The 56524-nt window shown below is 67.6% G+C and carries 47 protein-coding genes (2 of these 47 cut by a window edge); 28 read left to right on the forward strand and 19 right to left on the reverse strand.

The genetic code is table 11. The features are described from left to right. The 5 genes in view from DELCS14_RS15810 to DELCS14_RS15830 are tightly spaced (at most 20 nt apart) and all read left to right on the forward strand, a layout consistent with a single transcriptional unit that may run on beyond the window. Positions 1-216, forward strand: the end of a protein-coding gene (locus DELCS14_RS15810) for a MurR/RpiR family transcriptional regulator (protein ID WP_228676762.1). Its footprint begins 723 nt before the window's first position; only the last 216 of its 939 coding nucleotides appear in the window; its start codon lies beyond the left edge, outside the window; it ends in the stop codon at positions 214-216. Next, positions 213-1250, forward strand: a complete 1038-nt coding sequence (locus DELCS14_RS15815) for an amino acid ABC transporter substrate-binding protein (RefSeq protein ID WP_013802550.1) — start codon at positions 213-215, stop codon at positions 1248-1250. Before DELCS14_RS15810 ends, DELCS14_RS15815 begins: the two co-directional genes overlap by 4 nt. Before the next feature lie 20 nt (positions 1251-1270). After that, positions 1271-2311: an ABC transporter permease subunit gene (locus DELCS14_RS15820; RefSeq protein ID WP_013802551.1), complete on the forward strand. Its 1041-nt coding sequence runs from the start codon at positions 1271-1273 to the stop codon at positions 2309-2311. 17 nt (positions 2312-2328) lie between these two features. Further along, the gene (locus DELCS14_RS15825) at positions 2329-3414 is read left to right on the forward strand and encodes an amino acid ABC transporter permease (protein ID WP_013802552.1); all 1086 of its coding nucleotides are present in this window, start codon (positions 2329-2331) and stop codon (positions 3412-3414) included. After that, positions 3411-4385, forward strand: coding sequence for an isoaspartyl peptidase/L-asparaginase (locus tag DELCS14_RS15830; protein ID WP_013802553.1), 975 nt, complete (start codon positions 3411-3413; stop codon positions 4383-4385). Before DELCS14_RS15825 ends, DELCS14_RS15830 begins: the two co-directional genes overlap by 4 nt. 718 nt (positions 4386-5103) lie before the next feature. On the opposite strand, the gene phbB is transcribed toward DELCS14_RS15830, so the two are convergent. From phbB to DELCS14_RS15845, 3 genes are all read right to left on the reverse strand, one after another. After that, the gene (phbB, locus tag DELCS14_RS15835; protein ID WP_012205436.1) at positions 5104-5841 is read right to left on the reverse strand and encodes an acetoacetyl-CoA reductase; all 738 of its coding nucleotides are present in this window, start codon (positions 5839-5841) and stop codon (positions 5104-5106) included. A 212-nt stretch (positions 5842-6053) separates the two neighbouring features. Beyond that, on the reverse strand, positions 6054-7235 hold the full coding sequence (locus DELCS14_RS15840; RefSeq protein ID WP_013802555.1) for an acetyl-CoA C-acetyltransferase: 1182 nt from the start codon (positions 7233-7235) through the stop codon (positions 6054-6056). 123 nt (positions 7236-7358) lie between these two features. Further along, positions 7359-9251: an alpha/beta fold hydrolase gene (locus tag DELCS14_RS15845; RefSeq protein ID WP_013802556.1), complete on the reverse strand. Its 1893-nt coding sequence runs from the start codon at positions 9249-9251 to the stop codon at positions 7359-7361. 141 nt (positions 9252-9392) lie between these two features. Here DELCS14_RS15845 and DELCS14_RS15850 point away from each other — a divergent pair, with 141 nt between their 5' ends. Further along, a complete protein-coding gene (locus DELCS14_RS15850; protein WP_013802557.1) occupies positions 9393-9728 on the forward strand; it encodes a hypothetical protein in 336 nt (111 codons plus the stop codon). Here the strand turns inward: DELCS14_RS15850 and pgeF are convergent. Then, the gene (gene pgeF / locus DELCS14_RS15855) at positions 9648-10505 is read right to left on the reverse strand and encodes a peptidoglycan editing factor PgeF (protein ID WP_013802558.1); all 858 of its coding nucleotides are present in this window, start codon (positions 10503-10505) and stop codon (positions 9648-9650) included. The genes DELCS14_RS15850 and pgeF overlap by 81 nt on opposite strands. After that, a complete protein-coding gene (maiA, locus tag DELCS14_RS15860) occupies positions 10502-11167 on the reverse strand; it encodes a maleylacetoacetate isomerase (RefSeq protein WP_013802559.1) in 666 nt (221 codons plus the stop codon). Before maiA ends, pgeF begins: the two co-directional genes overlap by 4 nt. Positions 11168-11300: 133 nt before the next feature. Between maiA and DELCS14_RS15865 the strand changes: the two genes are divergently transcribed. The 3 genes from DELCS14_RS15865 (at position 11301) to DELCS14_RS15875 (ending at position 15824) form a co-directional block, all read left to right on the forward strand. Then, entirely contained in the window at positions 11301-11996 is a 696-nt protein-coding gene (locus DELCS14_RS15865; protein ID WP_013802560.1) for a fumarylacetoacetate hydrolase family protein, read from the forward strand. A gap of 147 nt (positions 11997-12143) precedes the next feature. After that, the gene (locus DELCS14_RS15870) at positions 12144-12707 is read left to right on the forward strand and encodes an NUDIX hydrolase (protein ID WP_013802561.1); all 564 of its coding nucleotides are present in this window, start codon (positions 12144-12146) and stop codon (positions 12705-12707) included. A gap of 240 nt (positions 12708-12947) precedes the next feature. Beyond that, positions 12948-15824 (forward strand): chemotaxis protein CheW, encoded by a 2877-nt coding sequence (locus DELCS14_RS15875; protein WP_013802562.1) that lies wholly within the window; start codon positions 12948-12950, stop codon positions 15822-15824. A 62-nt stretch (positions 15825-15886) separates the two neighbouring features. Here DELCS14_RS15875 and DELCS14_RS15880 read toward each other — a convergent pair whose 3' ends face one another. The 5 genes from DELCS14_RS15880 to DELCS14_RS15900 all read right to left on the reverse strand — a co-directional run bounded on the left by DELCS14_RS15880 (position 15887) and on the right by DELCS14_RS15900 (position 27396). Continuing rightward, the gene (locus tag DELCS14_RS15880; protein ID WP_013802563.1) at positions 15887-16894 is read right to left on the reverse strand and encodes a patatin-like phospholipase family protein; all 1008 of its coding nucleotides are present in this window, start codon (positions 16892-16894) and stop codon (positions 15887-15889) included. Beyond that, complete coding sequence (gene ligA, locus DELCS14_RS15885) at positions 16894-19005, reverse strand: NAD-dependent DNA ligase LigA (protein ID WP_013802564.1); 2112 nt, start codon at positions 19003-19005, stop codon at positions 16894-16896. Before ligA ends, DELCS14_RS15880 begins: the two co-directional genes overlap by 1 nt. 47 nt (positions 19006-19052) lie before the next feature. After that, positions 19053-20399, reverse strand: a complete 1347-nt coding sequence (locus DELCS14_RS15890) for a cell division protein ZipA C-terminal FtsZ-binding domain-containing protein (RefSeq protein ID WP_013802565.1) — start codon at positions 20397-20399, stop codon at positions 19053-19055. Between the two features lie 57 nt (positions 20400-20456). Then, a complete protein-coding gene (gene smc, locus DELCS14_RS15895; RefSeq protein ID WP_013802566.1) occupies positions 20457-23984 on the reverse strand; it encodes a chromosome segregation protein SMC in 3528 nt (1175 codons plus the stop codon). Between the two features lie 133 nt (positions 23985-24117). After that, the gene (locus DELCS14_RS15900) at positions 24118-27396 is read right to left on the reverse strand and encodes an EAL domain-containing protein (RefSeq protein WP_013802567.1); all 3279 of its coding nucleotides are present in this window, start codon (positions 27394-27396) and stop codon (positions 24118-24120) included. Positions 27397-27945: 549 nt separating this feature from the next. Between DELCS14_RS15900 and DELCS14_RS15905 the strand changes: the two genes are divergently transcribed. The 3 genes from DELCS14_RS15905 to prpF are packed head-to-tail and all read left to right on the forward strand — an operon-like array spanning position 27946 to position 32799. After that, positions 27946-28926, forward strand: a complete 981-nt coding sequence (locus DELCS14_RS15905; RefSeq protein ID WP_013802568.1) for a tripartite tricarboxylate transporter substrate binding protein — start codon at positions 27946-27948, stop codon at positions 28924-28926. A gap of 49 nt (positions 28927-28975) precedes the next feature. Beyond that, complete coding sequence (gene acnD, locus DELCS14_RS15910; RefSeq protein WP_013802569.1) at positions 28976-31603, forward strand: Fe/S-dependent 2-methylisocitrate dehydratase AcnD; 2628 nt, start codon at positions 28976-28978, stop codon at positions 31601-31603. Continuing rightward, on the forward strand, positions 31603-32799 hold the full coding sequence (prpF, locus tag DELCS14_RS15915) for a 2-methylaconitate cis-trans isomerase PrpF (RefSeq protein ID WP_013802570.1): 1197 nt from the start codon (positions 31603-31605) through the stop codon (positions 32797-32799). Before acnD ends, prpF begins: the two co-directional genes overlap by 1 nt. Positions 32800-32833: 34 nt before the next feature. Here prpF and DELCS14_RS15920 read toward each other — a convergent pair whose 3' ends face one another. After that, on the reverse strand, positions 32834-33766 hold the full coding sequence (locus DELCS14_RS15920) for a pyridoxal-phosphate dependent enzyme (protein WP_013802571.1): 933 nt from the start codon (positions 33764-33766) through the stop codon (positions 32834-32836). A 67-nt stretch (positions 33767-33833) separates the two neighbouring features. On the opposite strand from DELCS14_RS15920, the gene DELCS14_RS15925 reads away from it, so the two are divergent. Then, positions 33834-34772 (forward strand): LysR family transcriptional regulator, encoded by a 939-nt coding sequence (locus DELCS14_RS15925; protein ID WP_013802572.1) that lies wholly within the window; start codon positions 33834-33836, stop codon positions 34770-34772. A gap of 109 nt (positions 34773-34881) precedes the next feature. After that, a complete protein-coding gene (locus tag DELCS14_RS15930) occupies positions 34882-35385 on the forward strand; it encodes a GNAT family protein (RefSeq protein WP_013802573.1) in 504 nt (167 codons plus the stop codon). 34 nt (positions 35386-35419) lie between these two features. On the opposite strand, the gene DELCS14_RS15935 is transcribed toward DELCS14_RS15930, so the two are convergent. Continuing rightward, positions 35420-36448 (reverse strand): hypothetical protein, encoded by a 1029-nt coding sequence (locus tag DELCS14_RS15935; RefSeq protein ID WP_157158279.1) that lies wholly within the window; start codon positions 36446-36448, stop codon positions 35420-35422. Between the two features lie 331 nt (positions 36449-36779). Here DELCS14_RS15935 and DELCS14_RS15940 point away from each other — a divergent pair, with 331 nt between their 5' ends. After that, the gene (locus tag DELCS14_RS15940) at positions 36780-37640 is read left to right on the forward strand and encodes a hypothetical protein (protein WP_013802575.1); all 861 of its coding nucleotides are present in this window, start codon (positions 36780-36782) and stop codon (positions 37638-37640) included. Between the two features lie 9 nt (positions 37641-37649). Here the strand turns inward: DELCS14_RS15940 and prpR are convergent, their stop codons facing one another. Continuing rightward, a complete protein-coding gene (gene prpR / locus DELCS14_RS15945) occupies positions 37650-39674 on the reverse strand; it encodes a propionate catabolism operon regulatory protein PrpR (protein WP_013802576.1) in 2025 nt (674 codons plus the stop codon). 197 nt (positions 39675-39871) lie between these two features. Here prpR and DELCS14_RS15950 point away from each other — a divergent pair, with 197 nt between their 5' ends. Genes DELCS14_RS15950 through DELCS14_RS15960 form a run of 3 tightly spaced genes read left to right on the forward strand, consistent with a single transcriptional unit; the run spans position 39872 to position 42827 of the window. Beyond that, positions 39872-40867 carry a tripartite tricarboxylate transporter substrate binding protein gene (locus DELCS14_RS15950; RefSeq protein ID WP_013802577.1) on the forward strand — a complete coding sequence of 332 codons (996 nt, stop codon included), beginning with the start codon at positions 39872-39874 and terminating at the stop codon, positions 40865-40867. Positions 40868-40911: 44 nt separating this feature from the next. Next, on the forward strand, positions 40912-41922 hold the full coding sequence (locus tag DELCS14_RS15955) for a tripartite tricarboxylate transporter substrate binding protein (protein WP_012205414.1): 1011 nt from the start codon (positions 40912-40914) through the stop codon (positions 41920-41922). Between the two features lie 44 nt (positions 41923-41966). Next, the gene (locus tag DELCS14_RS15960; protein WP_013802578.1) at positions 41967-42827 is read left to right on the forward strand and encodes an isocitrate lyase/PEP mutase family protein; all 861 of its coding nucleotides are present in this window, start codon (positions 41967-41969) and stop codon (positions 42825-42827) included. A gap of 52 nt (positions 42828-42879) precedes the next feature. Here DELCS14_RS15960 and DELCS14_RS15965 read toward each other — a convergent pair whose 3' ends face one another. Continuing rightward, positions 42880-43476 carry a TetR/AcrR family transcriptional regulator gene (locus DELCS14_RS15965; protein ID WP_013802579.1) on the reverse strand — a complete coding sequence of 199 codons (597 nt, stop codon included), beginning with the start codon at positions 43474-43476 and terminating at the stop codon, positions 42880-42882. 122 nt (positions 43477-43598) lie between these two features. Between DELCS14_RS15965 and DELCS14_RS15970 the strand changes: the two genes are divergently transcribed. Beyond that, positions 43599-44819, forward strand: a complete 1221-nt coding sequence (locus tag DELCS14_RS15970; protein WP_013802580.1) for an MFS transporter — start codon at positions 43599-43601, stop codon at positions 44817-44819. A 34-nt stretch (positions 44820-44853) separates the two neighbouring features. On the opposite strand, the gene DELCS14_RS15975 is transcribed toward DELCS14_RS15970, so the two are convergent. Continuing rightward, positions 44854-45735, reverse strand: a complete 882-nt coding sequence (locus DELCS14_RS15975) for a LysR family transcriptional regulator (protein WP_013802581.1) — start codon at positions 45733-45735, stop codon at positions 44854-44856. 114 nt (positions 45736-45849) lie between these two features. Between DELCS14_RS15975 and DELCS14_RS15980 the strand changes: the two genes are divergently transcribed. After that, positions 45850-47394: an MFS transporter gene (locus DELCS14_RS15980; protein WP_013802582.1), complete on the forward strand. Its 1545-nt coding sequence runs from the start codon at positions 45850-45852 to the stop codon at positions 47392-47394. A gap of 92 nt (positions 47395-47486) precedes the next feature. Here the strand turns inward: DELCS14_RS15980 and DELCS14_RS15985 are convergent, their stop codons facing one another. From DELCS14_RS15985 to DELCS14_RS30620, 3 genes are all read right to left on the reverse strand, one after another. Beyond that, positions 47487-48068 (reverse strand): Fe-Mn family superoxide dismutase, encoded by a 582-nt coding sequence (locus DELCS14_RS15985; RefSeq protein WP_013802583.1) that lies wholly within the window; start codon positions 48066-48068, stop codon positions 47487-47489. Between the two features lie 318 nt (positions 48069-48386). Further along, on the reverse strand, positions 48387-49724 hold the full coding sequence (gene xseA / locus DELCS14_RS15990) for an exodeoxyribonuclease VII large subunit (protein ID WP_013802584.1): 1338 nt from the start codon (positions 49722-49724) through the stop codon (positions 48387-48389). Further along, entirely contained in the window at positions 49721-49972 is a 252-nt protein-coding gene (locus tag DELCS14_RS30620; RefSeq protein WP_157158280.1) for a hypothetical protein, read from the reverse strand. Before DELCS14_RS30620 ends, xseA begins: the two co-directional genes overlap by 4 nt. Before the next feature lie 147 nt (positions 49973-50119). Between DELCS14_RS30620 and DELCS14_RS15995 the strand changes: the two genes are divergently transcribed. The 6 genes from DELCS14_RS15995 to adk all read left to right on the forward strand — a co-directional run bounded on the left by DELCS14_RS15995 (position 50120) and on the right by adk (position 54266). Next, a complete protein-coding gene (locus DELCS14_RS15995; RefSeq protein WP_012205406.1) occupies positions 50120-50752 on the forward strand; it encodes a MotA/TolQ/ExbB proton channel family protein in 633 nt (210 codons plus the stop codon). Positions 50753-50783: 31 nt separating this feature from the next. Beyond that, the gene (locus tag DELCS14_RS16000; RefSeq protein ID WP_012205405.1) at positions 50784-51209 is read left to right on the forward strand and encodes a biopolymer transporter ExbD; all 426 of its coding nucleotides are present in this window, start codon (positions 50784-50786) and stop codon (positions 51207-51209) included. 13 nt (positions 51210-51222) lie between these two features. Continuing rightward, on the forward strand, positions 51223-52239 hold the full coding sequence (gene lpxK, locus DELCS14_RS16005; RefSeq protein ID WP_013802585.1) for a tetraacyldisaccharide 4'-kinase: 1017 nt from the start codon (positions 51223-51225) through the stop codon (positions 52237-52239). 64 nt (positions 52240-52303) lie between these two features. After that, on the forward strand, positions 52304-52486 hold the full coding sequence (locus DELCS14_RS16010) for a Trm112 family protein (protein ID WP_012205403.1): 183 nt from the start codon (positions 52304-52306) through the stop codon (positions 52484-52486). Between the two features lie 67 nt (positions 52487-52553). After that, a complete protein-coding gene (gene kdsB, locus DELCS14_RS16015; RefSeq protein WP_013802586.1) occupies positions 52554-53345 on the forward strand; it encodes a 3-deoxy-manno-octulosonate cytidylyltransferase in 792 nt (263 codons plus the stop codon). 264 nt (positions 53346-53609) lie between these two features. Beyond that, the gene (gene adk / locus DELCS14_RS16020) at positions 53610-54266 is read left to right on the forward strand and encodes an adenylate kinase (protein WP_012205401.1); all 657 of its coding nucleotides are present in this window, start codon (positions 53610-53612) and stop codon (positions 54264-54266) included. A gap of 91 nt (positions 54267-54357) precedes the next feature. Here adk and DELCS14_RS16025 read toward each other — a convergent pair whose 3' ends face one another. Beyond that, positions 54358-55347, reverse strand: a complete 990-nt coding sequence (locus DELCS14_RS16025) for an asparaginase (RefSeq protein WP_013802587.1) — start codon at positions 55345-55347, stop codon at positions 54358-54360. A 98-nt stretch (positions 55348-55445) separates the two neighbouring features. On the opposite strand from DELCS14_RS16025, the gene lexA reads away from it, so the two are divergent. Both lexA and DELCS14_RS16035 read left to right on the forward strand, forming a co-directional pair. Continuing rightward, positions 55446-56120 carry a transcriptional repressor LexA gene (gene lexA, locus DELCS14_RS16030; RefSeq protein ID WP_012205399.1) on the forward strand — a complete coding sequence of 225 codons (675 nt, stop codon included), beginning with the start codon at positions 55446-55448 and terminating at the stop codon, positions 56118-56120. A 252-nt stretch (positions 56121-56372) separates the two neighbouring features. After that, positions 56373-56524, forward strand: the 5' portion of a protein-coding gene (locus tag DELCS14_RS16035) for a hypothetical protein (RefSeq protein WP_228676763.1). It continues 181 nt past the right edge of the window; the window shows 152 of its 333 coding nt (coding positions 1-152); it begins with the start codon at positions 56373-56375; its stop codon lies beyond the right edge, outside the window.

A 56524-nucleotide genomic window follows, 5' to 3' on the forward strand; every position in this document is an offset into this window, starting at 1 on the left:
CATCCCCTGCTGCCTTCATCGCCAATGGCGGCCATGGCCATGGTCGAGGCACTGGCCACCCAGGTCATCCGCGCCACACCCCAGGCCGTGCGCAGCCTGGTCGAACTGTCCGAGTCGGTGCTTCCCTACCTGACTCCGGACGCCGATACCGCTTCGCCGGCGGCAAGCAAGCCGCAACCCCAGGCCCCCCATCCCGCTGGAAAGGATTCACCATGAACGCCCCTGCCCGTCTGCGCTTTGCGCTTGCATCGATGGCCGCCCTCTTCACACTCGCTGCCGCGCCGGCCCACGCTGGCAAGACGCTGGACGGCATCAAGCAGCGCGGCGCCGTGGCCTGCGGCGTGCACACGGGGCGCGCAGGCTTTGCGCTCGCCGACGGCAGCGGCAACTGGTCCGGGCTGGACGTGGATCTGTGCCGTGCCGTGGCTGCCGCCACCCTGGGCGACGCCGGCAAGGTCAAGTTCATTCCCACCAGCGGCCAGACACGCATCACGGCGCTGCAGTCCGGCGAGATCGATCTGCTGGCACGCAACACCACCTGGACCTTCACGCGCGACAACGGCCTGGGCCTGATGTGGGCGGGCGTCAATTTCCACGATGGCCAGGGCTTCATGGCCAGGAAGAAGCCCGGCCTGAGCAGCGTCAAGCAGCTCTCTGGCGCCACCATCTGCGTGATCAGCGGATCCACCACGGAAAAGACCCTGTCCGAGTACTTTCGCGCCCACAAGCTCAACTACAAGGCGGTGGTGTTCGACAACCCCGAAGCCGCCCTGCAGGCCTTCAGCAGCGGACGCTGCCAGGCGTATACAGGCGACCTCGGCGCCCTGGCCGTGCTGCGCGGCAAGGAACTGGCCAACCCCGACGACTACGTGATCCTGCCCGAAGTCATCTCCAAGGAGCCGGCCGGCCCGGCCGTGCGCCGCGGTGACGACGAATGGTTCGCCGTCGTGCGCTGGACACTCAACGCCATGATCGAGGCCGAGGAACTGGGCATCACCCAGGCCAATGCCGACGAGCTCAAGACCCGCTCCGACAGCATCCAGGTCAAGCGTTTCCTGGGTCAGAGCGACGACCTGGGCAAGCAGCTGGGGCTGGACAAGGAATGGGCGCTGCGCATCGTCAAGGCCGTGGGCAACTATGGCGAGAGCTATGAGCGCAACCTGGGCGCCAGGTCGGGCCTGAACGTGCCGCGCGGCAAGAACGCGCTGTTCACCAAGGGCGGTCTGATGATGTCGCCGCCGATGAACTGACGCGCCGAAGGCACCCTGCCATGAACGCCGTGAATGCTGTGAAAGCCGTGAATGCCATCGACGCCGGGGCACGGCAGCCGCCGGCCCCCACCCGGCCACGCTGGGGCAGGCTGGCCTTGCAGCTCGCCATCGGCTGGCTGCTGATATTGCTGCTGGGCTGGCTGGCGCACAACGCCAGCCGCAACATGGCCGCGCGCGGCATTGCCGGGGGCTTCGGCTTTCTGGAGCAGACGGCCGGCTTTTCCATCTCCGAAGGGCTGCTGCCCTACGAGCCCGGCGACAGCTACCTGCGTGCGGTCGCGGCCGGCGTGGCCAACACGGTTCGCGCCGCCGTGCCCGCGCTCGTGCTGGCCACCGTGCTGGGCCTGCTGCTGGGCGTGGCCGCCGTGGCAAGGCATCCGCTGCTGCGCGGCGCCGTGCGCCTCTATGTCGATGTGGCGCGCAACATCCCGCTGCTGGTGCAGGTGCTGCTGTGGTATTTCGCGCTGACTTCGCTGCTGCCCGATGTGGACCACCCTCTGGCCATCGGCCCCCTGGGCTTTCTGAGCAAGGCGGGGCTGGCCCTGCCCGGCCCGGTGTACGACAGCGCGGCGGGCTGGCACTGGAGTTCCCCGCAACCGGGCATGTTCGGCATCGACGGAGGACTGGCGCTGACGCCGGAATTCCTGGCCCTGGTGGGAGCCCTGGGCCTGTATGCCGCCGCCTATTGCGCGGAAATCGTGCGCGCCGGTCTGCAGGCCGTGCCGCGCGGGCAATGGAATGCCGCCTCGGCCCTGGGCATGCGCCGCGGCCAGCAGTTGCGCCTGGTCGTGCTGCCGCAGGCCCTGCGGGTGATCATTCCGCCCTATACCAACCTGGCGCTCAGCACCATCAAGAACTCCTCGCTGGCCGTGGCCATCGGCTACCCCGACGTGGTGATGATCGCCAACACCGCCATGAGCCAGACCGGCCAGGCCATCGAATGCGTGACCATCATCGCGGTGGTCTACCTGGCCATCAACCTGCTGACCTCGCTGGCATTGAATGCCTTCAACCAGCGCAGTGCCTTCATCACACGCTAGCCGGGAAAGACTTGCCCATGAGTGCCGTACTCCGCGCACCGGCCCTGCCGGTGTCCCCGCCCCGGGTTCCGCTGGCGCAGCGCCTGCGCGCCAGCCTGTTTCCGGATGCGCTCTCCGGGCTCATCACCGCCACGCTGCTGCTTGCCGCGCTGTGGGCGGGCTGGAAGCTGCTGGCCTGGGGCCTGCTCGACGCCGAAACCGCAGCCAACCCCGACACATGCCGCGCTGCGGCCGGCGCCTGCTGGGGCGTGGTGCGCGACAAGTACCGTCTGGTGTTCCTGGGGCGCTACCCCATGGCCGAACAGTGGCGCCCCGTCGCCGCCAGCCTGCTGCTGCTGCTGGGCAGCGTGGGGGTGGCGGCACTGCCGCGCTTCTTCGGCCGCGCCGGCATGGCAATGCTGCTGGCCGGGTTGACCGGCTTTGGCGTGCTGATGGCGGGCGGTGTGGCCGGCCTGGCACCCGTGCCCAGCGATCTGTGGGGCGGCCTGCCGCTGACCCTCTTCCTTGCCGTGATCGCCTGCCTGGCCGGTGTCCCGCTGGGCATTCTGCTGGCGCTGGGCCGGCGCTCCAGCCTGCCCTTGATCCGCATCCTGTGCACGGGCTTCATCGAGGCCGTGCGCGGCGTGCCCCTGATCACGCTGCTGTTCTTCGGGGCCTTCGTGCTGCCCATGCTGGTGCCCGCGCAATGGCGGGTGGACCCCATGGTCCGCATCGCCGTCTGCCTGGCGGCCTTCAGCGCCGCCTATCTTGCCGAGGTGTTCCGCGGCGGGCTGCAGGCCGTGCCCCAGGGCCAGGTCATGGCGGCCCAGGCCATGGGCTTCACCAGGATGCAGGTGCTGCGCCACGTGGTCCTGCCGCAGGCGCTGCGCGTGACCATCGCGCCCACGGTGAGCAACTTCATCGGCGCGGTGAAGGACACCTCCCTGGTGGCGATCGTGAATATCTACGACATCACCGGCTCCCTGAAGATGGCCATGAGCGACCCCCACTGGATTGCGTACTTCGTGGAGATGTACATGGTGGTCTGTGCCGTCTATCTGCTCATCGGCCTGGGCATCGCCCGCTATGGCCGCTTCCTGGAATCGCGCTACGCACTCCAATGAACATGCCCCAGAACTCCCGAAAATTTTCCATTGCCGTGCACGGCGGCGCAGGCACCGTCATCCAGGGCCAGGCCGACGAGGCCCCCTACCACGCCGCACTGGCCCAGGCGCTGGAGGCGGGCGCCGCCCTGCTGCGGCGCGGCGCCAGCGCGCTGGACGCAGTCCAGGCCGCGTGCCAGTCCCTGGAAGACTGCCCGCTGTTCAATGCCGGGCGCGGCTCCGTCTACACGCGCGACGCGCGCCACGAGATGGACGCCGGCCTGATGGACGGCAGCAACCTGCGGGCCGGCGCAGTCGCTTCCGTCAGCCAAGTGCGCAATCCGATTGCGCTGGCACGGCATGTTCTTGACGACGGCCAGTGCGTGCTCCTGGTCGGCGAAGGGGCGCAGCGGTTTGCCGATGAACGCGGGCTGGCGCGGACGGATGCACGCTACTTCGACTCTGCCGAGCGCCTGGCACAGCTGCGCCGGGTGCAGGCGCAATCCGGCCAGACCGCGCTGCTGGACCACGACGCCAGCGGACTGGTGGCGCACCCGGCTCCGCTGAACGAGAACGGCAAGATGGGCACGGTCGGCGCCGTGGCGCGCGATGTGCATGGCAACCTTGCCGCCGCGGCATCCACCGGCGGGCTGACCAACAAGCGCCCCGGGCGCGTGGGCGACACGCCCGTGGTGGGCGCAGGTTTCTACGCCGACAGCACCACCTGCGCCGTTGCGGCCACCGGAACCGGCGAGCATTTCCTGCGCGCAGCCATCGCGCACGACATCCATGCGCGCATGCGCTACCTGGGGCAAAGCCTGGAACTCGCAGCCGACGCCGCAGTGCGGGGCACGCTGACACACATCGGTGGCCAGGGCGGCGTTGTGGCCGTGGACAGCCAGGGACGCGTGCACTGCCCCTTCAACAGCGCCGGCATGTACCGCGGCTACATCGTGGACGACTCGCCTGCCGTGACCCTGATTTTTGCCTGATGGGGCGTTTTCGCCCCGGGTTGACCTGTGCCCACGCATTGCGGGCAACGAGGCGTAACAGCATCGGCATTGGCCCGCCATCCCCGTAAGCCTCTGTCAGGAAACGGATTTTTTCTCATTGCGCCAGAAATCTGTCTTCAAACTGACAGATCCCCACCTCCAGGCTTGCAATTGCTTGCGTCCTGGGGCAATCCCTGAGTCAACCTGCAGCCACTTGCCCGCGTTGAACACGCAACAAAGGAGTGATTGCACATGACCGACATCTTTTCCCACACCGCCCTGCAGACCCGCTTTGCAGCCGCTGCGCTGGCCCAAGCTGTCTGGCCATGGGATGACCGTGACCGCAAGCGCGCACCCCGCAACGCCTGAAAACCGGGTCACAAAAAAGTTTCGACTTCCTTCGAAAATTTTTTAAAAACCTGTCAACCAGCTGAATCTGGCCCGCGTTAAGAGAGCAATACAGGAGAAAGTTTCCATGCAAACGACTGCCATCATGTCCATCTGGCCCGAAGACGAACGCGATCGCAAGCGCTGAGGCGCTGGCTGGCGCACACGGTGCCCCAGTCTCTGACACCACCGGTCTGACGGCCTTCCGTGCAGACCCCCTCTTCCACAGAACCCGCTTCAGCGGGTTTTGTCATTTCTGGGACATTTGCAGCGGGGCTGCCCAACAAAAAAGGAGCCCGCAGGCTCCTTTGCAGCGCGAACCCTTGCAGGTTCAATGCATGTGCAGGCCACCGTTGACCGAAAAATCGGCGCCGGTGGAATAGCCGCCTTCCTCCGAAGCCAGCCAGGCGATGATCGATGCGATCTCGCTGGGCTCGCCCAGGCGCTTGACGGGGATGGTGCCCACGATCTTCTCCAGCACGTCGGGACGGATGGCCTTGACCATGTCGGTGCCGATGTAGCCGGGGCTCACGGTGTTCACGGTCACGCCCTTGGTGGCCATCTCCTGCGCCAGCGCCATGGTGAAGCCGTGCATGCCTGCCTTGGCGGCCGAGTAATTGGTCTGCCCGGCCTGGCCCTTGGCGCCATTGACCGAGCTGATGTTGATGATGCGGCCCCAGCCCTTTTCCACCATGTCGCCCACGACCTGCTTGGTCACGTTGAACATGGAGTTGAGGTTGGTCTCGATGACGGCCTGCCAGTCTTCCGGCGTCATCTTGATGAACATGCGGTCACGCGTGATGCCGGCATTGTTGACCAGCACATCGATGCTGCCGTGCTCGGCCTTGGTCTTGCTGAAGGCCTCGACGGTGGAAGCCCAGTCGCCCACATTGCCGACCGATGCATGGAAGTTGTATCCCAGCGCCTTTTGCTCGTCCAGCCACTTCTGGAAGTCGCGCGACGGACCGCAACCTGCGATGACCTTGAAGCCTTCCTTGTGCAGACGCTGGCAGATAGCCGTTCCGATGCCTCCCATTCCCCCTGTGACATACGCTACTTTTTGAGCCATTCTTCTCTCCTGTCAATCAATGGTTGCTTCAGATCAATCTATCCACGACAACCGGGGCATTGACTCCGGTTATCACCAAGGGTGCCTGAACCTCTGGGTCCGGCACCCCCGTATGGCTAGTATGCAGCGCGTGCGCTGCGCCTCTCTTCGGGCAGGCCCTAGGCAGGCCTAGGATCTACCCTGAAAGCTTGCTAACGTTTTCCCTGAGCCCTTCAGACGCGCTCCACCGCCATGGCCACGCCCATGCCGCCGCCGATGCACAGGCCGGCCAGGCCCTTCTTGGCGCCGCTGCGCTGCATCTCGTGCAGCAGGGTCACCAGGATGCGGGCGCCCGATGCGCCGATGGGGTGGCCGATGGCAATGGCGCCGCCGTTGACGTTGACCTTGGCCGGGTCGATGCCCAGCTCCTGGTTCACCGCACAGGCCTGGGCCGCAAAGGCTTCGTTCAGCTCGAACAGGTCCACGTCCTGCGCGGTCCAGCCCGCACGCTCCAGCGCCTTGCGCGAGGCGAACACCGGGCCCAGGCCCATGGTGGCGGGGTCCAGGCCGCTGGTGGCGTAGGAGACGATGCGCGCCAGCGGCGTCAGGCCCAGGGCCTTGGCCTTGGAGGCGCTCATCACCACCACGGCGGCCGCGCCGTCGTTCAGGCCCGAGGCGTTGCCGGCCGTCACCGAGCCGGCCTTGTCGAAGGCCGGGCGCAGGCCTGCCAGGGCGTCGGCATTGGTCTTGCGGTTGATGTACTCATCGGCCGCGAACACCACGGGATCGCCCTTGCGCTGGGGAATGCTGACGGGAACGATTTCGTCCACGAACTTGCCTGCGTCCTGTGCGGCCGTGGCCTTTTGCTGGCTGGCCAGGGCCAGGGCATCCTGCTGCTCGCGGCTGACGCTCTTTTCCTTGGCCACGTTCTCGGCCGTGATGCCCATGTGGTACTGGTTGTAGACGTCCCACAGGCCGTCCACGATCATGGTGTCGGCCATCTTCCAGTCGCCCATGCGCTGGCCGTCGCGCGAGCCCGGCAGCACGTGGGGCGACAGGCTCATGTTCTCCTGGCCGCCGGCCACGACGATCTCGCTGTCGCCCGTGGCCACGGCCTGGGCTGCCAGCATCACGGCCTTCAGGCCCGAGCCGCAGACGGCGTTGATGGTGAGGGCCGGGGTTTCCTTGGCAACGCCGGCCTTCATCATGGCCTGGCGTGCCGGGTTCTGGCCTGCGCCAGCGGCCAGCACCTGGCCCATGATGACTTCACCGACCTGGTCGGTGCCGACCTTGGCGCGGTTCAGTGCCTCGCGGATCACGATGGAGCCCAGTTCGGTGGCGGGGATCTTGGCAAGGGTGCCGCCAAACTTGCCAACGGCAGTACGGACAGCGGAAACGATGACGATGTCTTCCATGATGACGGACCTTTCTTTGGACTCTTGAAGGGATGCCCGGGCGCACATTGCCGCAGTCGCGGCAGCGGCACCCTGCATTCAAGCCGCAGCGTTATTGCACTGCAGCATCGAAACGATTGTGCCTCAGGCCTTGACCAGTACGTAGCGGCCCGGGGCCGGCTCGATGGCCGTGTATTCCCTGCCTTTGCCGTACTGCTTTGGCGCTGCGACCAGCTTGCCGCCGTGCTCGGCCAGCCAGGGGCTCCAGTCGGCCCACCAGCTGCCCGGGTACTCGTCGGCGCCGGCCTGCCACTCCTTGAGCGTGGGCGGCAACTGGCCGTCCTCGCGCATCCAGTAGCTGCGCTTTTTCTTGGCAGGCGGATTGATCACGCCTGCGATGTGGCCCGATGCGCCCATCACAAAACGCTTGTCGCCGCCCAGCACCTGGGTGGACGCATAGGAGCCGCCCACGGGCACGATGTGGTCCTCGCGGGAGCCGTAGATATAGGCCGGCAGGCGCAGCTGGTGCATGTCGATGCGCTCGCCGCAGACGGTCAGCGCGCCGGGCTGGGCCAGCTTGTTTTCCAGGTAGAGGTTGCGCAGGTACCAGGCGTAGTAGGGGCCGGGCAGGTTGGTGGAGTCGCTGTTCCAGTACAGCAGGTCGAACGGCGGGGGCGTCTCGCCCTTGAGGTAGTTGCCCACCACGTAGTTCCAGACCAGGTCGTTGGGCCGCAGAAAGCTGAAGGTGGACGCCAGGTCCTGGCCCTTCATGAGGCCGCCCTCGCCCATCTGCATCTCGCGAAAGCGCACCACGGATTCGTCGATGAAGACATCGAGGATGCCGGTGTCGCTGAAGTCGATGAAGGTGGTCAGCAGCGTGACGCTGGCCACGGGAAACGGCACGCCGGCCGGCGCCGTGGCGCGGGCTGTGGATGTGCGGGCGGCGCTGCGGCTGCCAGCCGCGCGTTTGGCCGCAGGCGCCTTGGCCGCCGGAGCGGCAACTGCGCCATGCTCGCGGTCGTGGCGTGCCTGCAGCACGGCCAGCGCGGTGGACAGCATGGTGCCGCCCACGCAAAAGCCCAGCACATTGATCTGCTCGGCTCCTGCGATCTCGCGCGCCACGCGGATGCCGGTGAGCACGCCGTCCTCGATGTAGTTGTCCCAGGTCTTGCGCGCCAGGCTTTCGTCGGGGTTGCGCCAGCTCATCACGAAGGTGCGATGGCCCTGGCTGACGGCGTAGCGGATCAGCGAGTTGTCGGGCTGCAGGTCCAGGATGTAGAACTTGTTGATGCAGGGCGGCACCATGAGGAAGGGCCGTTCGTGCACCTTGTCCGTCAGCGGCTTGTATTCGATGAGCTGGAACAGCTCGTTCTCGAACACCACGGCGCCTTCGGTGGTGGCGACGTTCTTGCCCACGGTGAACAGGCTCTCGTCGGTCATGGACACATGGCCCTGGCGCATGTCGGCCAGCAGGTTGGCCACGCCCTGGGCCAGGCTCTCGCCCTGGGTTTCGATGGCTTTCTTCTGGGCCTCGGCATTGAGTGCCAGGAAGTTGCTGGGCGCCATGGCCGCCAGCCATTGCTCGATGGCGAAGCGCACGCGGTTGCGCGTCTTGTCATCTGCCTGCACGGCATCGGCCAGGCCCATGAGCATGCGGCTGTTGAGCAGATAGGTCGCAGCCGTGGCCGCCGTCAGCGGATTGCCGGCCCACGACTCGGTATTGAAGCGCTTGTCCTTGGCCAGCAGCGCCTGGGCGCCGCCCTGTTCGGCCATGGCCTTGGCACCATCCAGGTACTGGCGCTGCAGCTCCAGCAGCTTTTCGGGGTCCAGCGACAGCGCGTTCTCGGGCAGGGCGCCGGGTTCGGGGACGGCCGCTTTCCAGGCCTGGGCCATGTCCGGCATGCCTGGCATGCCCTGGGTTCCCGGAAGGCCTGGTTGCCCCAGCTGCTGCAGTGTCTGCAGCGTGCGGCTCCATTGCTCGTTCCAGAATTGCTGGACGGATTGGCCTGACAGGCCAGCGAGTGGGTCAAAATTCATGCTGCATCCTTGTTCGTGGATGCCATGCAATAGCCTGGGGCTTGCGGGGCATCCGTTTTGATTGTGACCCAGGCGAGCCCCGCCTTGCCCGGCACAGACCTCCACGAAAACCCGTGCCCCGCTCGTTTTTTTGGTTCGACCATGTATCTCGTTGTTATCGCCTGGCTGTATGTCACTCTGATGATGGCAGTGGCCGAGGCCGCCAGCCCCACGGGCAGCATACTCGGCGCCGTGATCACGTTCGCACTCTATGGACTGCTGCCGCTGTCCATCGTGATCTACATCATGGGCACGCCCGCACGCAAGCGAAAACGCCACGCACGCGAATTGGCAGAGCGCGAGGCCTGGCTGGCGCAGCAGCAGGCCTCGCAGAGCGGCCCCGGCACGCAGGCGCGCTCAGTCCTTCCAGATGCAGGCGGCGAACCGCCCGCTGCTGCCCAGGCGGGCAGCGTCGCGCCGGTGCGAAAAGAACCGTGAGCCGTTGAGCACCGTGCACCATGCGTCGCCGCCGTCATTGCCGTAGATGGCGGTGATGCCCAGCGCCGCCAGGCGCTGGCGCGCAAGCCCGGCCAGGTTGGCCAGGTACTTGGGTGCGCCCCCGCCCTCTTGCGGCACGGCGGTGAAATGCGCCCCGGCCGCCGCGTCATGCGCGATGAACGCCGCGCGCACCTCGGCACCCACTTCGAAGGAGCGCGGACCGATGCAGGGTCCGAGCCAGGCCAGGGTCTGCTGCGCCGCTTGCCCGGGCGGTGCCTGGATCTGGCCAGCAAAGCGCTCGAACAGCGTCTCCAGCACCCCGCCCGCCAGCCCGCGCCAGCCCGCATGGGCCGCGCCCACCACGGCACCGCTGCGATGGGCCAGCAGCACGGGCAGGCAGTCGGCCACCATGATGGTGCAGACCACGCCCGAGGCGCTGGTCACGCAGGCATCGAAGGCCTGGCCCTGCACGCTGCCTGCATCCAGGGCCACGACATCCACGCCATGCACCTGCTGCAGGAACACCGCGCAGGCGCCCGGCGTATGGGCTCGCACGATCTCCTGCAGCCGCTGGCGGTTGGTGCGGACGGCCTGCGGGTCATCGCCCACATGGTCGCCCAGGTTCAGGCTGCCCCAGGGCGCCGTGCTGACGCCGCCTTCGCGCGAGGTGCACAGCGCGTGCACGCCGGGCGGCGAGGGCCACTCGGGCACCAGCCAGGATGCGGGGATGGTGCCGGGGAGGTTGCCGGGGATGGAGTCAGGCCGGGCCGCGCTCATTCCGCGTCGGGGCAGGCCGAGGGATGGGCCTTCTGGAAGGCCGGCAGCGCCTCGCAGCGATCGACGATGGCCGCCAGGCGTGGCAGGCCGTCCAGGCTCACGTTGAAGCGGCGGCCGTTGAAGATCTGCGGCACCAGGCAGCAGTCGGCCAGCGTAGGCGTGTCGCCCCAGCAAAACAGCGAAGGCGCCAGGCCTGCGGCCTCGCGCTCGGCGGCCAGCAGGTCCAGCTGGCGTTCGAAGGCTTCCAGGCCGGAGCGCACCCAATGCACGTACCAGCCGCTCTTGGCCTCGTCGGAGACACCCAGGTTGCGCACCAGATACTTGAGCACGCGCAGGTTGTTGAGCGGATGGATCTCGCAGGCCACCATCTGGGCCAGCGCGCGCACATGGGCACGGCCCAGGGCGTCGCGCGGCAGCAGCGGTATTTCGGCATGGGTCTCATCGAGATATTCGATGATGGCCATGGACTGGGTCAGCCAGTGGCCGTCCTCGGTTTCCAGCGCCGGCACCAGCGCATCGCCGACATGCTGGGCATAGGCCGGCGCCCTGTGGTCGCCGCGCAGCAGGTGCACGGGTACGGATTCATAGTCCAGGCCCTTAATCTGCAGCGCAATGCGCACGCGGTAGGAGGCCGACGAGCGGAAGTAGGTGTGGAGCTTCATAGACCGCAAAGCATACCGTGCGACCCGGGGTCTGTTCCGGCTCATCCGGCCATCGCGTTGCCCCGCTGCGGGGCCACAGGCATGGCACACTTGCGACGGCGCCCACGAGACAAGGCGCCAGAGGAACACCGACATGAGCTACGTTTTCAACCCGCCCGCCGTGGCCAGCGTACCCGTCCTGGGCCGCCCCGAGCGTTTTCCCGTGCACCGCATCTACTGCGTGGGCCGCAACTACGAAGAGCACGCCAAGGAGATGGGCTTCACCGGCCGCGAGCCGCCCTTCTTCTTCCTCAAGCCTGCCGACGCCATCGTGCCCGTCGAGGCCGGCACCACGGGCACCATGCCCTACCCCACGCTGACCTCCAACCTGCACCACGAGATCGAGCTCGTCGTGGCCATCGGCAAGGCGGGCAAGAACATCCTGGCCGCCGACGCGCTGAACTACATCTGGGGCTACGCCGTGGGCCTGGACATGACGCGCCGCGACCTGCAGAACGACATGAAGAAACAGGGCCGCCCCTGGTGCATCGGCAAGGCCTTCGAACATGCCGCGCCCATCGGTCCCATCACCCCGGCAGCCGAGGCCGGCGACATCGCCAAGGCCACGATCTCGCTGCAGGTCAATGGCGCCGACCGCCAGCGCAGCGACATCGGCAAGCTGATCTGGAACATTGCCGAGACCATCGAGCACCTGTCGGCCGCCTGGGAACTGCAGCCCGGCGACCTGATCATGACGGGCACGCCCGAAGGCGTGGCCGCCGTGGTGCGCGGTGACGTGCTGGAAGGCCGCATCGATGGCCTGAGCCCCTTGAGCGTCAAGATCGCCTGAGATCCCTGTGCCTGGCGACAGGCCGGCAAGGCAGCAGGGAGCGCGCTCCCCGGCCTGCCGGCCTTCGTTTTTCTGAACCCACAGTCCGCCGCACGGAAAGCCTTCCTGCCTTCCGTCTGGCGGCGCTTTCACTTCCATGGTGTCGGCATGATTTTTCGCAGCCCCATCAAGTTCTGCCGAGCCTGCGGCACGGCCGTGGTCTACCGCATTCCCGACGATGGCGACACGCGCGAACGCGCCGTATGCCCGCACTGCCACACCATCCACTACGAGAATCCGCTGAACGTGGTCGGCACCATCCCCGTCACCGACGACGGCCGCGTGCTGCTGTGCAAGCGCAACATCGAGCCGCGCCGGGGCCTGTGGACCCTGCCTGCCGGCTTCATGGAACTGGCCGAGACCACGGCGCGCGGCGCCCAGCGCGAGACCGATGAGGAAGCCGGTGCCGACATCGAGATGGGGCCGCTGTTTTCCATCGTTGACGTGCCCAAGGTCAGCCAGGTCCACCTGTTCTACCGCGCCCGCCTGCGCAGCGAGCAGTTCTATCCAGGCCCCGAGACCATGGAGGCCCGCCTCTTTGCCGAGGCCAAGATTCCCTGGGAGGAACTGGCCTTTCGCACCGTGCGCGTGACGCTGGAGCGCTACTTCGAGGACCGTGCGGCCGGCATGCTTGACGCGCACCGCGTGCACTCCATCGACCTGAGCCTGTAGGCGCATGCACCGCCGTCCGGCACCACCGTGCTGCACGGCAGTGCCGGACGCACCCCGGTGACGCCAGGCCATGCCCCGGCGTGGCGCTGATGGGGCTGTGGATGGGGGGCTGTCATCCTTGTGTCACCTTGCAGACACATTTAGTCACAAGCTGGCCTCCTTCTTGCTCGTTGCATCAGGCTTTTCCCTGATCGGGGAAAGCGGGTTTCACCCAGCCTGAACCTGACTGCGGAGCGCTCCATGGCCACATCCCTGCCAACCGACCTGATTCTTCCCCACCTGCGGGAACTCAACCGCAACGCCGCCGACCTGCGCGAAATACGGCTCATGTGGCGGCTCATCGAAGCCTCGGCCCGCATGCAGGCGTCGCAGCAGGGGCAGGCCCTGGTGTCCATGCTCACCGACACGCGCCAGGGACTGGAGCAGCTGGAGCAAGGGCTGCTGCAGTCGCAGCTGGCGCAGTCCGCGCAGGAGGCCATGGCCCAGCTGGGCATGCAGTCCGCCCATGCCATCGACCTACTGGTGCGAAGCCTGTACGAGCGCACGGCCGATGTCGGCTTTCTCGCCGCCGATACCGTGCTCTGCGAGGCCATGGCCCGGCTTGACGATGACGATGACGATGACGATGGCGATGGCGATGGCGATGACTGCGGCCTGCCCGACATGGCGGCCGGCGGTCTGCGCGCATGGCAGGCACCGCTGCAGGCGCACTTGCAGGCGCACCTGCAGAGCTACCGAGCCAAGTACACGGTGTATGACGACATCCTGCTGCTGGACACGCAAGGCCAGGTCTGCGCACGTGCCCAGGCGCAGGCAGGCCGCAAGCCGCCACCGCCCTGTGCCGAGGCCTGGTTCCAGCAGTCCCTGCAGCAGGCCGGTCATGTCAGCCATTTCGGCGCCAGTTGCGTGCTGCCGGGCGCTGACCGCCTGATCTACGCGCAGCGCCTGCTGCACCCACGCACCATGGTGGTGCTCGGCGTGCTGTGCCTGAGCTTCGACTTCGCCGCCGAGATGCAGGCCATCTTTGCCTCTGGCGGGCCGCGTGCCCAGGTGGGGCTGCTGCTGGACGAGGGCGGACTGGTCATCGCCAGCAGCGATGCCCACTGGATAGCCCCGGGCAGCCGCGTGCCCATGCACCATGGTGATGCCGTGCAGCCGCTGATCCATGCAGGCCGCACCTACCTGGTGCGCACGGCGCGCGCCCTGCCCTACCAGGGCTATGCGGGACCGCAGGGCTGGCAGACCCAGGTAATGGCACCGCTGGACCTGGCCTTCGCCGCGCAGCAAAGACCGCAGGTGCTGCAGGCGCTGGAGCCGGCCATTGCCGAGGGGCTGATGGCCCAGGCGCGCGGCTTTTGCCCGCCGCTGCACGCCATGGCCCGCGCGGCCGACGACATACGCCGCGTGGTCTGGAATGGCCAGGTGCTGGCTGCCAGCCAGGCGCCGCAGTCCCCCGTGCAGGGCACGACCCACCCAGACCCGCTGCAGGCCGTGCTGGAGCAGATGGGCGAGACCGGCGACCTGACCCATGCCGTGTTCACACGCGCCATTCACGGCCTGCACGAGACCGCGCTGTCCACCCGGCTGCAGGAGCACAGCACGCTGAACCGGCTGCTGATGGACCTGCTGGAGCGCAATCTCTATGAACGTGCCAACGACTGCCGCTGGTGGGCCCTGACGCCCGGCCTGCAAAAGGTGCTGGAGGACAACAGCGGCTGCCTGGCCCTGTCGGTACAGGCCCACGACAGCGCGCAGCGGCTGCTGGAGCAGCTCAATGCGCTGTACACCGTCTATGCGCGCATCGCGCTGTACGACGCCCAGGGCCTGGTGCTGGCCTGCAGCCATGAGGACGAGGCCGGCCTGCCCCTGGCTCCCGGCACGCGCGTGCAGGCATCGGCCCTGCAGGCCACTGTGCTGCTGCGCGATGCCCAGGCCTACCACGTGCAGGAGATGGACGACGGAGGCCTGCCCGTCCATGTCTACCATGCCGCGCTGCGCGCGCCATCGCCTGGGAGTGGACAGGCGCACGGACATGCACACGGCGGCGATCAGGGCCCCGTCATCGGCGGCATCGCCCTGCTGTTCCACACGCGGCGGGAGCTGCAGGCCATGCTGCAGGCCGCAGCGCCAGAGCAGGCAGCAACGGCAGAGCACGCTGCAGCCACCGATCCCGAAGACAGCGGCCTGCCGCGCCTGCCGATGGAAGCCTTCTACGTGGCGCGTGACGGGCGCATCGTCGCCGCCAGCCATGGCGGGCGCCCGCTGGGCAGCTGCATCGCAGGCGTGGCCGGCCTGGCATCGCTGGCCGATGGCGAGGTGCGCAGCAGCATCGAGGAGATCGAGGGCCACTACTGCATCGTCGGCATGGCCGCCGGGCGCGGCTACCGCGAGTTCCGTCTGGACCAGGGCGCGGCACGCGATGCAAAAGAAAGCGCAACGGACGACACACTGGCAGGCCTCGTCAGCCTGAGTCTGCAGCGGCTGGGCCCCGTGCATGCCGATGCGCGCAACCGCGCGCTGCGCCTGGCGTCGGCCACCCGCCTCGATGGCGCCCGGCCCGCTACGCACGGGCACGGGCGCGCCGTGCATGGCAGCGGCGATGCGCCTGTGGAACTGGCCAGCTTCTACGTGGGCGCCAGCCTGCTGGCCCTGCGCGCGGGCGATGTCTGCGAGGCCCTGCCCGCCAGCGCCATCTCGCCCGTGGCGGCAGGACGGCTGCCGTTTTGCGTGGGTGCGCTGGCACGGCGCAGCCAGGGCAGCGTCAGCGGCTATGTCTGGGTGTTCGACCTGGCCGCGCTGCTGCAGGGCCAGCCCGGCGTGGTCACCGAGCAGTCACAGGTCATCGTGGTCCAGCATGGCGGCCTGCGCGTGGGCCTGCTGGTCAGCGCGCTGCAGGGCGTGCACCGGCTGCCAGCCAGCGCGCTGGTGGATTCGCCCATGCTGAACGCGGCCGACACCGCGACGGCCCTGGTGCGCAAGCTGGTGCATGCCGATTCGGGCCTGCCGCTGATCCAGTGCCTGGACCCCGCCGCGCTGATGCGGAGGCTGCAGCCTTCGCGCGTTGCTGCGGCCAATGCCGACCGTAGTTCGGTCAGCGTGGAAAGAGAGGCGGCGTAGCCCGGGCCTGTCGGGCATGCCAGGCGTGCCGTGTCTTTCGGGCGTACCGCGCCTGTAACGCCTCAAAGGCCCCAGTGGCGCAGGCCCGGCAACGCGGCCTGCGCTGCCTCGTAGCCTTCGTCGATGGCCTCGCGGGCGCGGTGGAAGTCCAGCAGGCCCAGGTGGGACAGGCGCGGCGCGATCACCAGCTCGGGCGGGTCGCCCGCCATGCGGCTGCGCGTGATGCGCATCTGCATGATGTTGACGCTGGTCATCACCACGTCCAGCAACGAGGGGGGCCGCGGCGGCGGCTCGGTCTCGCGGCCTGCCTCGTCGCGGTGGTGGCCGGGCATCCACCCCATCACGCCGCGCTGCAGCCTGCGCACCCATGCCGTGCCGGCCACGGCGCTGGCCTGGCCGGCCAGGTCCTCGGGCGCCACGCCCTGCTCCACAGCGGGCGGGGCTTCCTCCAGTGGCGGCGCGGCAGCCATGGCGGCGGAGGGAGCCAGCGGCCGCATGTGGCGCCGCATGATGTCGGCATTGAGATCGACGGCGATCACGATGTCCGCGCCCATGGCGCGCGCCAGCGAGGCGGGCACGGGGTTGACGATGCCGCCGTCGACCAGCAGCCGCCCCTCGCGCTGCACGGGCGTGAACAGGCCGGGCAGCGCGATGGAGGCACGCACGGCATCGGCGATGGAGCCCTTGCGCAGCCAGACCTCGGCGCCCGAATGCAGGTCGGTGGCCACGGCGCCGAAGGGAATCTTCAGGTCCTCGATGGCCGAGTCCACGAAGTGCTCGCGCCAGAACGCGATCAGCTTCTCGCCCTTGAGCATGCCGCCCGTGATGTTGAAGTCCATGAAACCGAACACCTTGCGCATGCCCAGGCCCAGCACCCATTCCTCGAAGCGCTGCATCTCGCCAGCCGCATAGGAGGCACCGACCAGGGCGCCGATGGACGAGCCGCAGATGATGTCGGGCCTCAGGCCCGCATCCTCCAACGCGCGCAGCACGCCGAAATGCGCCCAGCCACGCGCCGACCCGCTGCCCAGCGCCAAGCCGACCACGGGTTTGCGCGGACTCAGCGCCATCAGCGGTCCCCGCCTGCCAGCAGCGCCAGCATGCCGGCCTCGTCCAGCACGGTCACGCCCAGTTCCTCGGCCTTGGCCAGCTTGCTGCCGGCCTCGGCACCGGCCACCACATAGCTGGTCTTCTTGCTGACCGAGCCGGAGACCTTGGCGCCCGCGGCCTCCAGCATCTCCTTGGCCTGGTCGCGGCCCAGGGTGGGCAGCGTGCCCGTGAGCACCACGGTCATGCCGGCCAGCGGCTGGGCGGTCTGCTCGCGCGCCGCGCCCTCCTCCCAGTGCACGCCGCAGGCACGCAACTGTTCGACCACCTCGCGGTTGTGGGGCTGGGCGAAGAAGGTGTGGATGCTCTCGGCCACGATGGGCCCCACGTCGCGCACCTGCAGCAGTTGCTCGACGCTGGCGTCCATGATGGCGTCCAGCTGGCCGAAGTGGCGGGCCAGGTCCTTGGCCGTGGACTCGCCCACCTGGCGGATGCCCAGGCCGAAGAGGAACCGCGACAGCGTGGTCTTCTTGGATTTTTCCAGCGCGTCCAGCACGTTCTGGGCCGACTTCTCGGCCATGCGGTCCAGCGATGCCAGGGCCACCAGGCCCAGGCGGTAGAGATCGGGCAGCGTGCGCACCACGTGGCCGTCCACCAGTTGGTCCACGAGCTTGTCGCCCAGGCCCTCGATGTCCATGGCGCGCCGCGCGGCAAAGTGCAGGATGGCCTCCTTGCGCTGCGCAGGGCAGAACAGGCCGCCCGTGCAGCGGTGGTTGGCCTCGCCCTTGGGGCGCGACACCGCGCTGCCGCAGATGGGGCATGCAGCGGGCATGCGGAAGTTGGGCACATAGGCCGGCCGGTCGCCGGGCACGCGGCCCACGACCTCGGGGATCACGTCACCGGCGCGGCGCACGACCACGGTGTCGCCCGTGCGCACGCGCTTCTTGCGGATCTCGAACAGGTTGTGCAGCGTGGCATTGGTGACGATGACGCCGCCCACCGCCACGGGGGCCAGGCGCGCCACCGGCGTGAGCTTGCCCGTGCGGCCGACCTGTATGTCGATGCCTTCCATGCGCGTGGGCATTTCCTCGGCCGGGTACTTGTGGGCCACGGCCCAGCGCGGCTCGCGCGAGACAAAGCCCAGCTGGCGCTGCTGGGCCAGGCTGTTGACCTTGTAGACCACGCCGTCGATCTCGTAGGGCAGCGTGGCGCGCTCGGCGCCCATGCGCTGGTGGAAGGCCACCAGCTCGGCCGCGCCCTTGGCGATGCAGACCTGGGGCGCCACCGGAAAGCCCCAGTCGCGCAGCGTCTGCAGCATGGCGTAGTGGGTGACGAAGTCGGGGCCGCCCTGGGCAGCCGGCGTGATCTCGCCCAGGCCATAGGCGAAGAAGGACAGCGGGCGCTGCGCCGCAATGCCCGAGTCCAGCTGGCGCACCGAGCCTGCCGCAGCATTGCGCGGATTGGCAAAGCTCTTGCCGCCGGCGGCCTGCTGGCGCTCATTGAGCTTGACGAAGTCGGCGCGGCCCATGTAGACCTCGCCGCGCACCTCGACCACGGGCGGCACGCCCTTGCCTTCGGGCAGGGACAGCGGAATCTTGCGGATGGTGCGGATGTTGTGGGTGACGTCCTCGCCCACCTCGCCGTCGCCGCGCGTGGTGGCCTGCACCAGGCGGCCGTTCTCGTAGCGCAGGTTCATGGCCAGGCCGTCGAACTTGGGCTCGGCCACATACTCCACGGGCGGCGCGCCTTCGGCCAGTTCCAGCTCCTTGCGGATGCGTGCGTCGAAGGCCTCGGCACCCGTGGCCTCGTTGTCGGTCTCGGTGCGGATGCTGAGCATGGGCACGGCATGGCGCACGGGCATCAGGCCGTCGAGCACGGCGCCGATCACGCGCTGCGTGGGCGAGTCCGGCGTGACCAGTTCGGGGTAGGCACCTTCCAGCGCCTGAAGTTGCTGGAAGACGCGGTCGTACTCGCCGTCGGGCACGGTGGGCGTGTCCAGCACGTAGTACTCATGCGCCCATTGGTTGAGCTGGGCGCGCAGCGCCTGCACCTTGGCCAGCACCTTGTCGGGGGCGGCCCCGGACTCCGGCGCCGCAGGGGCTGCGCCGGAGAAAAGATCCAGATTGTCATTCATGGGGTTGAGGCCAGGAGCCTGTTGTGCACCAGGGGCACCGCGCCGCGTCAACTGAACAGTCGCCGCGCCAGCATGGAGCCCGCCGACAGCTCGCGGCTGTCGAGCTTGTCATAGAGATGTTCCAGGTCGTGCTGGATGGGGTCCAGCGCCATGGCCGGCAGCAGGTAGCCGTTCTGGTCGCAGAGCACGCCGTCCATGGTCTGGCACAGGCGCTCGGCCACCTGGCGCAACTGCACGAAGGCCTGCTCGCCGCGCGGCACCTGGGGCACGTCCAGGCTCAGCAGGAACTCGCGCACCACCGAGGTGTCCAGGTCGTCGGCCATCGCCGCCTGCGGGTCGTAGTTGAGCACCAGCACCGGCGGCATGCCGGGCGTGGGCGAAGGCAGGGCCATGCGCCCGGGCATGGAGCCCGGCAGAAAGCCCTGGCGCGATGCGTTCTGCTGCACGTAGCCCGCGCTCCAGGAGGCCTGGCGTGCGCGCAGCATGAAGGTGAGCTGGGCGTCGTGCTCGCTGGCGAACTGGTCGAGCTCGCGCGCTCGCGCCACTTCCTGCAGCATGTCGGGCACGTCGGGCGTGGCGCCCAGCGCGTCGGCAAAGCGCTGCACCTTGGCAACGAACTCGGAGAACTCGATCTCGTTGAGCGCACCCGTGCGGTTGGCCAGCTGCACGCCGGCCTGAAAACCCAGGTAGCGCTGGCCGGGCTGCAGCGGCTCCCACTGGTGGGTGGACTGGTTCATGCCCTCGATCGCAAAGGGCTTGTTGCCCGCGCGCCGCGTGGCGGGCTGGGCCTGCAGCGCCAGTTCGCCAGGCACGGCCTGGCCGACCTGCACGGGGGCAATCGCGTCGATCAGCGCATCCAGACCCGGGCGGCTGGCGGCCGCGCTGGTCAGGGCCGCGTCGTTGAGGGAAGGCTCGATGGACTGCGGTGCCGACGGGGACGCCGCAGGCGCGGACACAGATTCAGATGCGGGTGCCGAAGCGCTGGCGTCTTCGCCCGCCTGCAGGGCATGGGCGGCCTGCGCGGACTGCACTGCATGGGCGGCCTTGGCCGCCAGCGCAGCCTGGGCTGCGGCCTGGCGCTGCTGCTCTTCGAGCTGGACCAGATGGGCCAACTCGGCGTCGGTTTCGGCGAAGCGGTCCGCGGAGGCGGGGCTCTGGCCCGGCGCGGCGGTGCCGAAGTCGCCCAGCACGGGCTCGCGCAGGCTGTGCGTCAGGTCCGGGCCGTGGCCCACGGTGTCCATGCCGGGCTCATGGCGCGAGGGATCGCGCTGCGCTTCATCGACGGGGTCGGCGCGCTTGGGTGCATTGCGGCGCGCGGACCAGCTGTTGTAGGCAAGGATCAGGGCCAGCACCACAAAGCCCAGGACGGCCAGACTGATTTGCAGGTTACTCATGGAATGAAGGAATGAAACGTCGTTCCAGCAAAGGGGTTTGAAAGGTTGCGGACATGCTCAGGATAGCTCAGCCATGGACAGCGCGGACTCCATGTCCACGGCCACGATGCGGGACACGCCCTGCTCCTGCATGGTCACGCCGATGAGCTGCTGGGCCATTTCCATGGCGATCTTGTTGTGGCTGATGAACAGGAACTGCGTGCTCTTGCTCATGCTGGCCACCAGCTTGGCATAGCGCTCGGTGTTGGCATCGTCCAGCGGCGCGTCCACCTCGTCCAGCAGACAGAACGGGGCCGGGTTGAGCTGGAAGATGGCGAAGACCAGGGCAATCGCCGTCAGCGCCTTCTCGCCACCCGACAGCAGGTGAATCGTCTGGTTCTTCTTGCCGGGCGGCTGCGCGATCACCTGCACGCCCGAGTCCAGGATTTCATCGCCCGTGATGACCAGCTTGGCCTGCCCGCCGCCAAACAGCTCGGGGAACATGCGCCCGAAGTGCCCGTTCACGGTCTCGAAGGTGCCCGACAGCAGCTCGCGCGTCTCGGCGTCGATCTTGCGGATGGCATCTTCCAGCGTGTTCATGGCCTGGGTCAGGTCCTCGGTCTGCGCGTCGAGGAAGGTCTTGCGCTCGCGCGCCAGCTTCAGCTCGTCCAGCGCCGCCAGGTTGACCGCGCCCAGGGCCGCGATCTCGCGGTGCAGGCGGTCGATCTCTCCCTGCAGGCCGTGCATGCGCACATTGGCCTCGGCAATGGACTGGGAGACGGCGGCCAGGTCGGCGCCCGCCTCTTCCAGCAAGGTGGAGTACTGCTCCAGGCCCAGGCGCGCGGCCTGCTCCTTGAGCTGGAATTCGGTGATGCGCTGACGCAGCGGGTCCAGCGCCTTTTCCAGTTGCTGGCGGCGTTCGTCGCTGGCGCGCAGCTTGTTGGTCAGGTCGTCATATTCGCTGCGGCGCGCGGCCACGGCCTGCTCGCGCTGCATCTTCAAATCCAGCGCATCCTGCAGGCCGCCCTGGGCTGCGGCATCGGTCAGGCGCGTGAGCTCGTCCTGCGCGCGCTGCTGCTCGTCGGCCAGGGAGCGGGCCTGCTGGCTGGCCGTCTCTATGGTGCGGCTGAGTTCGCCCCGGCGCGCCTCCAGGCTGCGGCGCGAGAACGTGGCCTCCTGGGCCTGGCGTTCCAGCGTGCGCAGCTGCTCGCGCGATTCGTTCAGGCGCCGCTCGGACTCCAGCACCTTGTCGCCGAGCTGGGCATGGCGCTCCTGGCTGTCGGCCAGTTGCATGTCCAGTTCCTCGAAGCGGGCCTCGGCCGCCACGCGGCGCTCCTCGATGTCGGACAGCTGGGCCTCGACCTCGGCCAGGTCGGCGCTGATCTGGGCATTGCGCGCGCGGGCCTGCTCGGCCAGCTGCGACAGTCGCAGCGTCTCGACCTGCAGCTCGTGGGCACGGCTTTGCGATTCGCTGGCCTCTCGCCGGGCGCTGACCAGGCGCTGCGAGGCCTCGGCATAGGCGCTTTCGGCACGCACCAGGGCCGTGCGCGATTCGTCGGAGATCAGCGCCTGGGCGCGCACTTCCTTTTCAAGGTGCTCGATTTCCTGGGCGCGTGCCAGCAGGCCGGATTGCTCCGAGTCCTGCGCATAAAAGCTCACGCTGTGGCTGCTGACGGCATGGCCCGTGGGCACGTAGACGGTTTCACCGGGCCGCAGTTCGCTGCGGCGCGACAGTGCCTCTTCCAGCGTGGGCGCCGTGTAGCAGTCCTGCAGCCAGTCGCCGAGCACGGCGCGCAGGCCGGCATCGTTCACGCGCAGCAGGTCCGACAGGTGTTGCCAGCGGCCGGCAGCCGGCGCGGGCGCGCCCTGCGGCGGGCTGAAGAAGGCCAGGCGCGCGGGCGGCGCATCGTGCCCGCCTGAGCCCAGAAAGCCACGCACCATGTCGAGCCGGCCCACTTCCAGCGCGCCCAGGCGCTCGCGCAGCGCGGCCTCCAGCGCGTTTTCCCAGCCGGGCTCGATGGCAATGCGGCTCCACAGGCCCTGCATGCCGTCCAGGCCGTGCTTGGCCAGCCAGGGCTGGAGCTTGCCGTCTGTCTTGACCTTTTCCTGCAGGGCCTTGAGCGCTTCCAGCCGCGCCGACAGGTCCGCGTGGCGCGCGGCCTCGGCATTGACGGCCTGCTGGCGCGTGCGGCGGTCCTCGTCGAGCTGGGGCACGGAGTCCTGCAGCTCGTTGAGCACGGCATCGGCCATTTCAGCCAGTTCGCGCGCCTCTTCCAGCTGGGACTGCAGATTGTTCAGGCGGGCCTCGTCAGGCGTCTCCAGCGCGTTGCGGTCGGCGCGCAGGCGCTCGAAGCGGGTCTCGAACTGGCGGCGCTGCTCGTCCAGACTGCGCTGCTCGGCGGCCAGCACCTGGATCTGCTGCTGCACCTGGACCACGCTGGCGCGCTGGTCGGTGTCGGCCTTCTGGGCATTGCGCAGGGCGTCCTCCAGGTCGGGCAGGCGCATGCTTTGCTCCTCGACCTGGGCGGCCAGCATCTCGGCCTGTTCCTCGGCGTCCATTCCGGCGCCTTCGAGGTTCTCGATCTCGGCTTCGGCTTCCTCGCGGCGGCTGTTCCACAGCAGCACCTGCTCGGACAGCTGTTGCAGCCGCTGCTGCACGCGCTGGCGGCCTTCGAGCACGTAGCGGATCTCGGCCTCCAGCTTGCCGACTTCGGCCGTGGATTCGTAGAGCTTGGCCTGGGCCTGGTTGACCTGGTCGCTGGCGTCGTAGTGCGCCTGGCGCAGGGTTTCGAGTCCGCTTTCGTTGTTGCGGATGTCGGCCATGCGCTCTTCGAGCTCGTTGACGGCCTGCAGGCCCTCCACGCGCACGCGGTCCTGCTCGGCCTCGGCCTCGGCGCGCTTGAGGAACCACAGCTGCTGCTGCTTGAGCGTGACCTGGGACTGCAGCGCGTTGTACTGGGCCGCCACCTCGGCCTGCTTTTCCAGCCGGTCGAGGTTGTTGTTGAGCTCGCGCAGGATGTCTTCCACGCGCGTGAGGTTCTCGGTGGTGGCCGAGAGCCGGTTCTCGGTCTCGCGCCGGCGCTCCTTGTACTTGGACACGCCTGCGGCCTCTTCCAGGAACAGGCGCAGTTCCTCGGGGCGCGACTCGATGATGCGGCTGATCGTGCCCTGGCCGATGATGGCGTAGGCGCGCGGGCCCAGGCCCGTGCCCAGGAACACGTCCTGCACATCGCGGCGGCGCACGGCCTGGTTGTTGATGAAGTAGCTGCTGTTGCCCTCGCGCGTGAGCACGCGCTTGACGGCGATCTCGCCGAACTGGCCCCACTGGCCGCCCGCGCGGTGGTCACTGTTGTCGAACACCAGCTCCACGCTGGAGCGGCTGGCCGGCTTGCGGTGCGTGGTGCCGTTGAAGATCACGTCCTGCATGGACTCGCCGCGCAGCTCGCTGGCCTTGCTCTCGCCCAGCACCCAGCGCACCGCATCCATGATGTTGGACTTGCCGCAGCCGTTGGGGCCCACCACGCCCACCAGTTGCCCCGGCAGCATGAAGTTGGTGGGCTCGGCGAAGGACTTGAAGCCGGACAGCTTGATGGAATTCAGGCGCACGATGCAGGCAGATGGCGGTCCGCGGCGAACGGACGAATGAGGACGTGGGGGAACAACAGGGAAGCTCGGAATGATACCGCGCGCCACCCCTGCTCAAGAATGGAAAGCGGCCCGCGCGGGGCCGTGTCGAATGTCAAGAATGGTTTGAGGGGGCGTCCGGCACCCCGCTGCCATCCGTGCACTCCACCACCTGGGGCCGGTCCTGCGCCTGCTGCGGCAGGTTCGCCGGGCTCAGGGCCGGAGGGCGCGACACGATGGCCTGGCGCACCAGTGCCTCGAAGCTGCGCACGGGCACGGGCGGGCTGAGCAGGTAGCCCTGCCAGGCGTGGCAGTGCTGATCTTCGAGGAATTGGCGCTGCGCCTCGGTCTCCACACCCTCGGCGATGACCTGCAGGCCCAGGCTGGTGCCCAGGGCGACGATGGTGCGCGCAATGGCCGCATCGTTGGGGTCGCTGAGCACGTCGCGCACGAAGCTGCGGTCGATCTTGAGCTGGTCCAGCGGCAGGCGCTTGAGATAGGCCAGGGAGGAGTAGCCGGTGCCGAAGTCGTCCAGCGAGAACCCCACGCCGTGTGCCTTGAGCGTGGCCATCTTGGCCGCCGTGTCGTCCACGTCGGCCAGCAGCAGGCTTTCGGTCAGCTCCAGCTTGAGCAGGCGCGGATTGGCACCGTGCTCCTTGAGCGCCTGCAGCACCTGCTCCACGAAGCGCGCCTGGTGGAACTGGCGCGGGCTGACGTTGACGGCCAGCATCAGGCAGGCCATGTCCGGCTCCGCCGCCCATTGCGCCAGTTGCCGGCAGGCCTCGCCCAGCACCCATTCGCCCAGTTGCTGGATCAGGCCCGTTTCCTCGGCCAGCGAGACGAAGAGCGACGGCGGCACCAGCCCTTCGCGCGGGTGGTTCCAGCGCAGCAGGCCCTCGGCGCCGACGATGCGCCCGTTCGCCACCTGCGGCTGGTAGTACAGGACGAATTGCGAGCGCACCAGGCCCTCGCGCATTTCCTGCTCCATGGCCGTGCGCGATCTGAGCACGGCCTGCAGTTGCGGATCGAAGAACTGCAGCGTGTTGCGCCCCATGCCCTTGGCCTGGTACATGGCCATCTCGGCACGGCGCAGGACCTCGTCGGCACTGAGTTCCTGCTCGCCGAACAGGCTGGCGCCTATGCTCAGCGTGATGTGGCAGGACTGGCCACTCAGTTGCAGCGGTTGCAGCAGCAGCGAACGCATGCGCTGGACCTCGCCTTCGAGCTTGGAGGCGGCGTGCATGGAGTCCTTGCCCAGGTCCTCCAGCAGCACGACGAAGTCATCGCCGCTGTGGCGGGCCAGCGTGGCCTCGCGGCCCAGGGACTGGGCCAGTCGCTCGGCAATCATGCGCAGCAGCACGTCGCCCAGTTCCAGCCCCAGGCTGTCGTTGAAGGCCTTGAAGTTGTCCACGTCCAGCAGCATGACGGCGCCACAGCGCCCGCGACGGCGGCTGGAGGCCAGCGCCTGCTGCAGCCGGTCCACCAGCAGGCGGCGGTTGGGCAGGCCGGTGAGCGCATCGTAGAAGGCCAGGCGGCGAATTTCCTCTTCGGCGGTCTTGCGCTGGCTCTGGTCCTGCAGGATCAGCAGGCAGCCTTCGTCCAGCAGCATGCCGCCGATGGATACGGAGCGCGCGCAGCCGTCGCTGCCTATGAGCTGGTACTCCTCGGAATTGAGGGTGCCGCAGCTGTCGGACTCGCTGCCATGGGGGCTTTGGGCAACGCGCGCCCGCGCCTGCGCAGCCTCGAAGCGGCGCTGCATGCGCTGGCGGCGCGCTTCATCCGGGCACATGTTGCGCCACCAGCCGTCGCCATCCATGCCGGCCGTGGCGCCATGGCCTGCCAGGCGCATGAATTCCTCGTTCCAGTAGGCGAAGCGGCCATCCTCCTGCAGCATGGCCAGGCCCAGGGGCAGGCGCTGGATGACCATGCGCAGGTGGCGCGAACCGTCGCGCTGCATTTGCTGCAAGTGGCGGCGTGCGCTGATGTCCTGCACCAGGGCCATCAGCCGCAGCGATGGGCCGTGGCCCAGCGCGGAGATGTGCAGTTCCACCCAGACCAGGCTGCCGTCGCTGCGCCGCAGCTGCCGCTCGATCTGCAGGGCACGGCGCTGGCCCGCAGCCAGTTCCTGCAGCAGCAGCCTGTCGCCCTCCACCGTTTCGGCGGCCACCAGGGCCAGCAGGGGGCGCTGGCACAGCTGCTGTGCCTCGTGGCCGGTGATGTCGCAATACCTGCGGTTCACATGCAGGACATTGCCGTTGGCCGCGTCGATCTGCACCACGCCCACGGCGGCCTGCTCGAACAGTGCCTGAAAGCGGGCATCGCTCTCGCGCATGCTGCGGGAAGAGGCACGCAGCTGCGCCCAGCTGGACGGATGGCGCCGCCACCAGGCTGCCGCCAGCGAGGCCAGCAGGACTGACACCAGCATGCCCAGCGCAAACAGCACCAGGGGCTGGGCACGCTCGGTCCAGGACAGGGCCGTGCCCACGGGAATGAAGTTCAGCCGCCACAGCCGGTCCTGGGCCTGCAGCGTCTGCTCCAGCACCACCTGGCCGGTATCGCCCAGGCCTACCGCTTCCTGCCCGCGCTCGGGCCAGGCAGCACCCAGATACAGCGGCAGCGGCGATACGCCGGCCGGCGGCAGGGGCGAGACCGGGCCTGCGTCATGCATGGCCAGCGCTAGCCGGCCCAGGAAACCGCGCTCATGCAGGTCCTGCACCAGGTCGTGCACACGAATGCTGACATCGGCCGTTCCCAGGAACTGCGGATGCGCTGCCGTGCCATCCGGGGACTGGTGGTCCGCCAGCGCAAAGACGGGCGCGCGCACCAGCACGGCGGTGGCATGCTCGCCGGGCTGCTTCATGGCAAACGGCGCCGAGACCACGGCGGCCGCGCTGTCCCGGCTGCGCAGCATGCTGGCCATGAGACTGGGGCGGTCGTGCATGTCCAGGCCGGCGATGGATTCATTGCCTTCCACCGGCCAGAGATAGTCGATGAAGAAATAGTGGGGATCGGGCCTGAACGAGGCCGACGGATCCTGGCTGGCCGGATCGCGCTCCGTTGCGGCCCGCGTAAAGGTCAGCGCCTGCATGCCGGGCTGTATCTGTATGCGCAGCGCCTGCGCAATGCGCGCGAAGGCCTGCTGCCCCATCTCGGGAGAGGCGGCCAGCTGGTTGGCCACATGCTGGACCATGACGGCATAGGCATCCAGGCGCATCTCCAGCGCCTGGCGGGCAGACTGGGCCTGTTGCGTATGGCGCTGCAGGTCGATGCGCTCCAGCGCCCGCTGCTGCTGCAGGGCGAGCGCGGCGCTCAGGCACATGCCCACCGCCATGACGGTGGCGGCTGGCCAGGCGGTCCGGATGGCTACAAGCGTGCGCTGGGCAAAAGCTGACATGGAGCGGCTAAGGCTGAATAGGCAGTCACGGGGGAATCGGTCCAGGAGCACGGAACCACTCGTTGCCAGCCCCATGGCCAGCCACCCGAAAAGGCCGGGCAGGCCATGTGGAGCAGAGAGCGAGGATAAATGGATTTCGGCACCCGGCAGGCAAATCATATGTAAGACAAATCCTACAAACGCCTTTGCTCTATCGTCGGAATGCGCTCTTGCTGAAGACCTCCACGGGCAAACCCTAGACTGCAGGCAGCAAGGTGCTTGCACCCGGCCCCCTGTGCCGGGCCTGCCGGGCCTGCCGGGCCTGCCAGGCCTTGCCGGGCACAAGGGGTGGAGGGCGAGGCATTGCACAAGCCCTCATCCATGAAATCAGAGGCGGCAGTTTTGAAACATCAATGAAACGAATGGCGCGGCAGCAGGTGGCGCTGCAGCCCTTCAGCCTCTGGCAGCAGACTGCGGGGCTTGCACGGGTTTCCCCTTGAGTCGGATGGCATGCCGCTTGCAACAAGCCTGGTGCACTGCCAACCATAACTCTGCAGGAGACACCAACCCATGAGCATCAACCGCCGCCGCTTTTGCGCCGCCCTGCCCGCCCCGCTGGCCGGCCTTGCGCTGCCGCACCAGGGCCTGGCCCAGGAGGCCTTTCCCAGCAAGTCGCTGAAGATCGTCTGCCCCTTCGCGCCCGGCGGCGGTTCGGACTTCATTGCGCGCGTGGCCTCCAACGTGCTCAACGACAGGCTGGGCCAGCCCGTGGTGGTGGAGAACCGGCCGGGCGCCGGTGGCACGCTGGGCACCGAGTACGCGCTGCGCTCGGCGGCCGATGGCTACACGCTGCTGCTGGTGGCGGGCAGCTATACGGTCAACCCTTCGCTGTACAAGCTGCGCTTCGACCCCGTGGCCGACATGACGCCCGTGATCCAGCTGTCCAAAGGCGCCTACGTGGTCTGCGTGAGCCCCCGCGTGCCCGCCAGAAACCTGCAGGAACTGCTGACCTATGCGCGTGAGAACCCGGGCAAGCTGACCTTTGCCTCGGCCGGCAATGGCAGCCATCTTCACATCGTCACCGAGTACCTGTTCGGCATGGCCAAGGTCAAGGCCACGCATGTGCCCTATCGCGGCACGGGCCCGGCCGTGACCGATCTGCTGTCGGGCAATGTGGACATGCTGGTGGCCGGCACCGAGGCGCTGATGCAGCACGTCAAGAGCGGCAAGCTGCACGCCCTGGCCGTGACCACGGCCCAGCGCCTGCCCGCCTATCCCGAGATTCCGTCGGTGGCCGAAAGCGGCCTGCCGGACTATGACGTGGTGGCCTGGCACGGCCTGCTCGCACCCAAGGGCCTGCCGCCCGCCGTGCTGTCGCGCATCAATGCGGCGTTGGACACCGGCCTCAAGGCGCCGGCACTGCTGGCCCAGCTGGAGCCCACGGGCGTGTCCCCGGCAGGCGGCACACCGGCCCAGTTCGGCGCCCTGATCCAGTCCGAGATTCCCCGCTACGCCAAGGTGGTGAAAGACAACGAAATCCGCGCACAGTAATCGGCGCACAGCAATTGGCTCACGCAGGCCCGAGAATCCATCCGCCCCCATGACGTCCCGCTACAAGAAACCCCTGCCCGGCACCACGCTGCACTACATCGACGCCCGCGCCGCCGTCGATGCCCTCTCGCCCGGTGCCTGGGCACGCCTGCCCTACACCGCCCGCGTCCACGCCGAGAACCTCGTGCGCCGCGCCGATCCCGCGCAGCTGGACAGCTACCTGCTGCAGCTCATCGAACGCCGGCGCGACATCGACTTTCCCTGGTACCCCGTGCGTGTGGTCTGCCACGACATCCTGGGCCAGACCGCCCTGGTGGACCTGGCCGGTCTGCGCGACGCCATCGCGGCCGAAGGCGGCGACCCGGCCCAGGTCAACCCCGTCGTGCCCGTGCAGCTCATCGTGGACCACTCGCTGGCCGTGGAGTGCGGCGGCTTCGATCCCGATGCCTTTGCGAAGAACCGCGCCATCGAGGACCGCCGCAACGAGGACCGCTTCCACTTCATCGAGTGGACGAAGAAGGCCTTCGCCAACGTGGATGTGATCCCTGCGGGGAACGGGATCATGCACCAGATCAATCTGGAAAAAATGTCCCCCGTGATCACCGTGCAGGATGGCCTGGCCTTCCCTGATACCTGCGTGGGCACCGACTCGCACACGCCCCATGTGGACGCCCTGGGCGTGATCGCCGCGGGCGTGGGGGGCCTTGAGGCCGAGAACGTCATGCTGGGCCGCGCCTGCTGGATGCGCATGCCCGAGATCGTGGGCGTGCGCCTCACGGGCCGGCGCCAGGCGGGCATCACCGCCACCGACATCGTGCTGGCCCTGACCGAATTCCTGCGCCAGCAAAAAGTCGTCGGCGCCTATGTGGAATTCTTTGGCGAGGGCGCCGACAGCCTGAGCATCGGCGACCGCGCCACCATCTCCAACATGTGCCCCGAATACGGCGCCACGGCGGCCATGTTCTCCATTGACGACCAGACCCTGGCCTACCTGCGCCTGACCGGCCGCGACGAGGCCCAGGTGCGCCTGGTCGAAGCCTATGCGCGCACCGCAGGTTTCTGGAGCGACAGCCTGGCCGATGCGCAGTACGAGCGCGTGCTGCAGTTCGACCTGTCCACCGTGGTGCGCAACATGGCCGGTCCCTCGAATCCGCACCGGCGCCTGCCCACCTCGGCCCTGGCCGAGCGCGGCATTGCCGATGCCGCAAAACTGCAGGCCGCCCGCGCCCAGGAGAGCCAGGGCCTGATGCCCGATGGGGCCGTCATCATCGCCGCCATCACCAGCTGCACCAACACCAGCAACCCGCGCAACGTCATCGCCGCCGCCTTGCTGGCGCGCAATGCCAATCGTCTTGGATTGGTGCGCAAGCCCTGGGTCAAGACCTCGCTGGCGCCGGGCTCCAAGGCCGTGGAGCTGTATCTGAAGGAGGCCGGGCTGCTCAGCGAGCTGGAGCAGCTGGGCTTTGGCATCGTCGCCTTTGCCTGCACCACCTGCAACGGCATGAGCGGCGCGCTGGACCCCAGGATCCAGCAGGAAATCGTCGAGCGCGACCTCTACGCCACGGCCGTGCTCTCAGGCAACCGCAACTTCGACGGGCGCATCCATCCCCAGGCCAAACAAGCCTTCCTGGCCTCGCCGCCGCTGGTCGTGGCCTATGCGCTGGCGGGCACGGTGCGCTTTGACATCGAGCAGGATGTGCTGGGCGTGGTGGACGGCCGCGAGATCCGCCTCAAGGACCTGTGGCCCGCCGACGAGGAGATCGACGCCATCGTCGAGCAATCGGTCAAACCTGCGCAATTCCGCGCTGTCTACGAACCCATGTTCGCCATCCGCAAGGACGATGGAGACCGGGCACGGCCTCAATACGACTGGCGCCCCCAGTCCACCTACATCCGCCGCCCGCCGTACTGGGACACCGAAGGCGTGGGCGCGCTGGCGGCCTTCCCGCGCACGCTGCGCAACATGCGGCCGCTGGCCCTGCTGCCCGACAACATCACCACCGACCACCTGTCGCCCTCCAACGCCATCCTGGCCGACAGCGCGGCGGGCGAATACCTGGCGCGCATGGGCCTGCCCGAGGAAGACTTCAACTCCTACGCCACCCACCGCGGCGACCACCTCACCGCCATGCGGGCCACCTTCGCCAATCCGCAGCTGGTCAACGAAATGGCCGTCATCGACGGCGTGCAGCACAAGGGATCGCTGGCGCGCATCGAGCCCGAAGGCCGCGTGGTGCGCATGTGGGAGGCCATGGAAACCTACCTGAACCGCCGCCAGCCGCTGATCATCATCGCGGGTGCCGACTACGGCCAGGGCAGCTCACGCGACTGGGCCGCCAAGGGAGTGCGCCTGGCCGGGGTCGAGGCGGTGGTGGCCGAAGGCTTCGAGCGCATCCACCGCACCAACCTCATCGGCATGGGCGTGCTGCCGCTGCAGTTCCTGCCGGGCACCGACCGCAAGACCCTGGGGCTGGACGGCACGGAGATCTACGGCGTGGAAGGCGAGCGCACGCCCGGCACCCAACTCACTCTGGTGATTGAACGAAGAAGCGGCCAAACGCAGCGCGTGGCCGTGACCTGCCGGCTGGACACGGCCGAGGAGGTATCGGTCTACGAGGCCGGCGGGGTGCTGCAGCGCTTTGCCCAGGACTTTCTTGCACAGACACAGGACGCTTGATGAACACCACACCCCAGATCCGCATTCCCGCCACCTACCTGCGCGGCGGCACCAGCAAAGGCGTGTTCTTTCGCCTGCAAGACCTTCCGGAGGCTGCGCAACAGCCGGGCGCCGTGCGCGACGCCATCCTGCTGCGCGCCCTGGGCAGCCCCGACCCTTACGGCAAGCAGATCGACGGCATGGGCAATGCATCGTCGAGCACCAGCAAGGCCGTGATCCTCTCGGCCAGCACGCGCGAAGGCCATGACGTGGACTACCTGTTCGGCCAGGTCTCCATCGACCGGCCCTTCGTGGACTGGAGCGGCAACTGCGGCAATCTCTCGGCCGCCGTGGGGCCCTGCGCCATCCACATGGGATTGATAGCCCCTGCGCGCATTCCACGCAACGGCACGGCCACCCTCCGCATCTGGCAGGCCAATATCGGCAAGACCATCGTGGCCCATGTGCCCATCACGGACGGCCAGGTGCAGGAGACGGGCGACTTCGAGCTCGATGGCGTGACCTTTCCTGCGGCCGAGGTGGCGTTGGAGTTCCTGGACCCTGCCGATGAGGGAGAGGACGGAGGCGCCATGTTCCCCACGGGCCACCTCGTGGATCGCCTGGATGTGCCTGGCGTGGGCAGCTTTGCAGCCACGCTGATCAATGCGGGCATTCCGACCATCTTCCTGAACGCAAAGGACCTGGGCTACACGGGCTGCGAGCTGCAGGACGCCATCAACGGCGATGCCGAGGCGCTGGCGCGCTTCGAGGCCATACGCGCCCACGGCGCCCTGCAGATGGGCCTGATCCAGGAACTGTCCGAAGCCGCCAGGCGCCAGCACACGCCCAAAATCGCCTTTGTGGCATCGCCGGCGCCCTACACGGCCTCCAGCGGCAAACGCATCGAGGCAGGCGATGTGGACCTGCTGGTGCGCGCCCTGTCCATGGGCAAGCTGCACCACGCCATGATGGGCACTGCGGCGGTGGCCATCGGCACGGCGGCAGCGGTGCCGGGCACGCTGGTGAATCTGGCGGCGGGCGGCGGCGAACGCGGCGCTGTTCGCTTCGGCCATCCCTCCGGCACGCTGCGCGTGGGCGCCGAGGCCCGGTTGGTGAATGGCCAGTGGCAGGTGACCAAGGCCTTGATGAGCCGCAGCGCGCGCATCCTGATGGAAGGCTGGATCAGGGTGCCTGGCGAAGTGTTGAACGCCGCGTGAATGCGCAGGGTCCGGCTTCAGGCCTGGGCCGTGCTCACGCCTGGCCGACCAGCGCCGCTGCGTGCCACGTCTGCAGTTGCTCCAGCGTGTTCGTCGTGCCGCCGCAGGCCACCACCAGCAAGCGCTTGAAGCCCTGCAGCGCAGGTGCGCCTGCGTAGGCCAGGGCCAGCGCGGCACCGCAGGCGGGCTCCACATGCAGGCGATGGTCATCAATGAAGCGCAGGCAGGCGTCCAGCGCCTGCGCATCCGTCACCACGGCGCTGCGCACGGGGTGCACCTGCGCCAGATCGAAGGCCCGCTGGCAGACCTGGCGCGCGCCCAGCGAGGTGGCCACGCTGGTGATGCGGTCCAGCAGCACGCGGCGGCCCTGGGCCAGCGACTGCGCCAGGGAGTCGGCGCCGGCCGTCTCCGCGGCAATCACGGGCACATCGGTCCAGCCGTGGCGCTCCAGGCCCTGCACCACGCCGGCCAGCAGGCCGCCGCCGCCCACGGCCAGCACCACGGCGTCGGGCTTGAAGTCGGCAGCAGCCAGCTCATCGACCAGGGTGGAATGCCCCGCCCACAGCAGCGGGTCGTCAAACGGATGGACAAAGGCATCTTCGGCGCCCAACAGGGACTGGGCCAGGGCATTGGCCTCGTCCCAGACGGCGCCATGCACGATCAGCTCGGCGCCCTGGGCACGGATCAGTGCCCGCGCATGCTCGGTCGTGGTTTGAGGCACGACCACGGTGACGGGTATGGACAGCTGCCGCCCGGCATAGGCCACGGCAATGCCGGCATTGCCGCCCGACGAAGCCACAAAGCGCTTCTTGCCCTGGCGCGCCAGGGTCTCGCAGGCATGGCCTATGCCGCGCAGCTTGAATGATCCGCAGGGTTGCAGCGCATCCAGCTTGAGCCAGATTTCAGGCCCACCGGCGTGGCTCAGGGCATGGGACGGGATAAGGGGAGTGAAGGTGTGCAAAGGCATGGGGTGGCAGTGTAGGACTGGCGTTCAGCCGCGATAATCCCTTGGCTTTTCAAATATTCTTTGCGCCATGAGCACAAATCAAGCCCTGCCCCTGTTCGGAGAAATGGCCATCTTCGTCAAGGTCGTGGACACGGGCAGCTTCTCCGAGGCCGCACGCCAGCTGGGCAGCACGCCATCGGCCACCAGCCGGGGCGTGGCGCGGCTGGAAAGGGCTCTGGGCCTGCGCCTGCTGGAACGCACCACGCGCAAGCTGCGCCTGAGCGAGGCCGGCCGCGAGGTGCATGCGCGCTGCCTGGACATGGTGGGCGCCGCCCAGGCCGTCATGGCCGCGTCCCTGCTGCAGGACGCGCAGCCGCGCGGCCTGGTGCGCATCAGCGTGCCCAAGGCCGTGGGCCGTACCGTGGTCCATCCCCACATGCCCGACTTCCTGGCCCTGTATCCGGAGGTCGATGTGCAGATGCGGCTGGAAGACCGCTACATGGACCTGATCGACGACCCGGTGGACCTGGCCATACGCGTCACCAACCACCCGCCGCCGGGCCTCATGGGCCGCCACCTGATGGACATCGACCATCTGCTGTGCGCCTCACCCCAGTACCTGGCCCGGCACGGCACGCCCGTGCATCCGCTGGAGCTCAAGGCCCACAGCTGCATCTACCTGGGCGAGGAGCCCGGCGACGCGCACTGGAAGCTGCGCGGCCATGGCAAGACCGTCACCGTGGCCGTGCGCGGGCGCTATGCCGCCAACCACACCGGTGTGCGGCTGGACGCCGTGCTGCAGCACATCGGCATCGCCAGCCTGCCCCGCTTCACGGCACGCGAGGCCCTGGCGGACGGGCGCATCGTGCAGGTGCTGCCGGACTGGAGCTTCCTACCCAACTACAGCGGCCAGCTGTGGATTCTTCACCCGCCCACGCGCCACCTGCCGCTCAAGCTGCGCGTGCTGATGGATTTCCTGGCCGAGCGGCTGGGCGGGGTTGATGGGCTGCAGGTCCAGCGTGGCTAGCACCACAGCGGCAAGCGCTTGACAAACCTGGGGGGTGGCCGCGAGGCGTTGACCGGCGGCGCACGCACCTGCGTCGATACACTTTCGGCTTCACATCTGAGGGACGGTCATGGACACGAGCATCTATGTTTCGGAGCTGACAGCGGATCTGGAAACGGAGTTCATCAAAGGTGCCAGCCAAAGCCGCAAACTGCACGCGCCATGGGTGTCGCCCCCCAGCACGCCGCAGGAATTTCAGAGCTACCTGGCACGCGTGCAGGAGCCGGCTGGGGCCGCCTTTGTGATCTGGGAGTGGCACAGCGACGGTTTTGCCGGAATCGTGCAGATCACGAACATCGTGATGGACCCGTTCCGCTGTGGCCTGATCGATTTCTATGCGTTCTCGGGCTTTGAGGGAAAGGGCCTGATGAAGGAAGGCCTCGCGCATGTCGTGAAGCAGGCTTTCAGAACACTGAAGCTGCATCGGCTGGAAGCCAACATCCAGCCTGAGAACAAGGCAGCCATTGCACTGGCCAAGTCATGCGGCTTCAAGCTGGAGGGCTTCTCGCCGGCGTTCATGAAGGTTGGAACCCGCTGGCGAGACCATGAGCGCTGGGCGATGCTGGCCGCTTAGGTTGTGCCGCGCGATCTTGGTCGCCTGTTGAATGTCAGTGGGGCAAGCTGCGAGATCTCAGTTTTGGCTCGTCGCTCCAGGGGTTTCGCACGGCAATGCCATCGTTTTTGGCCAGTTTGACCAAGGCTTGGAAGGACTCCGAGAATTGTCTCTCTGTCAACAATGCCCGCATCCGCCGCACAAAGCGCGTGCGCGGACTTTCGTCGGGCTCGTTGTCAAGGTCGAACTGGAAGATCCGGTACAGACCAATCAGCACAGGCTCCAGCCACTTCCCCTCGGGGGCCGCTGACTTGGCAACATCCTGGTACCAGAGATCCAGGGGCCTCTCGTACTGAAAGATCATGTCGTTGTAGCCCTTGCTGGATGGGGCAGGAAATGCCAGCCATTGGCCCATGGTCCATAGGTCATACAGTGCAAAACGGAAGGCTCTCAACGGGAGCTCTTCGTGGTCCCATGGAAAGTATCTGGGTGCTCTGCTGACGTAAGTGTCTCGGGTCACTGGCAACTGCACAGTGTCTTGAGACAGGTCTGGAAGCATCAGGTTGAACAGCCGTTCGTTGTGCCCGTTCGTATGTATGTCCACAATTTTGCAATGTGCATAGGGCGCAGGGGCGTCAGGAAGCTGAGACACAGCGAGGGGCAACTCTTTTTCCAACTCTGACGTGCTGACCAGGCGCGTGCCCCCGGAAGTTGCATGGCCCTGCCCGATGCTGAAGAGCAAAGTGAAACCTCCGAGGCGATCTCCCGGCAGCGCCTGAGGATGCTCCATGAACTGGTCCCGCAATGAGCGCAGCACCGTCTCGTCCTGGCAAGGGTGCAGGTACAGGAACAGCAGCAGATTCAAATGGCGCACCGTGGAATCACGGTCCCAGTCGTGGAGCTTTTTCCAATGGGGAAGGGAGCCTTTGAGGAAGTACCTCTTGACGATCCCCCGGCCCTTCTTGGTCATTTCCAGCGCATAGAGCATTTGCTCGATCTCCGGCCACTGCTTCTCGCGCTCCTTCATCCAAGACTTGTCGTCGGTTTTCCAGTGACTGGTGTCGAAATTCTCCAAAGGATTCAAGGAACTCACTCTATTTCACTCCCAATGCTTCATGCTTGTTGGGGGCGATGATAGACAGCCCGCAGCGGTCGGTACTGGACATTTTGACCAGTGAAGCGGAGCCCTGGAAGGCGAGCGGCACCGCGAAGCAGGAACGGCTGCATCACGCAGGTCGTGCGCTCCTGCCTGCGTGCTGGCACTGGGCATGGCACATCTGCCGACCCTCATACGAAAATCGCATTCAACCTGAAAAAGGTCAAATGCCTCCGGTGTGACGGGTCGCTCAATATGCCCAAGTGAATCGCGGTTAAAGTCGGCTTCCATTCGATTCACCCCTCACAACGGAGCAAGCATGTCAAAGCGACTGAATGGCCTCATGGCCGCGGCCCTTGCCGCCTTCATTTCCACACCCGCGCTGGCCATTCTTCCGGATTCGGGCATGTGGAGCATTGGCGCGGAACTCAATGGCAAGCCCGGGCGCGGCATTCAGATCGACAGGCAGGGTGGCTCCACGCTGATCCTGACCTATTTCGGTTATCGCGCGGACGGATCGTCCCTGTTCCTGCAGGCCGCAGGCACGCTCAAGGACGGCAAGCAGTTTGACGGCGTGCTCACGGAATACCGCAATGGCCGCGCACTGGGTGGCCAGCCCCGCGATGGAGAGTTTGCACAGGAGGCTGGCCCGGTCAGGATCGTCTTCGATTCCTCCACCACGGCGACGATCACCCTGCCCGGCGAGGCTCCGCAGCGCCTTCAGCGCTTCCAGTTCGAGGATCTCAGGAACCGGCTCAACTTCACGTTCTTCCATTCGAGCGCGCAGGACTATGCACGAATGTCGTCATCTGGCGAAATAACTTTCAAGGTTGATGCGAACTCATTGATCGCCGTCGAGAGATCAAATGCTGGAAGCATTGCCTGCGAGTACAGTGGGAATTTGCAACCGACGGGTGATTCCTTCAGCTCCGAAGGAACTGCCCAATGTTTTTTTGGGGCCACGTCGCAAGCCTACCTGTACAACATGAGAGAACTGAAGGTGGATGAGTTCGGCGCGCTCACTGCACGTTTTTATTTCAGGCATCCCAGCTATCCCGAACTGCGACCTTCCCTTCGGTCGGTCGCTGGCATATGCAAAGGCAGTGCTGCCAATATTGACGTCTACCGTTGCGATCCATCCGATTTGAAACTTGACCCTGGCCTCTGGAAAGAGTGGTGACAGCTCGCGTCAGTCGTTTTGGCTACGCAACCTGCGCCACAGCGTGGCCCGGCTGATGCCCAGGATCTCGCAGGCGCGGCGCTGGTCGCCCTGCACCTGCTCCAGCACCTCGCGCATGCGCTGGCGCTCGGCATCGCGCCGGGCCTCGCGCAATTGCAGTTGCCGCTGCTGTGCTGGCAGGGCCTGAACGGTACCCTGCCCAGCCCCGTCGCATTCAGGAAACAGCTCCCGCAGCCGGCCCATGTCCACGCGGCCCGCGCCGTCACGCAGGTCGTGGCGGCAGGCCAGCAGGCGCTCCACCCAGTTGTCCAGCTCTCGCGCATTGCCGGGCCAGCGGTGCGCGGCGGCCAAATCCAGCAGGGCTTCCAGCAAGGGCTCCAGTGAAGAGGACTCGGCCTGCAGTGACTGCGTGCGCAAACGTCGCGCAAGCATGGTGCGGGCCAGGGCCTGGACATCGCCCTGTCCGCGTTCGTGCAGTCCGGGCATGGCCAGGCGCAGCACGGCCAGGCGGTAGAACAGGTCGCGCCTGAATTCACCGCGCTCGACCAGGGTCGCCAGATCGGCATGCGTGGCGGCGATGACGCGCAGGTCCACGGGCACGGACGTGGTGGAGCCCACGCGCAGCACTTCGCGCTCCTGCAGCACGCGCAGCAGGCGGGACTGCAGGGCCAGCGGCATGTCCCCTATCTCGTCCAGGAACAAGGTGCCCGTATGGGCCGCCTCGATCAGCCCGGTCTTGCCGCCGCGCCGCGCGCCGGTGAAAGCGCCTTCGTCGTAGCCGAAGAGTTCGCTCTCCAGCAGGCTTTCCCCCAGGGCCGCGCAGTTGACGGCCAGAAAGGGCTGGGCGGCGCGCCGGCTCGCGCGGTGCATGCCCTGGGCCAGCAGCTCCTTGCCCGTGCCGCTGTCGCCCTGGATGAGCACGGTGGCATCGCTGGCAGCGAACTGGCGCGCCAGGCGGCGCACGCGCTGGGCGGGTTCGCTGTCGCCCGCGTAGTCTTCGATGCGCCAGCGCACGCCCGCGCCGCGCAGGCTGCGGTTGGCGCGCAGGTGGCGGTCGGCGCGCTGGATGGTGGCGGGGTCGCGGCAGACCAGCAAGGCGCCCGTGAGCTGGCCGTTTTCCACGATGGGTGCGCGCCGTACCACCAGGGTGCGCATGGCCAGTTGGACCACGTCTTCACTGCCTTCGGGCTCCAGGGATTGCGACTGCAGCGCCTGTGCCAGCGCCAGCGCGGGCGCCACCTCGTCCAGCAGCCGGCCATGCAGCGCCCTGGCGGGCGCTCCCAGCAGGGCCGCCATGGTGGGGTTCAGTGCCTGGATGCAGCCTTGCGTATCCACGGCGACCACGCCGTCCTGCAACTGGCCAAGCACGGTTTCCAGCCGCTGGTGGCGGGCGCGCTCGGCATGGCGGTGGCGGGCCAGCAGCACCGCGTCGCGCAGGGCCTGCAGCACGGCGCCGTCGGAGTACAGCAGCACGCTAGGAATGCCGGCCTGCTCGGCCAGATCGGCAACCAGCCCTGGCGCGACCACGGCACCCACGCCTGCGGCCTGCAGCGCACGCACGCAGGCCTGGGCATCCTCGGGCCCGTGGTAGCTGAACTGGGCAATGCCGGCGCCGAACAGCGCGTCGAACTGGGCCAGGTGCGGCGAGGGATGGTCAAACGACACCAGCCCGATGCGCGGCGTGCCGCCCGCCTGCGCCAATTCCCGCGCGCTGGCCAGCGCCTGCAGCAGATCGAAGCCGCGCACCTCGATCATGACCACGGGAATGTCGACATGCTCGCGCACCCAGGCACCACTGGCGCCGGCGGCCACCAGGGCGTCTATGGGCTCGACCGCCTGCAGCGCGCGCACGGCCTGCACAGCGTCGTCAAAGGCCGCGCTGACATGCTCCACACGCACCTGGTCGCCCACCGCCAGGGACATGCGCTCCAGCACGCGGCCGATGCGGTGGCGGCCTATGGTGACGACACGGGGCCATGCCGCGCGGGGGCCGGACGGGGTTCCAGGGACAGGGGCCACGACTGATTCATTCATGCAACCGATTATTTCATTCATGCAACATCGCGCTGCATGAATCCAGCAGCAGGTTCCGCTCCATCCTCTTGTGAACTGAAAAATGCATTCAGATCAATGGCTTGCAATAACAAGGGTTTACCCTTTATTGCCATGGCATGCAGCTTGCAAACAAGGCCGGCGTTTCAATCATTTCAAGTATTTCCAGGAGACTCCCCATGCACCAGCCATCCCGCCTGCCCCGCCGCACTACCCTGGCCGCCCTGCTTGCCACCGTGCTGCCGCTGGCCGGCGTGTCGTTTGCCGCGCCTGCCGCCGATGCCTGGCCCACCCGCCCCATCCGCCTGGTGGTGCCGTTCTCCGCAGGCGGCGCCAACGACCTGATGGCCCGCTCGGCCGCCGAAGGTGCGTCCAAAATCCTGGGCCAGCCGGTGGTCATCGACAACCGGCCCGGCGCAGGCGGCACCGTGGGCGCCGACATCGTGGCCAAGGCCCAGCCAGATGGCTACACCCTGCTGGTGAGCGCGGCCGGCGTGATCTCCAACAGCATGATCAAGAAGACCATGCCGTTCAAGGACGATGCGCTGGTGCCCGTGGCCATGATCGGACTGGCGCCTTCGGTGATCGTGGTTCCCAAGAACGCGCCCTACCAGAACCTGCGAGATTTCGTCGAGGCATCGAAGAAGGGCCAGGGCTTCAATTTCGCCACGGCCGGCACGGGCAGCACGCCGCATTTCGTGGCCGAGATGCTGAACGTGAAGTACGGCGCACAGCTGCAGCCCGTGCCCTACAAGAGCGGATCGGAAAGCACGACGGCCGTGCTGGGCGGCCAGGTGGAGGGCACGTCGGAGGCCAGCATCATCGCCCTGCCCCACATCCTCAATGAGGGCAAGTTCAAGGCCCTGGCCACGACCTGGACGCAGCGCATCTCCGCCTATCCGCAACTGTCCACCGCCGTGGAGCAGGGCTTTGCCGAGCTGCAGATCGCGCACTGGGCCGGCATCCATGCGCCCAAGGGCACGCCGCCGGCCATCCTGGACAAGCTGGCCGTCGCCGTGGACCAGGCCATGAAGGAGCCGGCCACCGTGGAGAAGCTCAAGGGCCTCGGCATCGAGCCCATCGGCGGCACGCGCGCCGAGTTCGTGAAATTCACCGATGCCGAGCGCAAGCGCCTGGGCGAGATCGTCAAGGCCGCGAACATGCAGGAAAAGTGAGCCGCTCCCGCCACAACCACGGATCCCAACCGAGACAAGACACCATGAATACCCGCCGCAATACCCTCCGCCTGAGCTTGGGACTGGCCCTGAGCGCCACCGCCGCCGCTGCGGCCCTGCTCGCCGCTCCCGCCACCGCCGTGGCCCAGGGCGCAGATGCCTGGCCCTCGCGCCCCATCAAGCTCATCGTGCCCTATGCGGCCGGCGGCTTTGCCGATACGCGGGCCCGAAAGATCGCCGACAAGATAGGCCAGAGCCTGGGCCAGCCCATCGTGATCGACAACCGCGGCGGCGCGGGCGGCGTGACGGGCACGGATGCCATCGCCAAGGCCACGGACGGCCATACCTTCGGCTTCGGCTCGCCAGGCCCGCTGGTAACCAATCCCATGCTGATGAAAAAGCTGCCCTACAACGCCGCACGCGACCTGCAGCCCATCATCCTGATCGAAGAGGCGCCGCTGATCCTGACCACGGCGCCCAACCAGCCGTTCAAGACCGTGGCCGAGCTGGTGGCTGCAGCCAAGGCCAAGCCGGGCACGCTGACCTATGGATCGTCGGGCGTTGGCGGTGCCCACCACCTGTCGGGCGAGCTGCTGGCCTTCCAGACGCGCACGGACATGGTCCATGTGCCTTACAAGGGCGGCGCGCTGGCAGCCACCGACCTGATGGGCGGGCACCTGGCCTTCATGTTCGAGATGGGCTATGCGGCCTTGCCCGCCATCCAGGGCGACAAGGTCAAGGCGCTGGCCGTGTCCAGCAAGCAGCGACTGAAGGTGCTGCCCAGCGTGCCCACGCTGGATGAGGCGGGCATCAAGGGCTTCGAGTCATACAACTGGCTGGGCATGATTGCACCGGCCAGCACGCCGCCGGCCGTGATCGAGCGCCTGAACAAGGCCGTGAACGAGGCACTCAAGGACGCCGAGGTGCGCGCCATGATCGAGAACACGGGCGGCATGGTCATGGGCGGCACGCCCCAGGCCTACGGCAAGTTCATCGAGGCCGAGCGCGCCAAGTGGGGCCCGGTGATCAAGAACGCCAACATCACGCTGGACTGAGCGCCAGCCCGCGCATCGCTTTTTCCCATTTGACAGAACCATCCATGAACACCAAGCAACAACTCAAGGCCCTGGCCGAAGCGCGCCGCGGCGTGCTCGTGCCCGGCGCATTCAACGCGCTGTCCGCACGCGTCGTGGCCGATCTCGGCTTCGAGGCCATCTATGTGACCGGTGCCGGCGTGACCAATATGTGGTTCGGCCTGCCCGACCAGGCCTTCATGGGCCTGACCGACATCGCCGACCACACGGCCCGCATCCGCGACGCCGTGGATCTGCCGCTGATCGTCGATGCCGACACCGGCTTCGGCAACGCGCTCAACACCTACCACGCCGTGCGCACGCTGGAGCGCGCGGGCGCCGACTGCATCCAGATCGAGGACCAGATCAGCCCCAAGCGCTGCGGCCATTTCAATGGCAAGGAAGTGATTTCCACCGAGGAAATGCTGGGCAAGATCAAGGCCGCCGTGGACGCGCGCCGCGACCAGGGCACGCTGATCATGGCGCGCACCGATGCCTGCGCCACCCAGGGCTTCGAGGCCGCCGTCGAGCGCGCCCAGCGCTTTGCCGAGGCGGGAGCCGACATTCTGTTCGTGGAAGCCGTGACCCAGGCCGATGAGATCCGCGCCCTGCCCCAGCGCCTGTCCACGCCGCAGCTGATGAACATGGTGATCGGAGGCAAGACGCCCATCACCGACGCGGGCGAGCTGGCAGACCTGGGCTATGGCCTGGTGCTGTATGCCAATGCCGCGCTGCAAGGCGCCGTGGCCGGCATGCAAAAGGCGCTGGGCCAACTGCGCAACGAGCGCAGGGTGGACGAGAACCCCGCTGTGGTCGCCCCCTTTGCCGAGCGCCAGCGCCTGGTCAACAAGCCGTTCTGGGACGCGCTGGAAAAGAAGTACGAGTGAAGCACGAGTGAAGCACGAGCGAGGGCGGGCTGGCACAGCGCCGCTCAGCCGCTCAGCCCCTCGCAGGCGCCTTCCACCCCTTGAGCGTCAACTCCAGCGCCTGCAGCGCCTGCTGCAGGCGTTCGGGGGGCGCCCCTTCCTCGGCGATCCAGAACGCGGATTCCACCAGGCAGCCATTGAGCAGGCGCGACATGGCCAGCGGGCTGGCGCGCACGATCACGCCGCGCTCCATGAGCTGCTCCAGGTAGCCGGCCACGAAGGCGATGCAGGCGCGGTGCTGCTCGCCCTGGTCCGTGCCCGTGAGCACGGCGCGCGCATCCTGCAGCACGATGCGGCGTATCTCGCCCTCCTGCGCCATGGCCAGGTAGGCGCGGCAGTAGGCCAGGAACCCCTCCCAGGGGTCGGCATGGTCGGCCAGCACCTGCTCCAGGCGTGCGTCCATCTCGGCATCCATCTGCGCCACCACGGCGGCCAGCAAGCCCGGCTTGCCACCGAAATGGTGGTACAGCGCGCCGCGCGTCAGGCCGGCATTGGCCGTCAATTCGTCCATGGAGGCCTGGGAATAGCCCTGGCTGCCAAAGGCCTCGCGCGCAGCCTCGATGAGCTTGGCGCGTGTCTCCTCGATCATGCTGGCCCGGCTTTTGCGCATGGCGCACTCCATTCACATACAAAACGTATGCCAATGATACGGCGCGTCACTGGCAACCCGTAGAATCGCTGACATACGCCGCGTATGTGATTGCAGCGGCCTGTCCGTTTTCCGAGGTTTCCATGTTCCACGCCTACCGCCAGCTGTTCACCCGGCCCGGCACGGCCGCCTTTGTGCTGGCCGGTCTCCTGGCCCGCCTGCCCCTGTCGATGACAGGCATCGGCCTGATCACCATGCTGTCCCAGCAGCGCGGCGCCTACACGCTGGCCGGCGCGGTCGCGGCCTGCTTTGCGCTGTCCATTGCGGTGCTGGCGCCCCGCATCTCGGCCCTGGTGGACCGCCATGGCCAGCGCAAGGTCCTGCCCTGGGCAGCGGCCGTGAGTGCTGCCGCCATGTTCGCGCTGCTGGCCTGCGCGCATTGGCAGGGGCCGGATTGGCTGCTGCTGGTGCTGGCAGCGCTGGTGGGCGCCCTGCCCAGCATGCCGGCCATGGTGCGCGCACGCTGGACCGTGCTGCTGCGCGGCACGCCCCAGCTGCAGACGGCCTATGCGCTGGAGGCCGTGCTGGACGATGTCTGCTTCATCGTCGGCCCGCCGCTGTCGGTAGGCCTGAGCATGGTGCTGTTCCCCGAGGCGGGGCCGCTGGCCGCCTCCTTGCTGCTGCTGGTGGGCGTGGCGCTGTTCGTGGCCCAGCGCCGCACAGAGCCGCCCGTGGACACATCGCAGCAGCGCACGCGCCAGCAGTCGCTGGCCCGCCATCCCGTGGTGCGCACGCTGGCGCTGTTCATGCTGGCCCAGGGCATCATCGTGGGCACCATCGACGTGGCCAGCGTGGCCTTTGCCACGCAGCAGGGCCAGCCGGCGGCAGCCAGCATCGTCCTCTCGTTCTATGCGCTGGGGTCCTGCGTGATGGGACTGGTGTTCGGCACGCTGCGCCTGCAGGCGCCGCTGCACCGCCAGATCGCCTGGGTGGGCGCCTCGGTCTGCATCACGGCCGTGCCCCTGCTGCTGGCCACCAATGTGTTCACACTGACCCTGGCCGTGTTGCTGGCCGGCATTACCTTCGGGCCGACCATCACCGTGGCCATGGGCCTGGTGGAGCAGCAGGTGCCGCACCAGCGCCTGACCGAAGGCATGACCTGGCTGCTGACCGGCATTGCCATGGGCGTGGCCCTGGGCGCGGCCGCCGCAGGCTGGGCCACCGACCTGTGGGGCGCGCGCATTTCCTTCGTGGTGGCGCTGCTGGCCGGTGTCGCCATGTGGGCCCTGGGCGTGCTGGCCGCACGCCAGGCACGAGCGAAAGAGATCCCGCCTGCCGAAGACGCAGCCGCCGCCTGCACCTGAACACGGCCGCAACGCCCGCGCCAGCCCAGACCGCTCAGGCCGTGGCCATCAAGGCCAGCAGCTCGGCCAGGCGCTGGCGCATCCACAGCGCTTCGGCCCCTGGCGCCAGCCCTTCCAGCCACAGCATGCGCACGGTCAGCGGCGGCAGCGCCAGCCCCTCGCAGGCGCGTTGCCGCAGATGCGGGCGCAGATCGCCGAACTCGGCAATATTGACCGGCAGGATGGCCCAGCCCAGGCCGTCGGCCACCATGTCGGCAATCACATAGAAGCTGTTGGAGCGCCAGACGGCGGGACTGAGCACGGTGTCCTCCACGCCCTCGATGTGCATCAGCAACTGGCGGTGCGCGGCCAGTTGCCTGCGCGTGAGGGCCGCCGTGCCATCGAGCACATGGCCCTTGGCCACGCAAATGGTCTGCGGCACGCTGCCGATATGGCGCTGGGCACAGGTGGCCGGCGCAGGCGCTCGGTCAAACTGGAAGGCGACCTGGGCACGCTGCGCCGCCACATGCTCGGCCACTTCGGAGGCCGTGCCGTTCAGGACGGTCAGCTCCATGGCCGGAAAGCGCGCCGCCAGCTCCTTGAACAGCTGGGCCAGCGGCACATAGGGCAATGCCTCGTCCAGCGCAACGGCCAGGCGTGCCTGCCCGCCTGCGGCCAATGCGCGGGCGCGGCGGTCCATGGCCTGGGCCTGGTGCAGCAGGGACCGGGCCTCCAGCAGCATCACCTCCCCCGCCGCCGTCAGCTGCACGCGGCGCCCCACGCGGTCGAAGAGCTCCAGCCCCAGGTCGGCTTCCAGCAGGCCGATGGCCGTGCTCACGGCCGACTGCGCACGGCCCAGGCGACGGGCGGCCTCGGTCATGGTGCCGGCTTCGGCCACCGCCACAAAATGCTTCAGCCTGTCGAGTGTCCATTCCATCCATCAATTTTATGGATGGAATCAAACTTTGATGAATCATTTCATTGATGGAAACTGTGGTTTTCATCAAGAAGGAAGCCCCGGCCCACAAGGCCCGGGGCAAACAGGTGCTTTATGGCGTTCACAACGCAAACCCAGAACCCCGTTGCGGGGCATCTTCCAAAATCCCAGGCGGCCGACCCGCGCCGCTGGCTGGTGCTGGCCATTGTCTCGGTAGCGCTGCTGCTCATCGTCATCGACATGACGGTGCTCTACACGGCGCTTCCGCGCCTGACACATGACCTGGCGGCCACGGCCTCGGCCAAGCTGTGGATCGTCAACATCTACGCGCTGGTGGTCTCCGGCCTGCTGCTGGGCATGGGCACGCTGGGCGACAGGCTCGGTCACAAGCGGCTGTTCATGGCTGGGCTGTGCGTGTTCGGCGTGGCATCGCTGTGCGCGGCCTTTGCGCCCTCGCCCGCCCTGCTGATTGCGGCGCGCGCGCTGCTGGGCGTGGGCGCGGCGATGATGATGCCGGCCACGCTGTCCCTGATCCGCCTGAGCTTTGCCGATGAGCGCGAGCGCGCGCTGGCCATCGGCATCTGGGCCTCGGTGGCCTCGGGCGGTGCGGCCTTCGGGCCGGTGGTGGGCGGGCTGCTGCTCGAATACTTCTGGTGGGGCTCGGTGTTCCTGATCAATGTGCCCATCGTGCTGCTCGCCCTGCCCCTGGCCGGCTGGTTGATTCCCGCAGGCACGGCCACCTCGCAGCGGCCCTGGGACTTCATCGGCTCATTGCAGGTCATGGCAGGCCTGGTGGGCAGCACCTACGCCATCAAGGAAGCCGGCAAACAGTCGCCCGACTGGGCCCTGGCCGCCGTGGCCCTGGTGCTGGGCCTGGGCCTTCTCGCGCTGTTCGTGCGGCGCCAGCGCCACAGCAGCGACCCGCTGCTGGACTTTGCGCTGTTCCGCAACCCGGCGTTTGCCACGGCCGTGGCCTCGGCCCTGGTGGCAGCGGCCGCGCTGATCGGCATGGAGCTCGTGTTCAGCCAGCGCCTGCAACTGGTGCAGGGACTGTCGCCACTGCAGGCCGGCCTGGCCGTGCTGCCGCTGCCGCTGGCCGCCTTTGTGGCCGGCCCCGTGGCAGGCCACTGGCTGCCACGCCTGGGCGGCGCGCGCATGCTGCCGGCAGCGCTGCTGCTGTCGGGCCTGGGCATGGGCGGCTATCTGCTGGTCCACGACATGGGCTGGTGGCCGCAGGCGGCGGCGCTGGCCGTGCTGGGCTTGGGCATAGGCGCGACCATGACCACGGCGTCGAGCACCATCATGCAAAGCGCTCCCGCGGACCGTGCCGGCATGGCGGCCTCGGTCGAGGAGGTGTCATACGAGCTGGGCGGCGCCCTGGGCGTGACGCTGATGGGCAGCCTGCTGTCGGCCATCTATGCAGGCTCACTGCGCCTGCCGGAGGGCCTGGACCTGGCCCTGCCCGATTCCGTGCGCGACAGCCTGGACGAAGCCCTGCTGGCTGCCGATCAGCTGATGCCGCAGGCCGCGCACCAGTTGACCGAACTGGCACGCACGGCCTTCGGCCAGGGTTTCAGCGCCGTGATCGCCAGCGCCACGCTGCTGCTGGTCTGCACGGCACTGTGGACGGGCTGGCGGCTGCGCGCTCAGCGCCGCTGAGCCGTCGCTTTCCCCTCAAAAAGCAAAAAGCCCCGTCCGGGGCTTTTTGCTTTGCGTGCACATGGCGTGCACACGTCGTACCTGCGCTTCGATCAGGCGAAGTTCTGCTCGGCAAACTTCCAGTTCACCAGTTGGCCGAGGAAGGTCTCGACGAACTTGGGACGCAGGTTGCGGTAGTCGATGTAGTAGGCGTGTTCCCAGACGTCCACGGTCAGCAGGGCCTTGTCTTCCGTGGTCAGGGGCGTGCCGGCAGCGCCGGTGTTGACGATGTCCACCGAACCGTCGGCCTTCTTGACCAGCCAGGTCCAGCCAGAGCCGAAGTTGCCCACGGCCGACTTCACGAAGGCTTCCTTGAAGGCGGCGTAGCTGCCCCACTTCTTGTTGATGGCGTCAGCCAGTGCGCCGGTGGGCTCGCCGCCACCGCTGGGGGCCATGCAGTTCCAGAAGAAGGTGTGGTTCCAGATCTGGGCTGCGTTGTTGTAGATGCCGCCGGAAGACTTCTTGACGATCTCTTCCAGGGTCATGTTTTCGAATTCGGTGCCCTTTTGCAGGTTGTTCAGGTTCACCACATAGGCGTTGTGGTGCTTGCCATGGTGGTACTCCAGCGTTTCCTGGCTGTAGTGGGGTGCCAGCGCGTCAATCGCATAGGGCAGAGGGGGCAAGGTATGTTCCATGGTGTTTCCTTCGTGGTTGAAATCTTTTAGGACGGGCCAGCACCTGTTGCGCAGAGCGCCTGCAGCGCCTGCCGTGACCGTCGCGCGGGGCCTGCACTGCGCGCATTGCTGCGAGCCCTGGCCCTCACGCACCCGAACGGGCATTGTAGGAACAACTTCGTGACCCTGCGGCGAAAGCGCGCGCCAAATGGCCCATCTTGGCCCGCTGCTGCGGGGGTGGATGTGAATTGACCTTGATCCGGCCAATCGGCCTACACGGATACTGCCTGCCGCCCGCCACTCCCTGCACGCCGAACGCTGCACACAGCGGGCCGCAGTTCAGAGCAGGCGCGGCTGCGTCACCACCAGGTCCAGGCTGCCGTCGGCCAGTTGCGCCTGCAAGGCCGTGCCCGGTGGCGCGCTGCGCGCCTCGGTCACGGGATGACCCTCGGCATCGGTCAGCAGGGCATAGCCGCGCTGCAGCACCAGGCGCGGGTCCAGCAGCTGCAGGCGAAGCTCCATGCGCGCCAGATGGTCCGCACGCCGGTCCAGGCCGCGACGCATGCCGGCAGGCAGCTGCGCCTGCAGGCCCTGCCCCGCATGGTCCATGCGCTGCAGCCGCAACTGCATGGCATGGCGCAGTCGCTGGGCCTGGCGGCTGAGCTGCAGCCGGCTGCGGGCCAGTTGCTCGCTGGGCCGGCCCAGGCGCTGCGCTGCCAGGTCCAGGCGCTGCTGCTGGCGGTCCAGCAGCCGCTGCACACCGTCCTCCAGGCGGCCTTGCATGAACTGCAGCGCACCCATCCAGACCTCGCGCGGCTGGCTCACCAGTTCGGCCGCCGCCGTGGGCGTGGGCGCGCGCAGGTCGGCGCAGAAGTCGGCAATGGTGAAATCGGTCTCGTGCCCCACGCCGCAGATCAGGGGCACCGGGCTTTGCACGATGGTGCGGGCCAGGCGCTCGTCGTTGAAGGCCCAAAGGTCTTCGATGGAGCCGCCCCCGCGCACCAGCAAGATGGTGTCGATGGGCGGCGCGCCGGCCACCGAGCCATCAACTGAGCCCGCGCCTTCCCGCGCCAGGCCATAAAGCCTTTGCAGCGCGTCGATCAGGGAGGCCGGCGCCTGCGCGCCCTGCACCAGGGCAGGCACCAGCACCACGGGGATATGGGGCACGCGGCGGCGCAGCGCCGTGATCACGTCGTGCAGCGCAGCAGCCCCCGGCGAAGTCACCACGCCAATGCCGCGCGGCAGCGGCGGCAGGCTGCGCTTTCGGGCCGCGTCGAAAAGGCCTTCGGCCTCCAGCTGCGCCTTCAGCCGCAGGAACTGCTCGAACAGGGCGCCCTGGCCCGCGCGCTGCATGCTCTCGACGACCAGTTGCAGGTCGCCACGCTGCTCGTAGACGCCCAGCCGGCCCCGCAACTCGACCAGTTCGCCGTCGCGCGGCGAAAAATCCATGAGCTGGGCCGCACGCCGGAACATGGCGCAGCGGATCTGCCCGCCCGCGTCCTTGATGCTGAAGTAGCAATGGCCGCTGGCCGCGCGGGAAAAGCCGCTGATCTCGCCGCGAACCGCCACCGGATTGAAGCGTGCCTGCAAGGCGTCGCTCACGGCGCGGCACAGCGCGCCGACTTCCCAGACCAGCGGCGCCGCTGCTGGGTTCATTGCGCCGAATGCACCACTCATGCGGCCTCCCGGCCTGCATGCAGTGCAACATTCTCCACAGGCAGGCGGATGCAGACCCGAGCAGGCACTTTGGCGGCAATTTGCAGAAGCACTCTCAAAAACACCTCGCAAGCAATTGATTCATAAAGATTTTTTTGCTGCAACAAAGAATTCACATTTGTCACAGTGTCCATTCGCCGCCGCAGCGGCGTTTGCGCAACCCGCTTGATAACAAAGTTATCCACAGAAATCTGTGCTATAGCGACCATCCAAAATCCCGAATATGGGGAGCCGCCCGTTGCCTGGATGCTGCGCCGGGTCACAGTTTTCAGGCGATCGCGGACACGAGACGCCTGGACCGGCCATATGGCTGGGCCATAATCGTCGGCTGCAGTTAAACGCGGGGGGAAAACAACTTGCTGTCGATCATACAAGCCGCAGGCTGGCCGATCTGGCCACTGATTGCCTGCTCCATCCTGGCTCTGGCCCTGGTCTTTGAACGTTTCGTGGCGCTGAAAACGGCCCGCGTGGCGCCGCCCGCCCTGCTGGGCGAGGCGATTTCCGTGTCCTCGCGCGGCCTGCCCAGCCAGGAAGTCGTGCAGCAGCTGTCCCAGAACTCCACGCTGGGCGAAGTCCTGGCAAGCGGACTGCGCGCCCTGCAGGCCCATCCGGACAGCAGCGAAGAAGAGCTTCGCGCCTCCATGGAAGGCGCCGGCCGCGCTGCTGCCCACACGCTGGAAAAGCACCTGAGCGCGCTGGCCACCATCGCCTCTGCCGCGCCTTTGCTGGGCCTGCTGGGCACGGTGATCGGCATGATCGAGATCTTCGGCTCGCAAGGCGGCGCATCGGCCACCGGCGGCGGCAACCCGGCGCAGCTGGCGGCCGGCATCTCCATCGCCCTGTACAACACGGCCTTCGGCCTGATCGTCGCCATTCCGGCGCTGATCTTCTGGCGCTACTTCCGCGCCCGCGTCGATGGCTACCTGCTGGGCATGGAGCTGGCTTCCGAGCAGTTCGTGCGCCACCTGGTGCGCGTCGGCGGCAAGTGAACCCGCAGAACCCGCACGCGAGAGACCTGCCATGAACTTCCGTCCCCGCCGCCGTGACGAGCCCGAGATCAACCTGATCCCGTTCATCGATGTGCTGCTGGTGGTGCTGATCTTTCTGATGCTGTCCACCACCTACAGCAAGTTCACCGAACTGCAGCTGACCCTTCCCGTGGCCGATGTCGAGCAGCAGCGCGACCGGCCCCGCGAAATCATCGTCGCCATCGCCGCCGACGGCCGCTACGCCATCAACAAGACCGCCGTGGAAGACCGCAGCGTCACCGGCCTGACCCAGGCACTGGCCGCAGCGGCCGTTGCCGGCAAGGACAGCGTGGTCATCATCAGCGCCGACGCCACCGCGCCGCACCAGTCCGTGGTGTCGGTGATGGAAGCCTCGCGCCGCGCCGGACTGTCCCAGATCACCTTTGCCACGCAGACCTCGGCCAGCGCCGGGCGCTGAGGGCAAGGCCTCCATGCCCGGGAATGGCCCCGCCCCCGCAGCCCGGGGGCTTCGCGCGGCCTGGCGCCACCGCGGCCCGCTGGCCTGTGCCCTCTATCCCCTGTCCCTGCTGTACCGTGCCCTGCTGGGCCTGCATCGGCTGCCCTATGCACTGGGTTTCAGGCGTGCAGGCCAGGCCGGCATTCCGGTCATCGTCGTCGGCAATGTGATTGCGGGCGGCGCCGGAAAGACCCCCGTCACGCTCGCCCTGGCCCGCCATCTGCGGGACAGCGGCTGGAGCCCTGGCATCGTCTCGCGCGGCTATGGCCGCAGCACGGACGACTGCCGCGAAGCCCATCCTGACAGCGCCCCCGCCGATGTGGGCGACGAGCCCGCGCTGCTGGCTCGCGCCAGCGGCGTGCCGGTCTTCGTGGCCCGCAAGCGCATCGAGGCCGTCCAGGCCCTGCGCGCCCGCCATCCGCAGGTGGATGTGGTCATCAGCGACGACGGCCTGCAGCACCTGGCCCTGGCCCGCGACATCGAGCTGTGCGTCTTCAACGACGACGGCATCGGCAATGGCTGGCTTCTGCCGGCCGGCCCGCTGCGCGAACCCTGGCCGCGCCCCGTCACCGCCGTGCTGCACGCGGGAGCCTGCCCGCCAACGGATGCGCCCGCCTTTGCCATGCAGCGCCAACTGGCCGCTGAAGGCGTCAATGCGCACGGTGAGCGCATTCCCCTGGCGGCCCTGCGCGGACGGCCCGTGGAGGCCGTGGCCGCCGTGGCCCGGCCCGAGGCCTTTTTCTCCATGCTGGCCACTGAACAGGGTCTGGCGCTGGAGCACGCCCAGGCACTGCCAGATCACTATAATTTTGAGAGCTTCCAGCGCCTGGGACGCAATGAAGACCCGCTGGTCTGCACCGAAAAGGATGCCGTCAAGCTGTGGCGCACCCATCCCCAGGCCTGGTCCGTTGCGCTGCAATTGCAGCTGCCGCCAGATTTCTGGGCGCTGCTGGATCAGCGGCTGCAGGCGCTGCGCAGGCCACGCGCCTGACTATCATCACCGTCTTGGCTGGCCGCCACGGCCCGCCCTCCCCCTCCAAAACACAGGATCCGACATGGACGCCAAACTTCTCGAACTGCTGGTCTGCCCCGTCACCAAGGGCCCGCTGCGCTTTGACCGCGAGCACCAGGAACTGGTCTCGCGCAGCGCGCGCCTGGCCTACCCCGTGCGCGACGGCATCCCGGTGCTGCTGGAGGCCGAAGCCCGCACGCTGGACGACGACGAGCTCGAGGACTGATCGCGCCGCAAGGCCCGATTTCCGACGACGCCCGCGCCCGCACTTTCGACCTTCTCCGCAACGCACCATGCCCACCGCGCCCTTCACGGTTCTGATTCCTGCCCGCCTTGCCTCCAGCCGCCTGCCAGGCAAGCCCCTTGCAGACATTGCAGGCCTTCCCATGGTCGTGCGCGTGGCACAGCGTGCCGGCCTCAGCGGCGCCACGCGCTGCGTGGTCGCGGCCGATGACGAAAGCATCGTCGCCGCCTGCGCCGCGCATGGCGTTGCGGCCGTGCTCACGCGCAGCGACCACGCCAGCGGCAGCGACCGCCTGGCCGAGGCCTGCGAACTGCTGGGCCTGGATGGCGACGACATCGTCGTCAACGTCCAGGGCGACGAACCGTTGATCGCTCCCGATCTCATCGATGCCGTGGCCGCCCTGCTGCCGCAGCAGCCCTCGGCCAGCATGGGCACGGCGGCACATGCCATCGACAGCCTGGCCGACTTCACCAACCCGAACGTGGTCAAGGTCGTCTGCGATGCCCAGGGCATGGCCCACTATTTCAGCCGCGCCCCCATCCCCTTTGCGCGTGAACATGCAAGCCAGGCATGGTGGGAGACGGCATCTCCAGCGGCAGCGCCGGGCCACCCCGGCTTCGCACCACTGCGCCACATTGGCATCTACAGCTACCGTGCCGGTTTCCTGCGCAGCTTCCCGCAGCTTTCTCCCGCCCCTACCGAGGTGCTGGAGGCGCTGGAACAGTTGCGCGCGCTGTGGCACGGCCACCGCATCGCCGTCCACCTGACGCCCCATGCACCAGGCCCCGGCGTGGACACCCCCGAAGACCTGGAGCGGGTGCGCGCCCGGTTGTCCGCCTGAATCCGATCCCGCATACGCCAATACAGATGCGCCAATGGCGATGCCCGGCATCGCCATTCACAACACAACTGCACATGCGGTTTTGTCGGACAGCAAAACGCAGTTTTTGGAGATTGCACAGGCGACAGTTTTGCCCTCTGCGTGTAAGCCAGTGTTAGCCCTGTGCGTGCTATCCTTGCCCGCGACAAAAATATGACGCATGGACTGTCCGCCCCGGTGGGCCGATCCGGCAGACAAGAATTTCTACTCTCCTCAAGGACTTCCATGAAACTGATTTTGTTGGGCGCACCCGGCGCCGGCAAAGGCACGCAAGCCGCTTTCATCTGCCAGAAGTACGGCATCCCCCAGATTTCCACCGGTGACATGCTGCGTGCTGCCGTCAAGGCCGGAACGCCCCTGGGCCAGCAGGCCAAGGCCGTGATGGACGCCGGCCAACTGGTCAGCGACGACCTGATCATCAATCTGGTCAAGGAACGCATCGCCCAGGCCGATTGCGCCAATGGCTTCCTGTTTGATGGATTTCCCCGCACCATTCCCCAGGCAGACGCCATGAAGGCCGCTGGCGTGAAGCTGGACTACGTGCTGGAGATCGACGTGCCCTTCGACGCCATCATTGAGCGCATGAGCGGCCGCCGCTCCCACCCCGCCTCGGGCCGCACCTACCACGTCAAGTTCAACCCGCCCAAGGTCGAAGGCCAGGACGACGTGACCGGCGAGCCGCTGGTGCAGCGCGAAGACGACAAGGAAGAAACCGTCAAGAAGCGCCTGGACGTCTACAGCAGCCAGACCCGCCCCCTGGTGGACTACTACCGCGCATGGGCCGAAAAGGAAGCCGCAGCGGCGCCCAAGTACCGCGCCATCAGCGGCCTGGGCTCGGTCGAGGACATCACCCAACGCGCACTGGCTGCACTGGCTGAGTGATGCAGGCCATGTGCCGCAACGAAAAAAGCACCCGCCGGGTGCTTTTTTGTTGACCGCCAGCAACTGAAGAAATGCCGGCGTCGCCGCAGGCTCAATCGCGCGGCTGCGCTGCCAGCGCCAGCATCATCGCAATCCGGGCCTTTGCCACGGGCAGCTGCGCAAGATCGGCCTCTGCCGGGTTGGTCCCAAGGCCGGAGGCCACGGGCAGGCCTTCGGCACAGCGCGTGCCCCGCCAGATCCAGACGCCCTTGTCGCGGGCGCGCTGCAAGGCCGCTTCCATGCCTTCGTGAACCGTCGCATTGCCCGTGCCAGCCACGACGATGCCACGCACGCCTGCCGCCACCAGCGCATCCACGCCGCTGGCACGCGCCAAAGCGCCGCTGAACACCACCTCGACCCAGGGCAGCTCATCCAGCGCCAGCAGATCAGATGACATGGTCACAGGCACCATGGCCCGCGTGGACGGTGCGGAGGGGGAGGACGGCGCATCGGGCACCAGCCAGCGCACACACCCTTCCTCCACCAACGCCTGCGGCCCGCCTTCCACGGAGCGCATTGCCTGCAGCCGGTAGGGATGGACCTTCTGCACCTGGGCTGCCGCATGCACCTCGCCGCCTGCCACCACCCATACGCCGCTGCGCCCGCCGATGGCAGCCACGGTCACGGCATCGCGCAGATTCTGTGGTCCGTCTGCCAACAGGGCCGTGGCCGGGCGCATGGCGCAGGTCAACACGATGGGTTTGGTGGCCGGCAGCAGGCTGTGCAGCAGCCAGGCCGTCTCTTCCAGCGTGTCCGTTCCATGCGTGATCACCACGGCGCGTGTATCCGCATCCTCCAGTGCCTGCGTGCAGGCGCGCAGCAACGCGCGCCATAGGGGCCAGTCCATATCCTTGCTGTCCACCTGCGCGATCTGCTGCGTCTGCACGGGCCCCAGCGCCTGCTGCTCCAGGTCCGGCACGGCCTCCAGCAGCGACTGCACCGTGATCTGCCCGGCCTTGTACCCCACGCCCTGCGACTGCGAATCCGCCCGGCCGGCGATGGTCCCGCCCGTGCCCAGAATCACCAACTTTGACTGCCCCACTTGCACCTCTTGGAAAACTGGTTAAAAATACAGATACTGTATAAATCATCAGATGGCCTCCCAGCCTGCCATCTGCCCTCAAGGACCGGACGCACGCCATGCTCGACCATCCCAAGCTCACCGCCCGCCAGCAACAGATCCTGGACCTGATCCAGGCCGCCATCTCCCGCACGGGCGCGCCTCCCACCCGCGCGGAAATCGCCAACACGCTGGGCTTCAAGTCCGCCAACGCAGCCGAAGAACACCTGCAGGCCCTGGCCCGCAAAGGTGTGATCGAACTGGTCAGCGGCACCTCGCGCGGCATTCGCCTGCGTACCGACACCGTGCGCAACATCAATGCTGCGCGCGGCACCAGCTTCGGACTACCGCTGTCGGCCCTGGCACCGCTGATGCTGCCCCTGGTGGGCCGCGTTGCGGCGGGCTCGCCCATTCTCGCCCAGGAACATATCGACCAAACCTATTCCGTCGAGCCCAGCCTGTTCCAGACGCGCCCCGACTATCTGCTGCGCGTGCGCGGCATGTCCATGCGCGACGCGGGCATCATGGACGGCGACCTGCTGGCCGTGCAGTCCGCACACGAAGCCCGCAACGGCCAGATCGTCGTGGCACGCCTGGGTGATGAAGTCACCGTCAAGCGCCTGCGCCGCACCACGCAGGGCGTGGAACTTCTGCCGGAAAACCCCGATTACCCGGTGATCCGAGTCGCCCCCGAAGAGGCCTTTGCCATTGAAGGCCTGGCCGTGGGACTGATCCGCAACAGCATGTCCATGTAAGCCGGACTGGCGGCCCTTCTCAGGCCGCCTCACCCCATTTCACGCACCGCCCAGGTGGTAGGCGCGAAGCCTTGGAGCTTCGCCCTGGGCGGAGCTTTGCCCGCAAACCGCAATCCTGCCTGTGTCCATGCCTCTTTGAAACACGCCAACAGGAGTCGTCACATGGGATTCGCTCTGCCAACACTGTCTTCTTTTTCCTTCCTGCGCCTGGCACATGGCATCCGCCTGACTGCGACCGCCATGGAGTCGGCCATGCCTCTTGCACAAGCCCCTGCGTGCCAGCCATTACCTGCCGCAGCACCCGAGCCCGCCAACGTGATCTCTTTCAGCAAGGCACGCCGGCGCAGCCAGCAGCGCCGCGGCAAGGCCGCACGCGCTGCAGACCATGGAGATGCCCAGCTGAT

It is taken from the genome of Delftia sp. Cs1-4, assembly GCF_000214395.1.
GTDB classification, from domain to species: domain Bacteria; phylum Pseudomonadota; class Gammaproteobacteria; order Burkholderiales; family Burkholderiaceae_C; genus Comamonas; species Comamonas acidovorans.

What these genes read in the sequence shown, in the direction of transcription:
- prpR (WP_013802576.1), bottom strand. Translation starts at nt 39,674, where the DNA reads ATGAATGAATCAGTCGTGGCCCCTGTCCCTGGAACCCCGTCCGGCCCC.
- DELCS14_RS15880 (WP_013802563.1), bottom strand. Translation starts at nt 16,894, where the DNA reads ATGGCGCTGAGTCCGCGCAAACCCGTGGTCGGCTTGGCGCTGGGCAGC.
- DELCS14_RS15830 (WP_013802553.1), top strand. Translation starts at nt 3,411, where the DNA reads ATGAACATGCCCCAGAACTCCCGAAAATTTTCCATTGCCGTGCACGGC.
- DELCS14_RS15960 (WP_013802578.1), top strand. Translation starts at nt 41,967, where the DNA reads ATGAACACCAAGCAACAACTCAAGGCCCTGGCCGAAGCGCGCCGCGGC.
- DELCS14_RS15985 (WP_013802583.1), bottom strand. Translation starts at nt 48,068, where the DNA reads ATGGAACATACCTTGCCCCCTCTGCCCTATGCGATTGACGCGCTGGCA.
- DELCS14_RS15870 (WP_013802561.1), top strand. Translation starts at nt 12,144, where the DNA reads ATGATTTTTCGCAGCCCCATCAAGTTCTGCCGAGCCTGCGGCACGGCC.
- DELCS14_RS15815 (WP_013802550.1), top strand. Translation starts at nt 213, where the DNA reads ATGAACGCCCCTGCCCGTCTGCGCTTTGCGCTTGCATCGATGGCCGCC.
- phbB (WP_012205436.1), bottom strand. Translation starts at nt 5,841, where the DNA reads ATGGCTCAAAAAGTAGCGTATGTCACAGGGGGAATGGGAGGCATCGGA.
- DELCS14_RS16010 (WP_012205403.1), top strand. Translation starts at nt 52,304, where the DNA reads ATGGACGCCAAACTTCTCGAACTGCTGGTCTGCCCCGTCACCAAGGGC.
- DELCS14_RS16000 (WP_012205405.1), top strand. Translation starts at nt 50,784, where the DNA reads ATGAACTTCCGTCCCCGCCGCCGTGACGAGCCCGAGATCAACCTGATC.
- DELCS14_RS15845 (WP_013802556.1), bottom strand. Translation starts at nt 9,251, where the DNA reads ATGAATTTTGACCCACTCGCTGGCCTGTCAGGCCAATCCGTCCAGCAA.
- DELCS14_RS15850 (WP_013802557.1), top strand. Translation starts at nt 9,393, where the DNA reads ATGTATCTCGTTGTTATCGCCTGGCTGTATGTCACTCTGATGATGGCA.
- DELCS14_RS15920 (WP_013802571.1), bottom strand. Translation starts at nt 33,766, where the DNA reads ATGCCTTTGCACACCTTCACTCCCCTTATCCCGTCCCATGCCCTGAGC.
- DELCS14_RS15840 (WP_013802555.1), bottom strand. Translation starts at nt 7,235, where the DNA reads ATGGAAGACATCGTCATCGTTTCCGCTGTCCGTACTGCCGTTGGCAAG.
- DELCS14_RS15820 (WP_013802551.1), top strand. Translation starts at nt 1,271, where the DNA reads ATGAACGCCGTGAATGCTGTGAAAGCCGTGAATGCCATCGACGCCGGG.
- DELCS14_RS15865 (WP_013802560.1), top strand. Translation starts at nt 11,301, where the DNA reads ATGAGCTACGTTTTCAACCCGCCCGCCGTGGCCAGCGTACCCGTCCTG.
- DELCS14_RS15950 (WP_013802577.1), top strand. Translation starts at nt 39,872, where the DNA reads ATGCACCAGCCATCCCGCCTGCCCCGCCGCACTACCCTGGCCGCCCTG.
- maiA (WP_013802559.1), bottom strand. Translation starts at nt 11,167, where the DNA reads ATGAAGCTCCACACCTACTTCCGCTCGTCGGCCTCCTACCGCGTGCGC.
- DELCS14_RS15905 (WP_013802568.1), top strand. Translation starts at nt 27,946, where the DNA reads ATGAGCATCAACCGCCGCCGCTTTTGCGCCGCCCTGCCCGCCCCGCTG.
- DELCS14_RS15930 (WP_013802573.1), top strand. Translation starts at nt 34,882, where the DNA reads ATGGACACGAGCATCTATGTTTCGGAGCTGACAGCGGATCTGGAAACG.
- DELCS14_RS15940 (WP_013802575.1), top strand. Translation starts at nt 36,780, where the DNA reads ATGTCAAAGCGACTGAATGGCCTCATGGCCGCGGCCCTTGCCGCCTTC.
- ligA (WP_013802564.1), bottom strand. Translation starts at nt 19,005, where the DNA reads ATGAATGACAATCTGGATCTTTTCTCCGGCGCAGCCCCTGCGGCGCCG.
- DELCS14_RS15975 (WP_013802581.1), bottom strand. Translation starts at nt 45,735, where the DNA reads ATGGAATGGACACTCGACAGGCTGAAGCATTTTGTGGCGGTGGCCGAA.
- DELCS14_RS15825 (WP_013802552.1), top strand. Translation starts at nt 2,329, where the DNA reads ATGAGTGCCGTACTCCGCGCACCGGCCCTGCCGGTGTCCCCGCCCCGG.
- DELCS14_RS15900 (WP_013802567.1), bottom strand. Translation starts at nt 27,396, where the DNA reads ATGTCAGCTTTTGCCCAGCGCACGCTTGTAGCCATCCGGACCGCCTGG.
- kdsB (WP_013802586.1), top strand. Translation starts at nt 52,554, where the DNA reads ATGCCCACCGCGCCCTTCACGGTTCTGATTCCTGCCCGCCTTGCCTCC.
- prpF (WP_013802570.1), top strand. Translation starts at nt 31,603, where the DNA reads ATGAACACCACACCCCAGATCCGCATTCCCGCCACCTACCTGCGCGGC.
- DELCS14_RS15890 (WP_013802565.1), bottom strand. Translation starts at nt 20,399, where the DNA reads ATGAGTAACCTGCAAATCAGTCTGGCCGTCCTGGGCTTTGTGGTGCTG.
- lexA (WP_012205399.1), top strand. Translation starts at nt 55,446, where the DNA reads ATGCTCGACCATCCCAAGCTCACCGCCCGCCAGCAACAGATCCTGGAC.
- acnD (WP_013802569.1), top strand. Translation starts at nt 28,976, where the DNA reads ATGACGTCCCGCTACAAGAAACCCCTGCCCGGCACCACGCTGCACTAC.
- DELCS14_RS15980 (WP_013802582.1), top strand. Translation starts at nt 45,850, where the DNA reads ATGGCGTTCACAACGCAAACCCAGAACCCCGTTGCGGGGCATCTTCCA.
- xseA (WP_013802584.1), bottom strand. Translation starts at nt 49,724, where the DNA reads ATGAGTGGTGCATTCGGCGCAATGAACCCAGCAGCGGCGCCGCTGGTC.
- pgeF (WP_013802558.1), bottom strand. Translation starts at nt 10,505, where the DNA reads ATGAGCGCGGCCCGGCCTGACTCCATCCCCGGCAACCTCCCCGGCACC.
- DELCS14_RS15875 (WP_013802562.1), top strand. Translation starts at nt 12,948, where the DNA reads ATGGCCACATCCCTGCCAACCGACCTGATTCTTCCCCACCTGCGGGAA.
- DELCS14_RS15955 (WP_012205414.1), top strand. Translation starts at nt 40,912, where the DNA reads ATGAATACCCGCCGCAATACCCTCCGCCTGAGCTTGGGACTGGCCCTG.
- DELCS14_RS15965 (WP_013802579.1), bottom strand. Translation starts at nt 43,476, where the DNA reads ATGCGCAAAAGCCGGGCCAGCATGATCGAGGAGACACGCGCCAAGCTC.
- DELCS14_RS15925 (WP_013802572.1), top strand. Translation starts at nt 33,834, where the DNA reads ATGAGCACAAATCAAGCCCTGCCCCTGTTCGGAGAAATGGCCATCTTC.
- adk (WP_012205401.1), top strand. Translation starts at nt 53,610, where the DNA reads ATGAAACTGATTTTGTTGGGCGCACCCGGCGCCGGCAAAGGCACGCAA.
- lpxK (WP_013802585.1), top strand. Translation starts at nt 51,223, where the DNA reads ATGCCCGGGAATGGCCCCGCCCCCGCAGCCCGGGGGCTTCGCGCGGCC.
- DELCS14_RS30620 (WP_157158280.1), bottom strand. Translation starts at nt 49,972, where the DNA reads ATGGTCGCTATAGCACAGATTTCTGTGGATAACTTTGTTATCAAGCGG.
- DELCS14_RS15970 (WP_013802580.1), top strand. Translation starts at nt 43,599, where the DNA reads ATGTTCCACGCCTACCGCCAGCTGTTCACCCGGCCCGGCACGGCCGCC.